This window comes from Endozoicomonas acroporae, assembly GCF_002864045.1.
Taxonomy (GTDB): Bacteria; Pseudomonadota; Gammaproteobacteria; order Pseudomonadales; family Endozoicomonadaceae; genus Endozoicomonas; species Endozoicomonas acroporae.
Genome location: NZ_PJPV01000008.1, coordinates 1 through 49,115 on the forward strand (window position 1 = coordinate 1; position 49,115 = coordinate 49,115).

Sequence of the window (49,115 nt, forward strand, 5' to 3'; positions counted from 1 at the left end):
TGAACTGGTTGACTGGTCTGGCCGAATTGTCCGAAAAGGAAAGCATGGTCGTATAACTGACGATGTACCACCTATCCTGGAGCGCTTGGGTATTGACCCAAAAGAATGGCTGGAGACTATGCGCTGGAATAATCGTTTTCACCGCGCAGTCGGCAAGCTGGCTTCACTGAAGGCTTATGCAGAAAGCACCGGAAAATGCTGGGTTCATGGGATGTCTGTGAGCGGTGCTCTCTACCCTGCCTGATCAACGTATTTTCATTTACTTTAATGTGGCCAGAATTTTCTGAATGATCTTGTCTTGATAATGTCTTCTATCTGGCTGTTGCTGAGTGCTTTTTATATGCTTCCTGTTTGGTATGAATGAGAAATTCCTACAATGATCAATACTATCATTTAAAAAATGAATAAATGATGTACTCTCCTCACTTTTTGAAAAGTGGGTGTCCTTTTTATTTTTTTTATTTTCTTCTTTTTGAAAAATGGGTGTCCTTTTTATTTTTTTCCGTACAGGGATTGTACGAAACCCACCTTGCAGTGAGAGCCATCTTGCCGGGCATTCACCTCCCTGTAGGATGGATCCTGTACAGTCCCTGTACAGGATTGCAGTGGAGCAAGCCGGGAGATTTTCGCTGCTAATGCTATCACCAGTCAAAGGGCATCCAACAGCCAGCCATAACCGATACGCTCCTGTTCCAGACGCAGGTTTTTCCCGAAGGTGTTATCTTTCAGAGCCACAAACATTGGCGATTCATCCGGGGTCAGTCCCCTCAGTTCACCAGTAAAACGCTTACTGTCCATTTCCTCTGTACACATTGCCAAATGCGCTTGCAGGGTGGCCTCGTCCATCAAAAGGGATCGGACTTGCGGAAAATGCTGGCGCAGACGGGAGAGAATGGCAAACCCGTGGGTGTCAATATCCCCCCAGTAGATAATCTCTTTTTCCTTCAGCCAGCTAATGGAGGACAATGACTGAATACCATAGCCCAGCCCAAAAATGACAATGGCATCCGGTACCGGTGGAAAGGCAAGGCCATTGACCTTGTTTTCCGTGATAAACACCTTGCTGGTTCCCGGATCTATAAATTGCGACACCGGAACCGTGATATCCGTCACCGGGCCGGGATGATCCAATAACCGGTAGCGCACCAGTGGCTCATCAAACCGTAAACCAAAGCGGCGTTCAAAACCGTTTTCTGCCAGCCCGGCGATGGTCCCATCAAAATCCTCCGGTTCAAGGGCCAGGCTCAGCAACTCCGAGAGAATGCCCTTGTTATTTTCAATAAATTTGCTGTCAACACTCTGAATATCCAACTGGCGGATGTAACGCCCCGGTTTTGGGTTCAGCTGAAAATATCGGCAGACCTTCAGCAACCGTGGCCAGCTGTCCACCAACTCCAGGGCTTTTAACGGCTTTTCCTGCAGCCAGGGCATTAATTCTGGCAACTGTCGTCTGGTTGTGCCCGCCAGTTCATCAAACTGGCGAAAGGCTTTGATCTTGCCGATAAAACCCAGCCAGTCTTCACGGTGTTCAAACACAATGCGCTGGGGGATGCGCTGGGTACCGAGCTGCTGATGGTTGATGCTGCGATAATCCAGCCTATAACCACTGCCTTTTACCGCCTGACTGTTGCTGTGTAACAGAGCGATCCAGTCCCGAACCCTGGCAAACTCCTGGCTGAGTACTTTGCCGGAAGGCTTGCGAAACGTGATTTCCATCGGGAACAGGGATTCCCCCTGCAACACACTTCTCAAAAACGCCCCGGAACTCCAGGGGCGCAGGGATTTTTTCTGCAGTTCGGTGAGAGTAATCATTTAGCTGATGGCTTCTGCCCGGTTTTGGCTTATGGTTTCCTTAAGCAGGCGCTCCTGCTCCTGCTGTTTCTCCTGTCGGTATTGTTCAATGGTCAGATTCCGGAGCATCGAGTGGTTCCCGCCCTGGTTATGAACAAAGTGGACAGAGTTCACATAATCCTCAATCACATGAATCTTCTGCAGGGGGGTGACAATCAATAGTTGCAGATTCAACCGGCGAAACAGCTCCAGCCCGTAGCGGGCGGACTCGTCAGAACCCCGGCCAAAGGCTTCATCGATCATAACAAAGCGGAAGGAACGGGAGTGGTTTTCTCCCCACTCCAGACCCAGCTGGTAGGCCAGTGCTGCCGCCAGGATGGTGTAAGCCAGTTTCTCCTTTTGCCCACCGGATTTGCCACCGGCATCGGAATAGAACTCTTTTTCCGAGTCATCTTCCCGGTAGCGTTCCGAAGCATTGAACAGGAACCAGTTGCGCACATCGGTGACTTTCCGGGTCCAGCGTTTGTCCAGCTCGCTCTGGCCCTCCCGGCCATTAAATCGTTCGACAATGGTTTTCACCTGCAGGAACTTGTTTTCCGCATAGGCATCATCGCTGTTATCGGCGGTCAGTGTATCGCCGAGGCAGTTTCTCAGGTCGATTTTGAACTGGTTGATCTCCGGGTCCCGGTGATTGTCCGCCACAAGTCGTATATAGGTGCCTTCGCTGTAGTCAATGGCGGCCAGGGAGCGGTTAATGGTGGCGATTTTATCCCGAATGGTTTGTTGCTGATGATCCAGCCAGTTCTGGAACATGGCCATGTTGTGGATGGTGCCTTCATTGAGCATCTGTTTAAAACGTTGCTCATGGCGGGGCAGGTCTTCCCCTTGCAGGGTTTCCAGCATGGCGGTGAATTCCGCAACGGAGCCCATGGAGGCGTCCACTTCGCGGGTTTCCTGGGGGTAGGCGTTTTTATAGTCCGCCATCTGCCCGGTAATCCGGGCCGCCAGTTCCCGGGACTTTTTCTCCCGGCTATCCAGGCGATGCTGCAGCCAGCTGCGCATGGTGGATTGGGAGCTGTCGCAGTTTTCAATGGTGATTTTTTTGTCCCCCAGGGCTTCCTGTTCCATTTCGGCAAGCGTGGGAAAGCATGACTCCCGGGCGGTTTCCGGAAGCTCTGATAGCTGTTGTTCAGATAACTTCAGCAGTTTGTGATCCTGTTTCAGTTTCTCTGCAGCGGTACCAGACTCCCTGGTCAGTTTACGCTCCTGTTCCTCTTTTTCACGAGTAGCTGCTTCACAACGTTCCAGGCGTTCGCGCAGGGTGCGAAGGATGTCCGAGCCGGTTTCAAGCTGCTGCTTTTCCTGTTCCAGGCTGTTGATCTGGATGGCCAGGGGCTGCCAGTTGATTTCGGCAAAGTCAGCATATTTCAGCAGCAGCTTCAGATCCAACTGCCGTTGGTTCAGCTGGTTGATCTGCTGGTTGAGCTGGATCTCAGCGCTGGCGGATTTCTGAATGTCGGCTTCCAACTGTTTACGGGTGGCTTCCAGGGTGAAGATTTTTTCCCGGTTACTCCAGCCCAGGACAAAACGGGAACGGTCATCAATACGGTAACGGTCGTCTTTTTCATGGCGGCTGCCGCCACTTTTGATCTGTCCGGCGGTGGTGATGGCCCGTACCTCCCGGCGGAAGTCGGCCATCTGGTCGCAACAGATATAGTCAAAGCGCTGGGACAGTTCATGCTCAAGCCAGCTGTAAAACTGGCTGTCGGTTTTGATCGAGACCTTGCGGCACAGGGAACGCGGGTCAAGGGTATCGGTCGTGGCGCGGGCGGGCTGGCGAACCCGGTAATAGACCAGGCGTCCCTTGAGGTGAGTGCGATCTACATAGTCGGCAACGGACTGGTAGTGCTCATCGGGCACCAGCAGGCTCAGGGCAAAATTATGGAGTACTCGTTCAACCGCCCCTTCCCAGTGTTTGTCTTCTTCACGAACCTGGAGGAGTTCACCGGCAAAGGGCAGGGTGGATTCCGGCAGGTTGAGGGATTCACTCAGGGCCTGACGAATGGCCAGGTTGCGGCTGGGGATATTGGACTGACGACTTTTCAGCGAGGCAATCTCTGCTTCCAGTTCATCGTGCTGACTGCGCAGTTTCTGGAACTCAACGCGGTGTTCCACTTGCTGGTTTTGCAGATCGGCCTGCTGTTTGTCCAGGGATTCCAGCCCGGTTTCAGCCTGCTGCCGGTTATGAAAAAAGCCATCGTCGTCTGCAGGTTGGGAGAATTCCAGGATGTTGCACAGTGTCTGGTAATCATCACAGGCTTTGGCGATGCGGTTCCGTTCCCGCCCCAGTCGTTCCAGTTCCGTTTTCAGTTCACTGAGGCGCTGGCCGCCATTCTGGTCAATGGCCCGTTCCAGTTCACGGCTGGTAGTGCGCAGGTCATCAATGGACAGACGCAGCTCCTGCAGGCGGGATTCGAGTTTTTGCTGTTCCTGTTCCCGGCGTTGGATGCGCTCCGTCAGCAGTGTGATTTTTTTATCGGCAAAAAATCCGTACAGCGCTTCCCTGGACTGGCGCAGGGCCGCAATGCTTGTCTCAATGCTTTCATACTGGTTGCAGTTGTCAATCATGGGGGCGAGGCGGTCAATTTGCTGGCGAGCTTTCAGTACCGCCTCGTGCGCCCGGTTAAGGTTGTCAAACTGACGACTGAGTTCGTTGACTTTCTCTTCGGCATCGGTGCTTTCCAGCATGTGGCTGCGGACAAACTCGGTCAGGTTGCCCACGGATTTCATGGAGACGGTTTGATAAAGAAGCTCTAAAGCCTGGTCGTTGTCAATGCCCATCTGGCGGCGGAACTCGGCCTGGTACTGACTGAAACTGTCAAACAGCTTGATGTGCTCCTTTCGTTTCAACTTTTTTTTCAGGTCACCAATATCACTGCCAAAGCCGCTGAAGTGTTTGGCAATGGATAACGGTTTGCGTGCCACCAGATAGAAGCGCTCCGGCGTATTGCTGTTATCCCGGCTCCAGAATACCTGGGCCAGGGTGATGGTCTGGTCAAACCCTTCGTTGACAAAACGGGCCAGCAAGACGCTGTAGCTGTTATGGTCGCGCAGGGCCACTGCCTTGGCGCTGAGGGTGTCGTCATCTTTGGCGCTTTTGTAGTACCCGCGCACATAGGAGGTGAGGTTGCGCTCTTTGGTTTCCGCACCCGCCGCCTTGTTATAGGTGATTTTCTGGCTGGGGACCAACAGGGTGGTGAGACCGTCCACCAGGGTGGATTTACCGGAACCGATATCCCCGGTCAGCAGGCTGTTATCACCACCGGGGGTGGCGACCCAGATTTTTTTGTGAAAGGTTCCCCAGTTCAGCACTTCCAGGGCTGCCAGGCGAAAGCCTGCCCGTTTTGTGCTGTCGGAAAAATCAAACGAGTGTGTCTGCATGGTCCCGGTATACCTTGAGTTTGTCGTTAAAATCGGCCAGCCAGTCGGCATCCACCAGTGCCTTGATGATGCGTCGTACTTCCCAGGCGGGGGGATTGCCGGACAGTTTTTTCAGGAAGCCAAATTCGGCCACTTTATTGATGTGGGTATCGATCTGGTCAAACAGTCGGGCTTCATTGGCCCGGTCCGGCAGGAACACCCGCATCATCTCAACGATCTGTTCACGGTTCAGGATCAGCCGGGCATCACCACCGCTGGCGTCCTGTTCCACCATTTTTTTGCGCAGCAGTACGCAGAGCAGGCTGACCGGAAAACTAAGGGGGCGACGGGCCACCAGTCGCGGCAGCTTGGTCTTGTCGTCGTCTGCTTCGGTGGTCTCTTCATCCAGTTGCCGGAGAAAAGCGTAGCCTTCGGCCTCGTCCAGGATCAGGTCCAGACCCATGACCCGGACATAGTCCAATACCGGCCCATGAAGTTCTTCAAGTTGTTGCCATACCGCCGGATTCTGGTCCCGATAGACAACACCTTTCATCAGGTTGACCACAACGACACCCAGATTGGCGTTCCCCTGTGATGGGGCTGATTCATTCTTGCTCATTTTGTTATGACGAAGTTATTAATAGGTAAAAAACCATTAACGGGTAAAAATCACCGAAGGCATCCACGCCGCTTTGGTGTTCCCGGTATTGTCCAGCCACTGAACCGCTTGATTATGTTCAGCGTTGATTACCGCCCGATCCGATTCAGCCGCGATATGTAAGTAGGCGACCACTTCACTTAACCCTTTTTTCACCGGGTAGAGTTCCAGCAGTTCTGCCAGGGTGATTTGTGACCGGGTCTGCAGGGCGAAGCGAATCTGGCTTTTCAGAGCCTGCTCATCCACATAGTGCTGATTATAGAGTGCGCTGGTGTCCACATCGCCCTGACCCTCTTCCGGCACTTCATCAATCACCGGACGCAGGGCGGGGCGGAACAGTCCCCGGCCCATGGGCAGCTCCACTTCCGGTTTTAATGGCGACAGTGTGGTGAACAGTTTATCCGGTGGCGGGTGCTGGCGAATGGTGATGGCGTTCTGCTCAATATCCCGGACAATCTCCATAATCCGGCGGTTTTCCAGCCAGGCCTGGTCATCCAGATAGCGGCGTAACTGTTCCACTAACAGGGCGCAGGTGCTGTTCACTTTCTCCCCGGCTTCCAGCAGACGAAAACGGATGCCGTCCAGCAAAGGGTCTTTATCACTGTTGAGGCTATTGATTTCCGGCAGCCGGAGGACTTTTTGCAATGTCTCCTGCAATTCATCCTGGCTGACCGGGGACATCAGCCAGCTCCAGAATGCCTTGAAGCTGCGCCCCTGGTCTGATTCGGTAATGGCATCCTGCTCGGAGAAAATGGTGTCCAGCATCTGGCCCTTACCGCTGCTGCTGGTGGTGATCCGTTCCCTGACGCCCCGGTCCAGTGCCCGGAAGTTCTCTTCCACCTGACGGAAGTCAGACAACAGTTGCCGTGCGGTATCCTCTGCCTGCAGGAATTTTTCCTTGATCCGGGTGCCGTCGTGAGGGGTGACATGACCTTCACGCAGCTGGGCAATCTGTCGTTCAATGGCGGCCTTTTCCTGCTCTAATTGTTGAATGCGCAGGGTGGGGTCGGTTTCGGTCTCATCGGCAATTTCCCGCAGTAGCCGGAAAATGGTCAGCAGTCTGGACTCGGTGCCGACAAATTGTTTCTGCTCAAAACTGGCAATCCACTCAATTACTTTTTCGGTGGCGGGGGTCAGGTCAAACAGCGGTTCATCGCCCATGCTGGCGGGTGGGTAGTACTTTCTTAAATACCCTTGTTCACCGGCAGACCAGTTGTTGAGATAATCCCGCCCTTTTTTGGGGTACCGGTTCTCCCCGGTGGTTTCCCGTAAATGGTGCAGGTAGTCGTCCAGTTTCGTGGCCAGCTCTTCTGCCGCCACCGAACGTTGGTTGGTGGCAATAAAGGCACGGTGGAGGAAGCTGATAATCAGCGGTGCGCTGTCTGCCTGCAACAGTCGCCAGGCGGGGTGGCTGCGCAGGCCGGAGATACGGTTGAAGTCCATGGGGCAGAATGAGTAATGACAGAACCAATATAAATAATGGCTGTGATGGTAGTTGATTACGGAAGCTTATTCCATGACTTCGCTCTTATTCTCTCCCAGTTAGAAATTCTACCTGAATAACTACCTCTGTTTGCCACAGAGACACGGAGGCACAGAGGAAAAGATTTTTCTTTTCTCCGTGCCTCCGTGTCTCCGTGGCAAGGCTTTTCTTTGCTGGATAACATCGAAAATGTGGCAGTTATTTCAGGGCAGTTCCATAGAGAGCATTCGCCGTTTTTTCCGGTAATGACGACGATACCTGTTCTCATGCTTACGCCATAAGTCATTTGCCTTTACAATAGCCAGCCATAAGATTGATCGAATGAATGCCGGGAAGGATCATGACTGACAGTGGCAAGCAAAAGCATGATGGCACGACGCACTTTGGTTATCGTGATGTGCCAGAGAGTGATAAAGAAGGGCTGGTAGCGGGTGTCTTTCACTCGGTAGCCAGTAGCTATGATGTGATGAATGACCTGATGTCCATGGGCATTCACCGGCTCTGGAAGCGTTTTACCATTGAGCTTTCCGCCGCCAGGCCCGGTCATGTGGTGCTGGATATCGCCGGGGGGACTGGCGATCTGGCCAGGCAGTTTTCCCGTATCGTTGGCGAAACCGGGCGGGTTGTGCTGGCGGATATCAATGAGTCCATGTTGCGCGTCGGTCGGGATCGACTGACTGATCAGGGCATTGTTGGCAATATGGAGTTTGTCCAGGCCAATGCGGAATGCCTGCCTTTCCCGGATAACACCTTTGACTGCATTACCATCTCTTTTGGTCTGCGTAATGTGACGGATAAGGATGCGGCACTTCGCTCTATGTGCCGGGTGTTAAAGCCGGGTGGGCGATTGCTGGTTCTAGAGTTTTCCAAAACCAACCATCCATTGCTGACCAGGGCTTACGATGCTTATTCGTTCAGTTTGCTGCCGATGATGGGCAAGCTGGTGGCCGGGGACTCCGAAAGTTATCAGTATCTGGCTGAAAGTATTCGCATGCATCCGGATCAGGAGACGCTGGAAGGCATGATGAAAGAGGCCGGGTTTGTCAATACGGCCTACCACAATATGACCGGCGGCATTGTGGCGCTGCATAAGGGAGTTAAGCCCTGATGGCCGACTCTGATAACAGCTCTTCTGACAGCTCTTTTGATAATATCGTCGTCAAGATGGGTTTGCTGGCAGCCCTCGAGCGTCAGGTCAATTCGCTGCTGGCTCTGGATCCGGTCACCATAAAAAAACTGTCGCACTGGTTTGGTAAGGTGGTGGCTTTTCAGTGCACTTCGCCGCAGTGGTTGTGTTATGTCCACTTTGAGCATGACCGTATTCGCCTTGCCAGTAGTCTTGGTGCCGAGAGTGAATGTGTGGTGGATGCCACCTTTACAGGTTCCAGCGTTGCATTTGTCACACTGGCGACGCGCAGGAATCTGCCGTTTGCTGATGTTCCCGGGTTGAGTGTTTCTGGTGATAAGACGCTGATTGCTGATTTGCAGCAGATTCACCAGCAGATGGAGCTGGACTGGGAAAGACCGCTTTGCCAGACCTTTGGCGATATCACCGGGCATATGATGGCCCGGGGGCTCCGCTTCGTCGGTGACCATGTTCACCGGGGGCAGCAGCTGGTTATGGACAACCTCGGGGAATACCTTCAGGAAGAACTTCGCCTGATTCCGTCAAGGATTGAAGTGGAAAGCTTTGCGGAGGAAGTGGGGTGTGTGGCTGAGTCGATGGAGCGGCTGGAGGAGCAATGGCAAACCATGCAACCTGCAAAAAATACATCTGATGCCAAATCATAAGTCGGGGGCCTGACGTTGATCCGTTTGTTGAAAATTGTGGCCGCTGTCGCCCGTAACCGGCTGGATAATCTGATTGATTCGGAGCGCTCACCGTTCTGGCTGCGCTGCCTGCTGATTCTGCTGCCCTGGCGCTATGTTATCCGCAATAATGCTCCCCGGGGGGAGCGTGTCCGCCTCTCTTTGGAGGCGCTTGGGCCTATCTTTATCAAGTTCGGGCAAATCCTCTCAATCCGGCGGGACCTGTTGCCGGATGATATCAGTGATGAGTTGTCCCGGCTTCAGGATGATGTGCCGCCGTTTCCCGCCGGTGAGGCGATTGGCATTATTGAGTCCAGCCTGGGCAGTGATGTCGATACCCTGTTTGCCCGTTTTGATCGTGAACCATTAGCTTCTGCCTCGGTTGCCCAGGTTCATACCGCTCAGCTGCATACCGGTGAAGAGGTGGTGGTCAAAGTGATTCGTCCGGGCATTGAGCAGGTGATTCGCAAAGACATTGGCTTAATGTATCTGTTTGCCCGCGTGCTGATTGCTTTATCAAAAGACGCTCGTCGTTTGAGGCCGGTGGAAGTGGTGGCCGACTATGAACGTACCATTCTGGATGAGCTTGATCTGTTGCGGGAAGCGGCTAACTGTTCGCAGCTGCGACGTAACTTCCTGACCTCTCCCCTGTTGTTTGTGCCCCAGGTGTACTGGGATTACTGCCGCACAAAAGTGATGGTCGTCGAGCGGATTTACGGGGTGCCTGTTTCCGATATTGCCACGATGAAAGCACAGCACGTGGATATGAAAAAGCTGGCAGAGCGGGGCGTTGAAATATTCTTCACCCAGGTGTTTCGGGATCGCTTTTTCCATGCGGATATGCATCCGGGCAATATTTTTATTGATACCACCAATCCTGCCGAGCCGCGCTATATCGGGATCGACTGTGGCATTATCGGTACGCTTGAGCCGGAAGATCAGCACTATCTGGCCAGTAACCTGCTGGCTTTCTTTCGGCGCGACTACCGCAAGGTTGCCCAGTTGCATGTGGATTCCGGCTGGGTGCCCAGGGATACGCCGGTAGGAGAGCTTGAAGCGGCGATTCGTACCGTCTGTGAACCGATCTTTGAAAAGCCCCTTAAGGATATCTCCTTCGGCCAGCTGCTGGTCAGGCTCTTTCAGGTGGCCCGCCGCTTTAATATGCAGGTTCAACCGCAGCTGGTGCTGCTGGAGAAGACATTATTAAATGTCGAGGGACTGGGGCGTCAGTTATACCCGGATCTGGATCTCTGGGCCACGGCTCAGCCCTATCTGGAAAAGTGGATGAAAGACCAGGTCAGCCCAACAGGCATTCTCTGCGATATTAAGGAGCAAAGTGCAGACTGGCTGCTAAGTGCTCCCGTGATGGCCCAGAGAGTGATGTCAACGGTGCGAACCCTGGTTGATCAGCAACAGGCGTTGCATCATCAGCAGGTGAGGACGGAAAAACGCCAGCAAAAGCAGAGGCGTTTTGGTGTTCTGCTACTTCTGGCAGGCGGGGCGTTGATGGTGACTTCAGGTGCCTTTTTTGTGGAAAAAGAGCTGCTGGATCAGACAATGGTTGGATTACTGGCTGTGGCAATGGGTGGTTGGCTGGTTGTTCGCTAAGAAGGTTGCCAGCTTGCACCGTTTTTATGAAAACCCCCGGGTCAGCCACAAATCGGCCCATGAACTTTTTCTCATACCGGGGGTCAACATATTGGTATCCATCAGCTATCAGGAGTTGCCCCATGAATTCGGTTCCGGGTGGTTTTGTAAGCGGCACCCAACCACCAGGCTACGGCGCTACTGAAGCGTCAGGTTCAGATGTGCCTGGACGTTTCTTGGGGCATGACGTCGTTGCTTCCCAGCCTTGTCACCTGTGTGCTACGCCCCCGCCGTCCTACTCGGAAGCTATGAGGCAGACTCCACAAGCTATGAGGAAGGCTACACAAGCTTTTCCTGACCGTAATAATGTGCTTTTTCTCAATAACGTCATGAGACAGATGAGAGAAGATGCTCTCCAGGTAGAGCGGCGTGCTAACGATAAAGGGTGTTGTGAACAGCTATTTGGCAATGGTTGTTTAGGTGATCTTCTCCAAATCTGTTGTGTTAATGCCTGCATGCTAACGTTGTCGTGTCTCTGCGGGAAATAGGGATATGATATCTGATCAGCCGCGTCAGTATGTGAACAAATAAAATGATTGGATAGTGTTATGAAAACAACTCACTGGTTGGATGAGGTTCAATGGAACGATGATGGCCTGGTGACAGCCATTGCCCAGGATCATAAGACCGCAGAGGTTTTGATGTTGGCCTGGATGAATCGGGAATCGCTGGAACTGACCCTGAAAGAACAGGTTGCCATTTACTGGTCCCGTTCACGGGGCAGGCTATGGCGCAAAGGCGAAAGCTCTGGCCATACGCAACGGCTGGTAGAGTGCCGCCTTGACTGTGATGGCGATGCGATCCTGCTGAAAGTGGAACAAACAGGTGGTATTGCCTGTCACACAGGACGTAAGTCTTGCTTTTATCGTCGCCTCAGTGATAACCATGGAGACGCATCGTGGGATACCGAAGAGCCGGTGTTGCAGGATCCGGCAACGATTTATGGACATCAGTAAAGGCTGTTTTCTTTGCTGTAAATCATCCCACAGGTTAAAACATGAACGATATAATCAGAAAATTGACTGAAGTATTAAGCAACCGCAGGCAAGCTGATCCGGATTCCTCTTATGTTGCACAGCTTCATAGCAAGGGGCTGGACCATATTCTGAAAAAAGTGGGGGAAGAGTCAGCAGAAGTGCTGATTGCCGCCAAGGCATCAGAATATGACCATAATCGGGAGGGGGTTATTTATGAAACGGCTGATCTCTGGTTCCATACCATGGTCATGCTGTCCCATCTTGGGCTTGAGCCTGCTGATGTGTTGAATGAGCTGGATCGTCGTTTCGGGCTTTCCGGTATAGAAGAGAAAGCATCCCGCGGGTAACTGTATTTCCCGACTTTTCCTGAACGTTTGTTGCAAAATAGCCACGCCTAGTGATGGAATGGGGTAATGCGTCCTCTCTTTGTGTATTATTTGATCAGCTTTTATGGAGAGCTGAAGGAGTAGAAAATGGGTTTTGGTGGCATCAGTATCTGGCAGTTGCTGATCATTCTGTTGATCGTAGTGATGCTTTTTGGTACGAAAAAGCTTCGCGGAATAGGCAGTGATCTGGGCAGTGCAGTAAAAGGTTTTAAAAAAGCACTGAGCTCTGATGAAGAGTCGGAAGGTGAGAAAAATAATGAAAAAAACTCAGGGAAGGCTGAGCTGAAGGCTGACTCTGTTGAGCAGCGTAATCTTGAGTCTGACCTGGAAAAGTCCAGGCATAAGCAGTCTTGACTGTATAAAAGGGCTTTCAGGCCGGTTTTCTGGCGGAAGCTGTTCTTTTGAGCCAGGTGTGATCCCCTCTTGCAGGGGAGCTACAGCTACCCTTTGGCAATTGAGTGGCGATCGAGAGGTGTGATAGTTCGCTGTGCTTGATATAGGTTTTACAGAGTTGTTATTGGTTGCCGTAATTGCCCTGGTGGTGCTGGGTCCGGAGCGCCTGCCTCAGGCCATCCGGACAACCGCTTACTGGGTGGGCAAAATTCGTCGCAGTTTTCAGTCCGTCAAAGAGGAGCTTGAGCGGGAGATTGATGCCGACGGAATCAAACAGCAATTGCACAATGAAGCTGTCATGAAAGAGTTGCATAAAACTCGCGAACAGTTTCAAAGTCAGATCAATGATCTGAAAAAGTCTGTGAGCATTGATCCTGCCGAAGACCAGACGTCTTCCGGTGTAAATACTTCGCCCGGGGGTGAAAGTGGCTCAGTGAGTGGAGATGGCAGTGTTAACAAACAGGCAGTGAATGACACCTCTGCTCGCCTGTCTCAGGAAAAGGGCAGTAACTGACACTCCCCGCCCTGGCGGGCGAGGGTTCTTGATCGCTCAAGAACGTTTCTGTTTCACGGTCCGTAGCTCAGGGAACAGGCTTGGTTATCGCATAAAAGTTCCACAGTGGGAGCTTTTACGATGGCGAATCAACCCGTGCTCCCCAAGTCTCACACGAACTCCGCAGACTTTACATCCCGTCTGCCCGACGGTAGGTCTACAAAAGACCGAATAAAGTTAGCAAGGAATGAACAAACACTCAAGCGGAGCGCTCTGCGCGCTCCTGTCTTATATCACCGCCCGATTGGGCGATGCTTTACGACGGGTTTGGTAAACTATGTCACAACAAACGTCGGATGATTCTCAACAGACATCAAAAGGTCAGGATAAAGAGCAGCCTCTCGTTCAGCACCTCCTTGAGTTGCGCGGGCGTATCCTGAAAAGCCTGGTTGCCGTGCTGGTGGTTTTTGCCGGGCTGTTTTACTTTGCCAACGATATTTACGTTTATATCTCGGAACCGCTCCGCGCCAGCCTGCCGGAAGGCAGTACCATGATTGCCACCGAGGTGGCCTCACCCTTTCTGGCACCCTTTAAGCTGACCATTGTGCTGTCGCTGTTTATTGCGATTCCATTTATTCTTCATCAGGCATGGGGCTTTATTGCGCCTGGCCTGTATCGGCATGAAAAAATCATCGCAATTCCTCTGCTGGTTGCCAGTATTGTGTTGTTTTACCTGGGCATTGCCTTTGCCTATTATGTGGTCTTCCCTTTGATTTTCTCGTTTTTCACCACGGTTGGCCCTGAGTCAGTCACCGTGATGACGGATATCAACAGTTATCTGGATTTTATCCTGAAGTTGTTCTTTGCCTTTGGTATCGCGTTTGAAATCCCTGTGGCGACGGTTCTGCTGGTGTGGTCGGGGGTGACTACGGTCGAAAGCCTCAAGGAAAAGCGCCCATACGTGGTGGTTGGCTGCTTTGTGATCGGTATGATCATGACGCCGCCTGATGTTATTTCACAGTCTCTGCTGGCCATTCCGATGTGGCTGTTGTTTGAGTGCGGAATTCTCTTTGCCCGGTTTGTGAAAAGCCGGAAACCGGATGAGGCAGAAACTTAGCGCTTTTTCGCAATGCTCATTATCGTTGTAAGCATTGGTGTCAATGCAGGTATAGAAGTACTGAACCTTTTCTTGTTTTGTTGGTCAAATTCATCTTTAAGCAAAAACTGAAAGATGATAGGTATAGATACCTGGGGTGACAAATGAATCCTTATAGTGATGTTTGCAGAGCTATTGCTCCCATTTTGCAATCCATGACTCCCGAGTCAGAGAAAAAACCGGGTCCGACAGATGATAATGCAGGCAGTGTCAAGGCGTTACCTGATGTTATGCCAGAGATTAAACCTGGTACCATTGATCTAACCAGGAGTTTATGTGCCGGCCTGGAATGCCAACAGGTGGTTAATCTGGAGCAGATTCAGACCTACCTTTCCAGAGGGGCTGATCTGAATACACAGATTACCCTCGGCGACTTGAGAGATTGTAACCCATTGCACTCTGCGGCCATATCAGGCAATGGCAAGGCGGTGGCATCCATCATTGCCACGGGGCAGCTTGCAGATATCAATAGTGTCGATGGGAACGGTTTTACGCCACTGGCATTGCTTTGTGGAGCCCGGGTTGAGAAAGCCAACTTCGTTTGTCGTTTTGCCAGTGTGTCTGAAGAGCGCGATGCCAGGCGTATGGGTCTTGAGGCCTTGCTTGGGGCAGGTGCCAATCAGCACATGATGGATCGCAACGGCTTCAAGCCTATTCACCATGCCGCCAGGCATAACTTCCCGGGATTGATCAAACTTCTGGTGGAACAGGACCAGTCCGCTGGCATTGCTGGCATTGCTGGCATTGCTGGCATTGCTGGCATTGAGAGTGCCGCACTTTCCACCGATATCATCAATTGCCAGGATCGACTGGGCAATACGCCATTGCACATCGCTGCCAGTAATAACCAGCTGAGTGCGGTAGAGGCATTAATAAAGCTGGGAGCGAATGTCAACGCGCTTAACAAGGCTGACCAGACACCATTGCATCAGCTATGTATGTTTCAAAATAACAATAATGCCTGCGGCGGCAAGATAGCCTGTTTGTTGCTGGAGCAAGACACAAATCATAACTGTAGAGACAAAAAAGGATTTAACTGGCTTGAGTACGCGTGCAGAAACGGCATGGTTAATCTTCTGGTGTATGTTGCAAGCGTGGACAATTCGGTATTGCACAACCAAGAGAGTAAAATCACCGTGAACTTAAATGGCAAATGCAATGTGAATACTGGCAAGAAATCAAGCATAACCCCGAGTCAGTTCGAGCGAGTTATCACGTTGCTCAAGCCACTGTCAGGTGTCGAGGTCTCTACACCGGAACAATCCTGCGAAGAAGGTGTTCGAGATCCCCTGATGCAGAGTCAGGAAGATACTGATGACGGTCGCATGGATGTCAGTGTGGATCAATCGCCATTTCTGTCCCCCTCAATGAAATCAGATTTGAAGGATGACAATAGTTCTTTTGAGTGAACGAAGTTGACCGTGAATGGTATGCCTTGTGTGGCAACTGCTCCTGCAGTTGCCTTTATCCATGTGCAGTCGCGCGTTGGTAGCAAATTGGTCTGAAAGTCCGATTTTGTTCGACAAATAGAATTACTTCCCCCCCAATCTAACAAAACCGTATTTTCCACCAATTTTCTATCATCCTCGCTATGCTCTCTGCTCGCCTGGACGGGGTCGCCCAGAAGGTTCGGGTGCTATGCTATCCTATGATACGGTTGTTTCAGGGAGGAAGTATGCCATATCCCCACTTCTCAGATGGCCGGGAAGAGTTTAATTCTGACCACATTTACCATCATTCACCATTTGACGTTCCCATTGAGGTGGTCCAGAACGGCCTGCTCTGGCTACTCTCTGATCCGGTTTTTCACCCACTTAAAGCATCGCTTTCGAGTAATTATTTGTCTGTGGATGAGTTAAGGGATGAGCTGGTATCTGGTAAGATCAGGCTATCGTCGGCGGCCATTGATCGGGTACTTGATGAGATTGACCTGCTTGTGGATGATTATCGGAAAGGCGTCGCTTTTTAAGCACTCTGATTTTCCTTTTATATGAATGTGTCAGTTTCAGTTCCCTGCTGATTAACTGGCTTATCAGCGTATGGCTGTTTAGATGAATCTTCTCCTCCTTGAGCAACAACACTTTATTGATGAATGGCATGCAGAGCTGGGCCAGCGGCAGTTAATGCATGTGCTGGACGTTCATCAGGCCAGTGAAGGCGATGTGCTGCGTGTTGGCCTGGTGAATGGCAACATGGGCAAGGGGAAAATTACTCATCTGTCTTCAGAAATAATGCGTCTTGAAGTGGAGCTGAATACGCCTCCCCCTCCGGCCCTGCCTTTGACGGTTCTGCTGGCTTTACCCCGGCCAAAAATGCTCAAACGTTCACTCCAGCATCTGACGGCGCTGGGTGTTAAAAAGATTATCCTGATGAACAGTTATCGGGTTGAAAAAAGTTTCTGGCAGTCCCCCTGGTTAAGCCCCGGGAAAGTGCGTGAGCAGCTGATACTGGGGCTTGAACAGGCCCGGGATACGATCATGCCAGAAGTCATTCTTGAAAAGCGTTTTAAACCTTTTGTGGAAGATCGTTTGCCGGCCCTGGTGGCAGGAACGCTGGGACTGGTGGCTCATCCGCTAGGGGGTGAGAGCTGCCCGCATCAGATTTCCGGGCCTGCTGTGCTGGCTATTGGTCCGGAAGGGGGCTTTATTGACTATGAAGTGGATAAACTGGAACAGACCGGGTTTCAAAGGATCCACCTTGGACCACGTATTTTACGGGTCGAGACGGCGGTAACGGCCATCGTCAGTAAACTTTACGACTGATACTCAACAGAGTATGGTAAAGGTGAGTAGTGACAATACAGTCACTGTCGCTCACCCTCTACAGTGAGTTGGTGCATATTAACTGACTGTTTCACAATAAACGGTATCAACACGGCTCTGACTATGGACGGAAAGAGATTAGTAGTTGTAGGTTTGTTCGCCCCCCTGCTTTTTACTGCCAATGCATTGGCATCACCTGCAAAGCATCAGTTGTTGGATAAACTTTATGACCAGACAGGACTGGAGCGTCAGCTTGACTGGATACACGACAGTATGACTCTTCAGCAGCAGAAATATCCGATTCCTGAGCCAGTTGTGGATACGGTCAATCAGGTGGTCAAAATTCGTTACAGTCCCGACTTTTTTCGGGCTTCCATGAAAGTAACCCTGGATGAAGCGTTGTCGGTGGGTGAATTGGACCGGTTGATTGACTGGTTCGGATCGCCCTTGGGGAAGAAAATTCTCCGCCTTGAGGCTGAAGCCAGTGATCCTGCCAATCAGGCAAAAATGGAGATGTATATCCGGGAAAAGCTGTCGGCGGAGCTGCCCAGAAATAATCGGATAATTTTAATAGAAGAGTTGATGGAGGCACTTGATGCTGTTGAGCTGAGTACCGAGCTGGCTGCCAGTGCTTCAGTGGGAGCCCAGAGAATGCTTCGGGAGGTCATGCCCGCAGGTGCCGAGCAGCCAATGAGACCTGCCCAGGTGTTGAAAGCTCAGGAGAAGCCCTATATCCGGAAAGATATGCCGGAAAGAATGCGGGATATCTTTCTCTACACCTATAAATCCCTGCCGGACAGTGATATCCGGAGATATCTCGACTTTGCCCGGAAAAGTGCCATGCAGAACTTCCAGAGGGGGCAAATTCAGGCTATATCGCGGATGCTATAGGAGGCTGACCGAGGATAGACTGCCCTCCTTGCTACGTGCGCTATTCTCGGTCAGCCTCCTGGTAAATGGTTTCAATGAGTTTGACGTTTACAATCTCCGTTCACCCTGAGCGGAGTCGAAGGGTGCTTGGCACGATCTATCAGAGTCCGGAGTTTCCGCCCTTCGACAAGCTCAGGACGAACGGAGTGCGGAGGCACGACAACCCGTCAAACTCATTGAAGCCATGTACTAGCTCATCTCCTGAGGGTCAATATCTACCGTCCACCTCAGTTGCCTGGGAAGCCGGTGGCTTTCCAGGTAGCTGACAACGCTACTCACCACCGCGTGTAAGTGATTTCTGCTTTTTCCCTGGATAAGAAGGTGCCAGCGGTAGCGTCCCTGACGCTTTTCCATGGGGGCTGGAATCGGACCCAGTAACCGAACATTGCGGCCTTCGGCTGCCCGCCCAGCATAGTGTCTCAACGCTGAGAGCAGGGTTTCACTTTCCCCCTGGTTAACCGACTCTGATCGAACCAGGGTTAAATATCCCTCCGGGGGAAGATTCAGGCTTTTTCTTTCCATAAACAGGCTGCTGGCAAAACGGCTGTAGTCGTTCATGGACAGAAGCTGGAGCGCAGGGTGTTCCGGATTATAGGTCTGAATAATAACCTGTCCGGGCTTATTCCCCCGTCCTGCTCGCCCCGCCACCTGCATAATCAATTGGCCGGTTCTTTCCGGTCCTCTGAAGTCAGAGCTGAACAGCCCTGCATCGGCATTGACGATGGCAACCAGGGTCACATTCGGGAAGTGGTGACCTTTCGCCAGCATCTGTGTGCCCAGAAGTATGCAGGGTCTGCCGGACTGCACTTCCTCCAGCATATCGCTCAACGCCTGTTTTCTGCGAGTGGTGTCCCGGTCGATTCTCAGCACGGGATAACCGGAGAAGTGTTGGCTGAGGGTCTGCTCTGTCCGCTCCGTACCCTGGCCAACAGGTTGAAGCTTTCGGCTCCGGCACGATGGGCACTGCCATGGGATGGCCTGTTGCAGATCGCAATGATGGCAGTGCATATGGGGAGGGTAACGGTGAATGGTCATGTGCGCATCGCAGTGCGGGCAGTCGATAATGGTGCCGCAGTCCTGACAGATCATGGATGGCGCATAGCCACGACGGTTCAGGAAAACCATCACCTGATTGCCTCGTCCAAGATGAGCAGCGATTCTTTGCAGCAGTTCTGTGGATAAGCCGTCTTTCAGAACCTGGTGGCGCATATCCAGCAGCTCCATGGCGGGTGGACGCGCATTCCCTGCTCTCTGCTTCAGGTGAAGCTGGGTGTATTTTCCCTGATGCGCATTGTGTAGCGTTTCCAGAGAAGGGGTTGCCGATCCAAGGACGACCGGGCAGTGGCACTGGCTGCCGCGGAATATGGCAAGATCCCTGGCGTTATATCGCAGGCTTTCCTGCTGCTTATAAGAGCCGTCATGCTCCTCATCAACAATAATAAGCCCAAGGTGTGGCATTGGAGTGAAAATGCCTGAACGGGTGGCAATCAATATGCCAGCCGTGCCCCTGGCCGCTTCGAGCCAGCCTTGTAATCGTTCACCATCGCTGAGCCCCGAATGGAGGCAGGCAACCGGTACATTGAAACGATCACGAAAGCGCCTGACCGTCTGAGGCGTGAGACCGATTTCCGGAATCAGCACTAATGTCTGCTTGCCGTTGGCCAATGCTGCTGAAATAGCCTGCAGATACACTTCGGTTTTGCCGCTGCCGGTGATGCCTTCCAGAAGATAAGTGCGATAGGATTCCAGACCATCGGTGATGGCTTCACAGGCAAAGGCCTGCTCTTCGTTCAGCTGAAGGTGAGCAGACTTCAGTGGGTTGGTGGTTTCGGTAAACAGGCGTGGGGAAGGCTCAACATCCCGGGAATGGATCAATCCTTTTTTGACCAGCTCTTTTAGAATGCTCTTGCTGAAACCGTATTCATGGAGCTCCGTGGCGCTGATGCCGTCAGGATTTTCACCAATCAGCGTCAGGGCGGCCAGCTGTTTTTTTGAGCGCTTCAGCTGGTTTCGTAACTCACTGTCCGGTTCCACCAGGGGGTGCCAGAAAGGAATGCTGCCGGTGGATGCCGGTTTTCCCAGGCGCAGGTTTTTCGGCAGAGCCTGGTGCAGGGTTTCTCCGATGCTGTGATGGTAATAACGGGCTGCCCACTGGCATAGCTGGATAATATCCTCTGGTACAAGAGCCCCTTCATCCAGGACAGAGATGACTTGTTTCAGCTTATTGGCAGGAATGTCCGTGTCGGATTCGATGGAGAGCACAATCCCCACCATTTGCCGTGGGCCAAAAGGCACGATAACTCGGCTGCCAGGGCGAAGGGCCGTGGCAGAATGCGTGTCTGGTGGTAAGTAGTCGAACAATTGCCTTAGAGGCGAAGGGATGGCGACTCTGATAAAATTTTCTGCGGTAAGCCTGGCGGAGACGGACTGTTCGGTGGTTGCTTGATCATTTGCTGCGTCAGAAGTGTCCGCCGGTTTGCTGCTCATTCAGGTTCCATCGTGGTATTTCTATGGGGGAGATGATACAGGAACTGAAAGCTGGCATGAACAGAAACCGGGTCGGGTGGTTTGCGGTTATCCACCTTCATCTCTTCTGCCTCAGTGTTTCAGGAAGGTGTTGGAAGCAGTGGGTTATAGATAAACTTCTTCAATTGATCGGGCAGTGGCAGTGCTTCAATTGCTGGCCGCACCGGTTGCCCGCTGATGTTCAGATTTTTGATCAATCGGTTACGGATGCACGTTCGTGCGCACAGTTGCAGAAGCGTTGGTTGTTGGCATTGTAATTTGGGTATGTGGTTTTTCAGAAGGTAAGTGATTTCGGTTTGTCCTTTCCTGAATGCCCAGGACAGGGCTGCTGGTGACTGGTGGAGGTTGGCTCCATGTGTCAGTAAAGTTTTAACGATACTGACATGGCCATTCGAGGAGGCTTGCACCAGGGCTTCAGGAGACTGATGGGGAGTCGCACCGTTGGCCAACAGCATGCTGACAACCTGAATGTGACCCTCACGGGCGGCAATCACGAGGGCATCTGGAGAGTGGTGTGGGATGGCACCATAGGCCAGCAAAGTGTGGACGACCCCTGCATGTCCTCTTGTAGCGGCACAGACCAGGGCCTTGGATAACTGTTGAGGTGTGGCTCCTGTGGTCAGCAATGCGCTGGTGATCTCGACATACCCATTAGTGACGGCATAATCCAGGGCCGCTGGCGATCGATGGAGATTGGCACCTTTGGCTAACAGAGCGTTAACGATCTCAAGCTGTCCCTTGCTTGAGGCATGCACCAGTGTTTCTTGACAATACTCCGGGGGAACTCCTTTGTTCAGCAATGTCTTGACCGTCTCAACGTGACCATTCTCAGCGGCCCACACTAAGGCCTTCGGGCACTGGTTAAGGTCGGCTCCATGGCTCAGCAGGGTGTTGACAATCGTGCTGTGACCCTTTTGGATAGCCCACATCAGTGCTTCTGGTGATTGTTGGGGGGCGGCTCCGTGGACCAGCAGAGTTTCGACGATCCCGGCATGCCCATTCCGGGCCGCCAGCGACAGGGCAAATGGAGCGTGGCTGGGTGCGGCTCCGTGGGCCAGCAGGATGTCAACGATGTCGGTGTGCCCGTTTTTGGCGGCCTTTACCAGGGCGTCTGGCGACTGGTGCACAGTGGCCCCGTGGGTCAGCAGGGTGTTGAAAATCACAAAATGACCATTCTGGGCGGCCCACACCAATGCATCCGGTGACTGATATGGAGTGGCACCGTGGGCCAGCAGAATATCGACGATGTCGGCATACCCCTGGCCGGCTGCCAACGATAAGGCATAGGTAGACAGACTGGGAACAGCGCCATTGGCCAGTAGTTCGTTGACGGTCTCTGTTTGCCCATTCACGGCCGCCCAGGCCAGATCATATGGAGGAGGTGAATCGGTTTCGTTGGCTTGCAGCACATTGTGTATTCCGATATAGCCCTGCCTGCTGGCGGCCCACACCAGGTCAATATCATAAAAATACAAGCATTCTATGTTCATGGTATTCACCGGACACAGTAGGGCACTGTTTAAGGCCTTTGTGGTTTCATTAATATTGACGATGGATGTTCAGTCTACTGCCTCAAGGGCTCTGTCGCCGGTTTTCGTCAGACTTTTTCTGGATGTCCGTTTTTATCCAATAGTTTTTCCATATCATGGGAGGTTTAATCTGATGGTTTCTTTTCTGAAACAGAGTGGAAGCTAAAAGAATTGAAACGGTAATTTGTTAATTTTTGTGTATTGTTTTTTGGTCATTGCAGGTTGTGCTGATGATCGGATAATGGCTTGAAAACTACGTATATGGGACGAACATAAGACTGTTTCCCTCCGTCATAATCTCTGGTAGTATCCACCGCTCTTTACCCTCTCAGCTCATTATGCTGAGGTGGGTTCCGTTTGCGGTGCCTGTCTCCCGAGCCTGATAACACCAGGGCTCTATTGAGAGTCAGGTGGCGGCATACACCAGTTCGAGGAAGCTCAAATGAAGCAGGATATCCATCCTAACTACGAAGAAATCGAAGTTACCTGCAGCTGCGGTAACAAAATCAAAACTCGCTCTACGCTGTGCAAGCCTCTGAGCATCGAAGTCTGCTCCAAGTGCCACCCATTCTACACCGGCACTCAGAAGGTGATGGATACCGGCGGCCGTATCGAGCGCTTCAACAAGCGTTTTGGCAAGCTGGGCGCTCGCAAGTAATCGAGCTGACAGCTTACCGACCGAAAGGTTTAAAAAGGCGACTGTTTTGCAGTCGCCTTTTTTGTATGGCCTGATATTTTACCAATTGACCTTGTTCCCCCCATTTCCATCATATATTCTGGGCCTTCATATAACCTCCCCCCCCATATCAGTAAAAAACTCATGGAAAAGAAGCAAGCTGCACTTGATTATCACGCTCTTCCAAAACCTGGAAAAATTTCGATTGAAATTACCAAGCCGGCAGAGACCGCGCTGGATCTTTCACTGGCCTATAGCCCGGGTGTCGCGGAGCCGGTGCGGGCGATTGCCGAAAATCCAGAGGATGTCTACCGTTATACCGGCAAAGGTAATCTGGTTGCGGTAATCAGTAATGGTTCAGCGATTCTTGGTCTGGGTAATCTGGGCGCACTGGCCAGTAAGCCGGTTATGGAAGGCAAGGCTCTGCTGTTTAAACGTTTTGCCGGGGTTGATTCGATCGATATTGAAGTGGAGTCTGAGAGTCCGCAGGCGTTTATTGATACGGTGAAGCGAATTGCCTGTACCTTTGGCGGTATTAATCTGGAAGATATCAAAGCACCTGAGTGCTTTGAAATTGAACGTCGTCTGATTGAAGATTGTGATATTCCGGTTTTCCATGATGATCAGCACGGTACCGCGATTGTAACGGCAGCGGCCATGCTTAATGCCCTTGAGATTGCCGGAAAGGATATTGAAGAGGCAAAGCTGGTCTGCCTGGGGGCCGGTTCGGCGGCCATTGCCTGCGTGAAACTGCTGATCAGCTGCGGCTTCAAGCCAGAAAATATTCTCATGCTGGACAGCAAGGGCGTCATTCATTCAGAACGGAATGATCTGAACCAGTACAAGGCGATGTTTGCTGTAGAAACACCCTGCCGCACACTGGATGACGCCATTGACGGGGCGGATGCATTCCTTGGCGTTTCCGGTGCTAACCTGTTGTCTCCGGAACAGCTGGCGAAAATGGCTGAAAACCCGATTGTTTTTGCCTGTGCCAACCCTGACCCGGAGATTCGTCCTGAGCTGGCTAAGGAGGTTCGTCCTGATGTCATTATGGCTACCGGGCGCTCAGATTATCCGAATCAGGTAAATAATGTCCTTGGTTTTCCGTTTATCTTCCGTGGTGCATTGGATGTTCGTGCTTCACGCATTAACGAAGCGATGAAAATTGCGGCCGTTAATGCCATCCGGGAGCTGGCAAAAGAGCCTGTCCCGGAAGTGGTAATGAAGGCGTACGATGGCGTCAAGCTGAGTTTTGGTCCGGACTATATCATTCCCAAGCCTATGGATTCCCGACTGCTTGGCAGTGTTTCTGCCGCTGTGGCTCAGGCAGCAGTTGACTCTGGCGTTGCCAGGGCGGAATACCCTGGCCATTACCCTCTGAACTCTGTTGCGGATATTTGATCAATATCAAAAAAGATCTTCCGGTGAAAACTCATGGTCCATCTCGCCAAGAGATGGCAGCCCTTCATCACTGTATTGTTGCGGGGCGTTTTCCTGGAGGAAAATTTCAAAAATAGCGTTGGGATCTCCGGGCAGGGCAAGCTGTCCGGTTTCTGGTGAAATTTTCAGGGTGATCATGCCCTCCGGTTGTGCCGGTTTATGTTCCGGTTTGCCCTCCAGGGCGGTGTGCATATAGTCAATCCAGATTGGCAGAGCTGCATTGGCTCCGTATTCCCAGCGCCCGAGGGTTGAAAAGTCGTCCATACCCACCCACACGGCAGTCAGGACATCCGGGTTAAAGCCAACAAACCAGGCATCTTTACTGTCATTGGTGGTTCCGGTCTTACCGGCGATATCCTGCCGTTTTAATTCCCGGGCGCGTCTGCCGGTGCCTTTCCAGATGACATCATTCAGGATGTCGTTCATGATGTAGTTCACTCGGGGTGACATAACGGATTGGGCGATTACCGGCTGATCGTCGGGTTCAGTGAGCAAAGTGTCTTCCTGAATCAGCATTTCCTCAAGCTCTGGATCGCTGAAAAGGGGGTTCTCTTCTTCACCCTCCATGGTGTCTTGATTCAGGCTGGCGATACAGCTTTCATTGCAGGCTATTGCTGCGTTGGCGGCAAAAATAAGTTCGTCATTGGTCTCAATTCGCTGGATAAACCAGGGCTCAATGCGGAAACCGCCATTGGCCAGAACTGCATAGCCAGAAGCCAGTTCCAGCGGTGTCATGGAAACATTGCCCAGGGAAAGTGACAGATCACGGCTTAAAGACTCTTCCTTGAAACCCAGCTGCTTAAGATAGTTCACGGTTTTGCTGATACCCATCTGACGCAGAACACGGATAGAGACCAGGTTTCTGGAGCGATAGAGACCTTCTCGCAGACGCATGGGGCCATTGAACTTCATATTGTCATTATTGGGCCGCCAGCTATCTTCAAGGTTGGCATCATCAAAGACAATCGGAGCATCATTGACGATGGTTGCCGCAGTCATGCCGTTAGCAATGGCCGCTGCATAAACAAAGGGTTTGAATGATGAGCCTGCCTGACGAATGGCCTGCGTGGCGCGGTTATACATGCTGTCATAGAAGTTGTACCCTCCCACCAAAGCCAGAATTGCACCATTTTCCGGGTGCATGGAAATCAGGGCTGCCTGTGCCTGTGGTTCCTGGGCCAGACGGTAACTGCCATCTTCTGTAAGCCGGACCCAGATCTGGTCTCCGATTCTCACAACATCCGCAGGTGTTTCAGGTGTACGACCCACGCTGTTTACGGTCAGAAAAGGCTTTGCCCAGCTCAGATTTTCCCAGCTGATTTTACCGCTGTTGCCGTCTTTCAGACCAATTTCAACGTCTTCCTCGCCAACCCGGGTGACCATGGCGGGTAACAGAATACCGGGCGATGGAGTTTTATTGATGCGCTGCTGCCAGCCCTCTTCCGGAATATTATCAAACAGGTTGGTGACCGGGCCCTGATAACCATGGCGTTCGTTGTAGGCCATTAACCCCTGGGCTACCGAAAGGTTGGCCGCATTCTGCAGCTCGCTGCTGGTGGTGGTGTAGACTTTAAAACCTTCGGTGTAGGCATCCAGACCGTATTGCTCAACCATTTGCTGTCGAACCATCTCGGCGATATAAGGCGCTTCAAGTTCGATTTTTGCGCCATGATAGCGGGCAGTAACCGGCTGGCTGACGGCGTCGTTGTATTCTTCATGGGTGACGTAGCCAAGATCTTTCATTCTTCCAAGGATCCAGTCTCGTCGGATCAGGGCCCGTTTGGGGTCATTGATCGGGTTATAGCGGGAAGGTGCTTTTGGCAGACCGGCAATCATGGCAATCTGGGCCAGATTCAACTCATCGATGGCTTTGCCATAGTAAACCTGTGCTGCGGCCTCGACACCATAAGAGCGGTTTCCCAGGTAAATTTTATTGAGGTAGAGTTCAAAGATTTCATCCTTGGACAGTTGCTGTTCTATTTGTAAAGCGAGTAGGATTTCATTGAATTTTCGCGAGAATACCCGCTCGTGGCTCAGGAAGAAGTTCTTGGCCACCTGCATTGTTATGGTGCTGCCACCGGACTGAATGCTGCCGGTGCTGACCAGTTGCACAGCGGCCCTCATCAGGCCCATGATGTCAACGCCGGGATGGTAATAAAAACGGTCGTCTTCGGCAGCCATAAAGGCTTTGATCAGGTGTATGGGGGCGTCTTCAAACTGAATGGGGGACCGGCGTTTTTCGCCGAACTCGGCAATGAGCAGATTATCTTGAGAGTAAACTCGCAGAGGTGTCTGTAATTTGGCGTCCCGCAATGACTCCACAGAAGGTAGCGAAGGACTGAGGTATAAATAGGCACTGGCACTGACAAGCAGAATTCCACTGGCTACTGTTACTAGTGACCAGAGCAGGAATGTAAGAAGTTTAACCGACCGTTTCATGCTGTTAGGGCATCCTGATTAAGCGAAGGCCACCGGCTGAAGTTGTGACATCTTTGAACTGTCTTGTCATAACAAGAGTCGTCCTGACAGCCGTTCGTGACTGAGTATTATATGGTGAAATGGCCATCAGCTGAAAATGTGGTTTTCCTGTACGCGACACCGTCTTGGGTTGCCGAAGGATCTTCCTTAAAAATCCAGTGTTTAGAGTTGGCTGAATGGCGACTGTAATTGCGAAAGTATACAGACTGTTATTAAATTAAGGCCGTTGATCTTATAACTAATAATCAAGGATTGCACCAGTGTTAGGGCTGCTGAAGAAAAAATCAAATGCCGTGTTAGGGGTGGATATAAGCTCGACATCTGTCAAAGTCATTGAGTTAGGGCTAAAAGGCAGTGTTTACCGAGTCGAAGCTTTCTGTGTTGAGCCCCTTCCGCCAGGAGCCGTGGTTGAAAATAATATTCATGAAGTTGATGTCATTGGTGAAGCCGTTGCAAGAGCTCTCTCCCAATCCAGAACTGGCCTGAAAAACGCCGCCGTTGCGGTGTCAGGCGCTGCCGTTATCACCAAAACCATCGATATGGATGCTTCCCTCAGTGAAGATGAGATGGAAACTCAGATTTCTGTTGAGGCAGACCAGTATATTCCCTACGCCATGGATGAAGTGGCCATCGACTTTGAAGTTCAGGGTCTGAACGAAAAAAATCCCGAGCGTGTTGAAGTTTTGCTGGCAGCCTGCCGTCGTGACAATGTTGAAATGCGCGAAGAGGCACTTCGACTTGGTGGGTTAACGGCCAGGGTTGTTGATGTCGAAGCTTTTGCCATGGAGCGGGCGTGCGAATTGATTGATGGCCAGCTTGACCTGCCAGATCAGGATCCGGTGCTGGCTATCGTCGATATTGGTGCCACGAAAACCACACTGAATGTGATCAGCCGGGGTAAAACCGTATACACCCGTGAGCAGTTATTCGGTGGACGGCAGTTGACTGATGAGATTCAGCGCCGTTATGGGCTCACCCCTGAAGAAGCCGAGAAAGCCAAGTGCAAAGGGGGGCTGCCTGACGATTATGAGCCTGAAGTTCTGGAGCCCTTCCGGGAAACGGTGGTTCAGCAGGTATCACGTTCATTGCAATTCTTTTATTCATCCAGCCAGTTTAATGATGTGGATGCCATTGCCCTGGTAGGAGGATCCGCATCAATCCCGGGTATGGCGGAAATGATTCAGGACAAACTGGGGGTCCCGACCAGGCTGGCAAATCCTTTTGCCGGAATGTCCATGGCAGGGAAAGTGGATAAGGACCAACTGGCCACTGAGGCCCCGGCGCTGATGATCGCCTGTGGCCTTGCCATGAGGAGTTTCGACTGATGGCAAGAATTAACCTTTTACCCTGGCGTGAAGAACTCAGGAAAGAGCGCAAACAGCATTTCATTGCCCTCTGGGCGATAACTGTGCTGGTTGGTATTGGCCTGGTCTTTATCGGTGATCTTTATATCAGCAATAACATCAGTCAGCAGCAGAGCCGTAACCAATATCTGCAAAATGAAATTACGCAGCTTAATCAGCGGATCAGTGAAATCAAGGACCTGAGAACCAAGAAAGAACAACTGCTGGAGAGGATGCAGGTCATTCAAAACCTGCAAGGCAACCGCCCTGTGATTGTTCGCATATTTGACCAGGTCGCACATGTGGTTCCTGAGGGGGTTTATTTCAAGCAGATAACCCTGGAGGGAGATCGTCTGTCGCTGGTCGGGGTTGCCGAGTCCAATAATCGTATCTCTGCCTTGATGAGAAACTTCGATAACTCTGAATGGTTTGCTGAGCCAAATCTGACAGCGGTCAGGAAAGTAGCGGCTAACAGCCAGCGCTGGAATGAGTTTGATCTAACGGTTAAGCAGATCAACCCCACTCAGGCCAAGGGGGGACTATGAACCTTGCAGATTCAATACAAAAGCTGAATGAGCTTGACCTGAATGACATTGATTTCGATAACATCGGTTCATGGCCCCTGGGAGCCAGGGTCTTTGTCTGTATTCTGACTCTGGCGTTAGTGCTGGGGCTTGGTTATCAGTTTCACCTGACCAGTTTGCAGAAGCGGTATGATGCTGCTGCCAGTAAAGAGCAGGATTTACGGGAGCAGTATCGAATCAGGGCGTTCCAGTCGGCAAACCTGCAGGCCTACCGCGAACAGATGGCGGAAATGGAAAACTCATTTGGTGCACTGGTGAAACAGCTACCCAGTGATACAGAGGTGCCCGGGCTGCTTGAAGACATTACCTTTACCGGGCGTGGAGCAGGTCTTCAGATCGAAGAAATAAAACTTCAGGATGAAAATGTCAGCCACTTTTATATAGAGCTGCCAATCAGCATTGGCGTGACCGGCACATACCATGATCTGGGTAACTTCGTCAGTGGTGTCGCCAGTCTTTCGCGAATAGTTACCCTGCATGATTTTGAGATTCGCCCGGGCAAGAATGGTCAGTTAACCATGAACATCCTTGCAAAAACTTACCGCTACAATGATCAGGGGGGGCTATGATGAAGCTGCTTCAACTTGTCTTTGTTGCCGGTGCTGCGCTGATTCTTTCCGGATGTCTGGATGGTGGCCGTCAGGGGTACCAGGATATTGATGACTATATGGCTGAGATGAGGGCCCGTCCTACGGGTAATATTGAGCCATTGCCCAAGTTCAGGCCTTATGAGGCGTTTACTTATCAGGCATCTGCCTTGCGCAGTCCTTTTAAGCAACCGGTGAAAATTGAACTGACTACGGAACAGCTCAATAGCAACATCAAGCCAGACCCACACCGTGTTAAGCAGTACCTGGAACAGTTTGAACTGGACTCGTTTCGTTTGGTAGGCTCTATCAGTAACGACGAAGGATTCTGGGGGCTGGTACGTGGCTCTGACGGTGTTCACCGGGTTCGTGTGGGTGATTACATGGGGCGTAACCATGGTCGTATTACTTACCTCGATGACCAGGAGTTGCGTGTGACCGAGATTGTTCCTGCTGGTCCAAGTTACTGGATTGAGCGACCAAGAGTTCTCCGCGTTAATTTTAATAATCAGTGATTTTATTTCCTTTATTGTGAATTAATCATCATATTTCCAGCAAGGATGCTGCTGTTACACCCTGAGCGGTTGACAGTGCGCGGCTGGCTGTGTTGAGTTAGTCGACTGTATTCAGGGATAGACGGCTTTTTTTATCTGGGGGATGCTTCAGCATGAGCGGGTTTGGTTTTGAGCCATCGTGGCGGAATGGGCTGGATTATTTAACAGTGATGCCGATGAAAAAAACAATTCTAATTCTGAAATAGGTAAGTTAGATGAATATTAGTCCCCTGTTGCAGGCCAGGGCTGTCCGAGGGCTTCTGTATACGTTGCTGGCCATGTTGCCTATTTCCGCGTGGGGTGTCACCCTGAAAAATATCGATACAGCGGCATTGCCGGGTGAGATGGTTGAGATACGTTTGAGCTTTGATGGCGCGGCACCGGTTGCTCATGGCTACAGCATTGAGAAGCCTCCCCGGATTTCCATAGACCTGCCTTTTACCCGCAGCGAACTCCCCAAGTACAATGAGATTGGTTTTAATAATGCCAAGAGTGTGACTGTGCTGGAAGCCGGAGACAGAACCCGCCTGGTTATTAATCTTCAGCAGCCTACCCGCTTCAGCACCCAGGCTGATGGCAGGACGCTGAGCATTTACCTTGGCGAGAATAACGGCACCACTGAGGTGCAAAGGGAGTTACCTCAGCGGAGTCAGTCATCCTATCAAGTCGCGGAAATGCGAAGAGGTATTACCGATATTGGTTTTCAGCGAGGTGATGATGGTGAGGGCGAGGTAATCATTGCCCTGTCCGATGCCAGGATTCCGATGGATATGAATGAGCAAGGGGGGCGTATCCGTCTGGAGTTTCAGGGCAATGTATTGCCACAGAACCTGAGAAATCGCCTGGATGTTATCGACTTTGCTACACCGATCAAGTTTATTGATGCCGCTGTTGAGGATGGTAACAGCATTATTACCATAGAGCCCAAGGGAGAGTTTGAGTATCTGGCCTATCAGACAGACAATCTGCTGACTGTCAGTGTCAAGGCTCCAGACCCTAAAGATCGCAGTAGACGAAAAGCAGGGCTCTCCTATAAAGGTGATAAGCTGTCGTTAAACTTTCAGGATATTGAAGTCCGGGCGGTGCTACAGTTGATCGCTGATTTTACCGATCTGAACCTGGTGGCATCGGATACGGTTGGAGGTAATGTAACCCTGCGACTGCAAAATGTCCCCTGGGATCAGGCGCTTGATATTGTGCTTAAGGCTAAAGGGCTCGATAAGCGTTTGGAAGGCAATGTTCTTACTGTGGCTCCGGCAGCGGAAATTGCTGCACGTGAACGTGAGCAGCTGGAGAACGAAAAACAGATTCGTGAGTTAGCCCCGGTATATACTGATCTGGTTCAGATTAATTACGCCGACGCTGAAGAAATTGCCACGGTACTGAAAGGCGCAGAAGGTGCCAGCCTGCTGACAGAGAGGGGCTCGGTTCAGGTGGTGGCAAGAACCAATAGTCTGTTGATCAAGGATACGCAGGCCAAGCTGGATGAATTAAGAGCTTTGATTGATCAGCTGGATATTCCGATTCGGCAGGTGATGATTGAGGCTCGTATCGTGACACTCAGCTCCAACTTCCAGGAAGAACTGGGTGTTAAGTGGAGTGGGTCAAAAAATGATGTGCTCAAGGGCGATAACAGGGATCTCTCGATTGGTGGTGGACAGGATGATGATGTATTTACTGACCTGAGTGTAACCGGAGGGGCTTCAAGTGCTATTGCTATCGGCTTCTCCACCAATGGTGGCACGATTTTGAACCTTGAGCTGTCTGCGCTGTTGAGTGATGGCGGCGGTGAAGTCATTTCACAGCCAAAAGTCATTACCGCCGATAAGAAAACGGCGATAATCAAATCAGGTAAAGAAATTCCGTACGAAGAGAAAACCTCCAGTGGGGCCACTTCCGTTGCGTTCAAGGATGCGGTGCTGGGGTTGGAAGTGACACCTCAGATTACCCCGGATGGTCGAGTCATTATGGATATCAAGATCAATAATGACGATACCACTGATCAGGCATCCAATAACGTTCCAATTATTTCCACCAATGAGATTACTACCCAGGTTCTGGTTGAAGATGGTGAAACAGTCGTTCTTGGTGGTGTCTTTAAGCAGAGTAAAAAACAAGGTGTTATCAAAGTACCAGTCCTGGGCGATATTCCCCTGGTTGGTGGTTTGTTCCGCAATAAAACAGAGAGTGATGATAAAGAAGAACTTCTGGTCTTTATAACGCCCAGAATTATTACTGAAGGTGTTTCATTGCGTTAAACAGTTGGCGCATAGCAGGTTTTAAAATCTCTGACGGGAGCCCTGGCTCCCGTTTTTTGTTGTCATCACTGCTTACGATGCGCTACGCTCGCTGCACACAGGCAGGAAGTCAGGCTGGCAAAGAGCATGCCATTAACAAATATCTATCTTATTGGTCCCATGGGGGCAGGCAAAAGTACCATTGGCAGGATGCTGGCAAAAGAGCTGGCTCGACCCTTTCTTGACTCGGATCATGTGATTGAAGAACGCAGTGGCGCAGATATTCCCTGGATTTTCGATGTTGAAGGCGAGCTGGGGTTTCGGGACAGGGAAACCCAGGTCATCGAAGATATTTGCACTCAGAAAGGCGTCGTCATGGCAACCGGTGGGGGAGCTGTTGGCCGATTGGAAAACAGACGACAGTTGAGCACCAATGGGTTTGTGGTTTATTTGAGTACCCCGGTAGCAATTCAATTGCAGAGAACGGAAAAAGACAAGCGACGACCATTGTTGCAACGGGCAGACCGTGCAGAGGTTCTGACCCGGTTGCTGGAAGAGCGTGACCCACTGTATCGGTCGATCGCAGACCTTGTTCTGGATACTGCCACCATGTCACCCCGGCAAGTTATAAAAAAAATCATTCAAACGGTTGGTTTGGGAAAACAGTGAGGGAGTCATCTACCATGCTGGAACTTAAAGTCGATCTGGGAGATAGAAGCTATCCCATTTTTATCGGCTCCGATCTTTTGTCAAACGCTGACTATTTCCAGTCTTACATTAAAGGTCGGCGTGTTGCCATTGTCACCAACGAGACGATCGCCCCTTTCTACCTGGATCTCATTAAGCGCACCCTGGCAAATTATGATTTGACGGTCATCACTTTGCCGGATGGTGAGCAGTATAAAAACCTCGAAACACTCAATCTTATTTTCGATCAGCTGTTGCAGGAACGGCATACCCGCAAAACAACATTACTGGCGTTGGGTGGCGGTGTTATTGGAGATATGACCGGTTTTGCTGCGGCATGCTATCAGCGTGGTGTGGATTTTATTCAGGTACCAACGACACTGCTCTCCCAGGTTGACTCTTCAGTGGGGGGGAAGACCGGGGTCAACCATGCCCTGGGTAAAAACATGATCGGTGCATTCTATCAGCCCAATGCCGTCATTATCGATACGCTGACACTGAACACATTACCTGACCGGGAGCTATCAGCAGGACTGGCAGAAGTGATTAAATATGGTTTGATTTGCGATAAACCGTTTTATCAGTGGTTGCAGGAAAACATTGGGCGTTTGCTGGATCGTGATCCGGAGGCGCTTTCCTACGCAATCCATCAATCCTGTCAGGACAAAGCCAGAGTGGTCGAGACGGATGAGACTGAGTCCAGTATTCGCGCCATTCTCAATCTTGGGCACACCTTTGGTCACGCAATAGAAACGCATACCGGTTATGGCTCCTGGCTACACGGTGAAGCGGTGGCTGCAGGTATGGTGATGGCGGCTGATCTTTCCTGCCGGGAAGGCCATATATCCAGAGAAGACGTCGATGGGCTTATCTATTTGCTTGAACGTGCCAGCCTGCCGGTAATGCCTCCTTCTGGTATCAACCCGGATCGCTTTCTTGAGCTAATGGCAGTGGATAAAAAAGCGCTGGATGGCCAATTGCGGCTGGTGCTTCTGGACTCTGTTGGTCATGCTGTGGTGACGGATGGTTTTAGCCATCAACATTTAATAGACTGCCTTGAGCAGTTCTGTTCCTGAATACTTTCTCACTGGCTGGAGCGTGCTCTCCAGCTCTCACTATATTAGTCATCACTATTCCTGGTTGTGTGAATTTGCTGTAAAAAGTTTCGACATATCAATCTATTATTACGGTTTTTACTTGCATTGATGCGGGTCATTTGTGATTGCAGTGACAGCCGTGTAAAATGGCGAGCCGTTTTGCCTGCCAAGTGGCCATAAGCCAGATTTGGTTTTATGCGCTTAAGCTGCATAATTATGGCGGGAAGTCCTGTTACCAGAGGCAGAAAGCACACGGGTTACAAAACCGGTTACAAAATAGTTATGGCTCTACAGGGTAGTGTGCCGGTGGTACGCCAAATATGTTTAAACGATGTGTATTCACCTGATTCAGAAAGTGGAACATGAAGCCTTCCGGATAGGAGTCAACTTCAAGGTGGAAGCGGGCTCCGGGAAAGTCGGGATGACTTTTGGTTAAGGCGAGGCGAGCCAGAAAAATAATGGGTTGATGAGATTGGTAGAGAAAGTGCCTATGAAAGCAGGTCTGTATAATCCCGGGGAGTTCCGGGATAACTGTGGTTTCGGGCTCATTGCCCAGATGGAAGGTAAGAAAAGTCACCACCTTCTGAAAACGGCGATTGAAGCACTGACCTGTATGACTCACCGTGGCGGTATTGCTGCCGACGGTAAAACAGGCGACGGTTGTGGTCTGTTGATTCAAACACCGGATACTTTTTTCCGAACGGTTGCGAAAGAAAAGTTTGGCTGCGAGCTGCCCGGCCAATATGCCGTGGGGATGGTCTTTCTCAACACGGACAGGGCCCGGGCGAAAAAAGGCAAAAAAACGCTTGAAAAAGAGTTGCAGAAGCAACGGCTCAACGTGGTAGGCTGGCGCCAGGTTCCTGTTAATGTTGACTGCCTTGGCCCCATCGCCAAAGACCTGTTACCAGGCATTGAACAGATTTTTGTTACCCCCGAAGGTGAGCTGGACGAGAAAGAGTTTAATGCCAGACTCTACATGGCCCGCCGTTACACCAATATGGCGATGGCGGAAGACCAGGATTACTATATCTGCTCACTGTCGCCCAGGGTCATCACCTATAAAGGTTTGATGATGCCGGTGGACCTGCCGACATTTTATCCGGACCTTGGCGATACCCGCTTTGAAACCGCCATCTGTGTATTCCATCAGCGGTTTTCTACCAATACCATGCCGCGCTGGCAGCTGGCTCAGCCATTCCGCATGCTGGCTCACAACGGTGAAATCAATACCATCACCGGTAACCGCAACTGGGCAGAGGCTCGTCGTCAGAAGTTCCAGTCACCGTTGCTGCCAACGCTTGATGATATTTCTCCCCTGGTGAATCGCACCGGCTCTGACTCATCCAGCCTGGATAATATGATGGAGGTGCTGGTCGCGGGTGGTGTGGATCTTTACCGTGCCATTCGCATGCTGGTTCCGCCCGCATGGCAAAATGTCGACACCATGGATCCGGACCTCAGGGCATTCTATGAATACAGTTCCATGCATATGGAGCCCTGGGACGGCCCTGCCGGCCTGGTTATTACCGATGGCCGCAACGCCGTCTGTGCCCTGGACCGTAATGGCCTGCGCCCGTCACGCTGGGTTATTACCAGAAACGGTTATTTGACCGTGGCTTCAGAAGTTGGCGTCCATGGCTATAAGCCTGAAGATGTGGTTGCCAAAGGCCGGGTTGGGCCGGGAGAAGTTCTGGCGATTGATACCGAAACAGGTGAACTGCACCAGGCCCATGATATTGATGACAAACTGAAAGTCCGTCAGCCCTATAAAAAGTGGCTGAAGCAGAACGCCTATCGTATCCGTTCCCACTTCAGCGAAGATGATTACAAGGTTGACCACCTGTCTCCTGAGCAGCTAAACGTCTATCAGAAGATGTTTATGGTCACCTTTGAGGAACGTGATCAGGTGATCCGTCCACTGGTCGAGTCTGGCCAGGAAGCGGTGGGTTCTATGGGCGACGATACACCAATGGCCGTGCTGTCTGGCAGAACCCGAACGGTTTATGACTACTTCCGCCAGCAGTTTGCCCAGGTAACCAACCCACCCATTGATCCACTGCGTGAAGCGATTGTCATGTCGCTGGAAACCTGTCTGGGTCGTGAGCTGAACCTGTTTGAAGAAACACCGGAGCACGCTGCCCGGGTCATTCTCAAGTCACCCGTACTGTCCACTGCGAAATTCCTGGACCTGATGAGTGTTCGTCATCAGCATAAGTCCTTTGAGACGGCCACCATCAACCTGACTTACGACCCGTCTATTGGTCTTGAGCAGGCGGTGTTGAATATCTGTGATCAGGCGGAACAAGCGGTGCAATCCGGCAAGGTGTTAATCTGCCTTTCTGACCGCCATATCGATCAGGGACTGCTGCCAGTGCCAGCGGCCATGGCGACGGGTGCCGTGCATCACCGGTTGATTGGCAAAGGCCTGCGTTCTGAGTCGAATATTATTGTTGAAACCGCGTCTGCCCGTGACTCCCACCAGTTTGCAGTACTGATCGGGTTTGGTGCCACCGCCGTTTACCCTTATCTGGCCTATGAAATCATCAATGACCAGATTCGCTCCGGTGAGGTAATGACCGATCCCCGGGAAGCGTACAAGGCTTACCGTAAAGGCATTGGCAAAGGGCTGATGAAGATCCTTTCCAAAATGGGAATCTCGACCATAGCCTCCTATCGGGGAGCGCAGCTGTTTGAAGCCGTGGGTCTTGCCAGAGAGATTGTCGATCTGTGCTTCTGCGGTGTTCAAAGCCGTATTCAGGGTGCCCGCTTCGAAGACTTCCATTATGAACTGGGTCTGCTGGCCGAAACGGCCTGGAAAGCCCGTAAGCCGATTCAGCAGGGCGGCCTGTTGAAGTATGTACACGACAGTGAGTACCACGCTTTCAACCCGGATGTGGTGCAACAGTTACAGGTTGCCGTTAAAACCGGCGACTATCAGGAGTACCGGAAATACGCCGAACTGGTCAACCAGCGTCCAGTAGCTACTTTGCGTGACCTGCTGGGTCTCAAGCGCAATGATAAGGCACTGGCGGTGGATGAGGTTGAATCTGTTGGCGATATCGTGCGCCGGTTTGATTCTGCGGCCATGAGTCTTGGTGCTTTGTCCCCGGAAGCTCATGAAGCTCTGGCGGAAGCGATGAACCGTCTTGGTGGTCGTTCCAACTCCGGTGAAGGTGGTGAAGATGAAGCCCGCTTCGGCACCAATCGTATGTCCAAAATCAAACAGATTGCCTCGGGTCGTTTTGGCGTAACCCCTCACTACCTGGTGAATGCCGAAGTCCTGCAGATCAAGGTTGCCCAGGGGGCCAAGCCCGGCGAAGGTGGTCAGTTGCCCGGTGGCAAGGTAAATGAGCTGATTGCCCGTCTGCGCTACTCTGTGCCGGGTGTTACCCTGATTTCACCGCCACCGCACCATGATATCTATTCCATCGAGGATCTGGCTCAGCTGATTTATGACCTTAAACAGGTGAATCCCGAGGCGCTGGTTTCCGTCAAGCTGGTATCTGAACCCGGCGTCGGTACTATTGCCGCAGGCGTTGCCAAGGCCTATGCGGATCTGATCACCATCTCCGGCTATGACGGCGGTACTGCGGCAAGTCCTCTGACGTCTATCCGTTATGCCGGTTCACCGTGGGAGCTGGGCCTGAGTGAAGCCCATCAAACGCTGCGTGGTAATGATCTGCGTGGTAAGGTTCGCCTGCAGACGGATGGTGGTCTCAAGACCGGTCTGGATGTGGTCAAGGCAGCCATTCTCGGTGCGGAAAGTTTTGGTTTTGGTACTACACCGATGATTGCCATGGGTTGTAAATACCTGCGTATCTGTCATCTGAATAACTGCGCTACCGGTGTGGCGACTCAGGATAAGTCTCTCCGGGAAGAGCACTTCAAGGGTGATGTTGAAATGGTTATGAACTTCTTCACCTTTGTTGCTGAAGAAGTGCGTGAGTGGTTGGCCTTGCTGGGTGCCAGAACCCTTGAAGAGGTGGTCGGCCGCACTGAGTTGCTGGAGATTTTGCCGGGCCTGACGGAAAAGCAGCAGAACCTGGACCTGTCCCCGATTCTTGGCAGTGTCGATGTGCCTGCGGACAAGCCCATGACCTGTCAGGTAGATCGTAACCCACCCTACGACCAAGGTGAGTTGGCGGAAGAGATGGTCCGCCAGACGATGGATGTCATCGAAAACGGAGAAGGTGGTGAGTTCAGTTTTACGGTGGGCAACTGTGATCGCTCCATCGGTGCCCGTCTATCCGGTGAGATTGCCAAACGTTACGGTAACCAGGGCATGGCGGATAACCCCCTGAAGCTGAACCTGACCGGTTCCGCAGGTCAGAGCTTTGGTGTCTGGAACGCCGGTGGTCTGGAGATGCGCCTGGAAGGGGATGCCAACGACTATGTGGGTAAGGGCATGACCGGCGGTAAGCTGGTGATCTACCCGCCGGTTGGCAGCAGTTTCGTCACCCATGAAACCTCTATCATTGGTAACACCTGTCTCTATGGTGCCACCGGTGGAACATTATACGCAGCGGGTCGTGCCGGTGAACGCCTTGGTGTTCGTAACTCTGGTGCCAATGTTGTGGTGGAAGGCGCAGGCGACCACTGTTGTGAATACATGACCGGTGGTCTGGTGACTGTACTGGGCCGGGCGGGTCATAACTTCGGTGCGGGCATGACCGGTGGTTTTGCCTACGTGCTGGATCTGGAAAGAAGTTTTGTTGATCGTTATAACCATGAATTAGTGGATATACATCGCATTGATAATGAAGCCATGGAGCCTTATCAATCACACCTGCTGAGTGTCCTGGAAGACTACGTTGCCGAGACCGGCAGTACCTGGGGGCAGGAGCTGATTGATGACTTTTATGACTACAGTGGTCGTTTCTGGCTGGTTAAGCCAAAAGCTGCCAGTCTCGATACCTTGCTGGCCAGCACCCATGGTAGCCCTGAGTAATCAGGGTGTCCGCAGGGATGGCAAACGATCAGGTATTGAACCTACGAACAGCTTTGTGAGGTCAGCGAAATGTCACAGATACCATTAAAAAATGGCAGCAGCCTGAGCCAGAAAGAAAGAAGGCTGAATAACAACTTTCAGTTTGTTGATGTCGGTCGTCATGACCCGGATAAGAAAAGCCTGCGTCAGCGCAAAACAGAATTTGTGGAAATCTACCAACCGTTTGATGAGCGGCAGGTAAAAAATCAGGCGCATCGTTGCCTGTCTTGTGGTAACCCATACTGTGAATGGAAGTGTCCGGTACACAACTACATTCCGGATTGGTTGAAACTGGTCTCTGAAGGTCGTCTTTTTGAAGCGGCAGACCTGTCACACCAGACCAATACGCTGCCAGAAGTGTGCGGTCGGGTTTGTCCACAGGATCGCCTCTGTGAAGGTGCCTGTACACTGAATGACGGCTTTGGTGCGGTAACCATCGGGTCTACCGAGAAATACATTACTGATACGGCGCTGGCGCTGGGCTGGCGTCCGGATATGTCCAGGGTGTCCTGGACCGATAAAAAAGTGGCCATCATCGGTGCCGGACCGGCAGGTCTGGGCTGTGCCGATGTGCTGGTACGCAATGGTGTGACGCCAGTGGTGTTTGATAAAAACCCGGAAATCGGTGGCTTGCTAACCTTCGGTATTCCAGAGTTCAAGCTGGAAAAACACGTTATGAGCCGTCGTCGTGAAGTGTTTACTGAAATGGGGATTGAGTTTCAGCTGAACACGGAAATCGGTAAAGACATCACCATGGAGAAGCTGCTTAAGGAGTATGATGCGGTATTCATGGGTATGGGAACCTACACCTATATGAAAGGCGGCTTCCCGGGTGAAGATCTTGAGGGTGTCCATGATGCGCTGCCTTACCTGATCTCCAATGTGAACCGTAACCTCGGCTTTGAACAGGATCCGGCAGACTTTATTGATATGAAGGGCAAGCGGGTGGTGGTTCTTGGTGGTGGTGATACCGCCATGGACTGTAACCGCACGGCGATTCGTCAGGGAGCCAGGTCGGTTACCTGTGCCTATCGTCGTGATGAAGAGAATATGCCGGGCTCCCGCCGGGAAGTGGCCAATGCCAGACAGGAAGGTGTGAACTTCCTGTTTAACCGCCAGCCGGTAGAAATTGTTGGTGATGGCAAGGTAGATGGCATCCGTCTGGTAACCACTGAGCTGGGCGAACCGGATGACAACGGTCGTCGCCGTCCACAGGTGATAGAAGGCAGTGACCAGATACTGGAAGCGGATGTGGTTCTAGTGGCCTTCGGTTTTCGCCCAAGCCCGGCTGACTGGTTTGAACAGCACGATATTCAGATTGATGAAGGTGGCCGGGTGGTGGCCCCGGAAAAAGCCAGATACAAGTTCCAGACCAGTAACCCCCAGGTGTTTGCCGGTGGTGATATGGTTCGTGGGTCAGATCTGGTGGTCACCGCCATCTGGGAAGGTCGTCAGGCAGCAGATGGTATTCTTGATTATCTGGATGTCTGATTAATCACTCTTTTTTTACGATAATGTAGGGGCGTTTTTCCAATCCGGAAGCGCCCCTGTTTTTTCTACAGCCTGGAATACTGATGGTTCAGGCAACGCTGGTATCGGGACTTTTATGACTCCATTGAAAAATGACCGCTTTCTTCGAGCTTTGCTCAGGGAGCCAGTTGATGTAACTCCCGTCTGGATGATGCGCCAGGCCGGTCGTTATTTACCGGAATACCGGGAAACCAGGGCCCGTGCCGGTGATTTTATGGCCCTGTGCCAGAACGTAGAGCTGGCCTGTGAAGTAACTTTGCAACCATTGGAGCGATTCCCGCTGGATGCGGCGATTCTCTTTTCCGATATTCTCACGATTCCTGATGCCATGGGCCTTGGGCTTTATTTTGCAGCCGGTGAAGGGCCGAAGTTCAAAAAGCCGGTTCGTACTGCCGCTGATGTTGCAGCGCTGACCGTGCCAGATCCGGAAAAAGACCTGGGTTATGTGATGGATGCGGTGAGAACCATTCGGCGTGAACTCAATGGCCGGGTGCCGCTGATTGGTTTTTCCGGCAGCCCCTGGACACTGGCAACCTATATGATTGAAGGTGGCAGTAGCAAAGACTTTCGTCGTATAAAAGCGATGATGTTTGATCAGCCAGAACTGCTGAAGCAAGTGTTGAGCGTGCTTGCCGAGTCAGTGACCAGCTATCTGAATGCCCAGATAGAAGCGGGTGCCCAGGCGGTGCAGATTTTTGATACCTGGGGTGGGGTGCTCAGTCCAGAGAACTATCGTGACTTCTCACTGCACTATATGGACAGGATTGTGAAAGGCCTGAAGCGGGAAAATGAAGGCAGAAAAGTGCCGGTTATTCTCTTTACCAAAAATGGTGGACAGTGGCTTGAAGCAATGGCCGATACCGGTGCTGATGCCCTGGGTCTGGACTGGACAACCGATATGGGTGAAGCGCGACAGAGGGTAGGTAACCGGGTGGCATTACAGGGCAATATGGATCCATCAACGCTTTATGCATCACCTGGGCGTATTCGTCGGGAAGTGGCAACCATTCTGGAAAAATTTGGCACAGGCAATGGCCATGTGTTCAATCTGGGGCATGGCATTCACCAATATGTTGAACCGAAAAAGGCGGGTGCTTTTGTGAATGCCGTACATGAACTGTCTGCCCAATATCATGCTTCCGCATAACGCTGTTGCCTGCTGTTAAGGGCCTTTATCAAGGCTCTTTGTACGGTAAACCGGGTCACCGGCTTGGTGAGAATTGAGCTGATACCCAGTTTGCTGGACTGGTACTTACTGGGAGGGTTACTGACCCCGGTCAGCATAATAATGGCTGGCAAGGGGGCAATACCCGGGTCGTCATTGATTCGTTCTGCGACCTGTAGACCTTTCAGACCAGGCATCTGGTGGTCAAGAATAATGATATCAAATGCCCGGTTCAGGTAAGCTTCGTTACGAATCATGGCAAGGGCTTCCGGGCCATCTTCTGCTTCAATCACCGAAATACCCAATAGATGACATTGCTGGCGGAGCACTTTACGACAGGTTGCATTGTCATCAGCAATCAGTACCCGCATATTTTCATACTGGTTTTGCTGAGGTATTTCATCTTGGCTGGGTTGCCTATTCTCTTCTCCACAGGAGCAGGGCAAAGTAAATGAGAGGATATTGGCCCGTTTACTGACCTTTCCTCCAAGCTGTCGTATAAGGTGAGTCGCAAGGTATAGATTCAGCCCCATGGCTGTCTCTGTTTTTATCTCGGATAAAGAGTGCTCACCGGATAAATGTTTTTCTGCAAGGCTGCTACCGGCAGGGTTTTTGAAACTGAACTCAAACAGCAGCTTACCGGCAGCATCTCTCTGAATAGAAAGGGCAACCTCTCCCGTTTCAGCCTGACTCAGCCCATAGAACAGAAATGCTTCCAGAATCAATGACACCCGATAGCCATCGATATGACATTCGGCGGGCATGCTTTCATCAACGAAGCAGATGATTTCAATATTCTGCTGTTCCGCACGATACTGGAAATGATGAATCAGCTCATCCACTGTGTTGTGTATATCAACCAGTCGTGTGTCCGACGTTATTTCCTGGTTTTGAGCCTTAATGCTGGAGGCCAGTAGATTGACCAGGTTGCCCAGTTCATAACCCGCGTAGCGAAGTGTTTGCACGTAGTCTTCCTGCTTCGGGGTCAATGGTGTACTCAGTAACAGCTCTGACATGCCCATCACACCATTCAGTGGCGTGCGCATTTCATGGCCCAGCGACTTCATGGTCTCTTCGTTCAGCTTATCCTGGTGCTGGTTGCTATCCGCAAATTTTTTCCTGCTGAGCACTTTTCTGTCGACTCTCCCGGACAGTGACAGGAAGCCGAGTGTCAAAGCTAATGTTTGAATCAGTAGCCAGGTCGTGTTTCTGGAAGATATCCCCAATGCACCGGTTTGGTTCAGTACGAAAATAAATTGACTGATGACCAGGGGGACCAGCAACCAGGGTGAGATATAGAGGCGATAGGGTTTTACCAGCCAAAAAGACAGGCAGAAGCAGGCATTACCGATCAGCGTCAGTACCAGCAGATGAGTGTTTAACATACTACTGTCGCTTAATGGCAACCAGAGGGCTGATACCAGGTAAATAAACGAGAAAATATTAAAGAAACGGATCAGTCGAGGCCTTTGATAGCCAAAGAGGTTTATGGCCAGCTGACAGAAAGTCAGGCTGATTAACAGCAGTGATAATTTGTAGAGCCAGGCTTCTGCTGTGATGGGTATGTAAAACCAAGTACTGAGATAGCCCTGCCAGGAAGCCATAAAAATGAGTGAAAAGATAGCACCTGAAGCCAGCAGTAGATGAAAAATACGACGGTGATTAGAAGGTGAGAGGCCGTTTGAAGTTTTTGATGGCTGTTTTATCGACAGGAAAAGCCAGGCATTGGCAAGAATCATTGATATCAACAGACCGCTGATTAATCCGGTTTGCCAGAGTTTATACCGCTGCTGTTTGATCAACTGATCAAAGCTACCCAGTTTCAGACTATTGCTCAGTTCAGGATGAAACGGTGCTTTAAGGTATATCATTGCGGACTGAGCTGGCAGCAGCGTAAAGCTCGTGGTGTTGACCTGATCCAGTGGCAGTGGTTTAACGACAGTCTTGCCAGTGGCAGCGCGGATGTATGTGAGATAAAGGGTCGGCAGTTCCTGCTGCTGATAATCCACAGACAGGATGGGATGCACTACTTCTGACGTATGGTTGGTGACAGGAAAGCGTAACCAGAGGTTTTGTTGCTGTTCTTCAGCGCTGAGTAAGTTGGGCTGCCATGGGGCAAAGCGGTATTTGAACGCTCCCTCAACAAGCGCATTGATGGATAGTTGGCTAGTGTCGTCAATATAGAACTCTGCACTCACTCCGGGCTGGAGTAAGTAGGATGATTGATTAATGTCGACATTCGCAGATGCATTCAGGGCGGAGAAAGTAAACGATAAAATAAATAACAGTGCGAATGTCCATTTTTGCCGTGTAAAGGCTTGATAAAACACTGTTGAAAATTCCGTTTTTCGTATTTATTGCAGAATTATACTGAAAACTGACTGATTGGACAGTGGATCAGTCGACGGTTTACGCAAGAACAGGAAATGAAGGGGATTTTCCAGAAGTATGACAAAGTGACAGTTTTTTTTAAACTGCAGAGGGAACAAAGCTCACGAAGAGAAAAGATAAGAAGTTTTATCTTTCTTTGTGGACTTTGTGTTCTCTGTGGTTAAAAGTCTTTTGCCTGATCTTTGTAACTATGCCTCTTCCCGGGCGATGGCTCTATGGCCGATGTCTGTACGATAGTAGACGTCTTTCCAGCCAATGGTTGTGACCGCGTTATAGGCCTGCTGTTGAGCATCCTTCACGGTCTTGCCCAAGGCGGTCACACAGAGTACCCGGCCGCCATTGGTCAGGGTTTTGCTCCCTTCAACACGGGTTCCGGCCTGGAAGACTTTGGCATTGCTGACGTTGTCGATGCCCGTGATTTCATCACCCTTGCGATAGGCTTCCGGGTAGCCACCGGCTGCCATGACCACGCCAAGGGCAGTGCGGCTGTCCCACTCAATCTCAACCTGATCCAGCTCACCACGGGTACCGGCCAGGCACAGTTCTACCAGGCTGGACTTCAGGCGCATCAGGATGGGTTGGGTTTCCGGGTCACCAAAACGACAGTTGTATTCCAGTACCTTGGGGGTGCCATCAGCATCAATCATTAATCCGGCGTAGAGGAAGCCCCGGTATGGCATGCCTTCGCTGGCCATGCCCTGTACCGTTGGGATGATGACTTCTTTCATGGCCCGGTCATGAATTGTCGGCGTCACCACAGGCGCAGGAGAATAGGCACCCATACCGCCGGTATTCGGGCCTTTATCGCCATTGTCACGGGCCTTGTGATCCTGGCTGGTGGCCAGGGGCAGAATGTTTTTGCCATCCACCATGACGATAAAGCTGGCTTCTTCACCGGTCAGAAACTCTTCAATCACCACACGGTGGCCGGCTTCACCAAAAGCATTGCCAGCCAGCATGTCGTCAATAGCAGCAAAAGCTTCCTGCTCCGTCTGGGAGAGGATCACGCCTTTACCGGCAGCAAGTCCATCAGCTTTCACCACAATAGGTGTACCCTGTTGTTTGACGTAGGCTTTAGCGGGTTCAATCTCTGTGAAGTTCTGGTAGGCGGCGGTGGGGATATTATGGCGGGCAAGAAAATCTTTAGTGAATGCCTTGGAGCCTTCCAGCTGGGCCGCTGCCTGTAACGGGCCAAATATCGGCAGACCTGCTTGTTCAAACTGGTCAACAACGCCAGCTACCAGTGGTGCTTCCGGCCCGACAATGGTCAGGTCAATGTTTTCTGACTGGGCAAATTCAACCAGTCTGGTGATATCCAGAACATCGATAGCAACGTTGGATACTTTGTTTTCAGAAGCAGTGCCAGCATTACCGGGAGCGACAAACACCTGTGTAACATTGTCGTCTTGAGCCGCTTTCCATGCCAGGGCATGCTCCCGTCCGCCATTTCCGATGATCAGTACTTTCATAAAGGATGTCCTTCTTTTGAACCACAGAGACCACGGAGTGCACAAAGGTTTTCTTTTTGTGATTTCTGCTTGGGAAAATTTTTTCGTGTAGGCTGAACCTGTTCTTCAGCCTTTTTGTTTTGAACCATCAATGGCGGAAATGCCGAACGCCGGTAAACACCATGGCTATGCCTGCCTGGTTGGCGGCGTCAATCACTTCCTGGTCTCGCATGGAGCCGCCGGGCTGGATGACCGCAGTAATACCTGCGCTGGCAGCGGCGTCAATACCGTCCCGGAATGGGAAGAAGGCATCGGATGCCATCACGGAACCACGAACTTCCAGCCCTTCATCCGCTGCCTTGATGCCGGCAATACGGGCACTGTAGACACGGCTCATCTGACCTGCGCCGATACCGATGGTCTGTGAGTGTCTGGCATAGACAATGGCATTGGACTTCACAAATTTCGCCACCTTCCAGGCGAACTGAAGGTCGGCCATTTCCTGCTCGGTCGGGGCGCGATCCGTCACCACTTTCAGCTCAGAAGGATCAACAATACGGATATCGGAATCCTGAACCAGCAGGCCGCCATTGACACGCTTGAAATCCGGGAACGGAGTTGGCTCAGCTGCCAGTTGGCCAGCGTTTAATACCCGAATGTTCTGCTTATTCTGAAGAATGGCGGCCGCTTCAACGTCCACTTCGGGAGCGATAATGACTTCCACAAACTGGCGCTCAATGATGGTACGGGCTGTGGCCATATCCAGCTTGCGGTTAACGGCGATAATGCCGCCGAAGGCAGAGGTTGGGTCGGTTTCGTAAGCGCGGTTGTAGGCTTCAAGAATATCTGTGCCGGTTGCCACACCGCAGGGGTTGGCGTGTTTGACGATAACACAGGCTGGCAGATCAAACGCTTTAACGCATTCCAGGGCCGCATCGGTATCGGCAATATTGTTGTAGGAAAGCGCTTTGCCTTGCAGTTGTCTGGCGCTGGAAACCGTGCCTTCAGGTGGGTTCTTTTCTGTGTAGAAGGCGGCTTTCTGGTGCGGGTTTTCACCGTAGCGCAGATCTTCCACTTTAATAAACTGGCTGTTGAAGGTGCGGGGGAAAGCTTCCGGCTCATCGTCATCGCTGTTAATGGCGGTGCCCAGGTAGTTGGCAATGGCACCATCGTAGCGGGCTGTATGCTCAAATGCCTTCACGGCCAGATCAAAGCGGGTGGCCAGGTCAATCAGGCCATTATTGTCAGCCAGGCTGTCCAGTACGCACTGGTAATCACTGGCGTTCACCACAATGGTGGTATCGCGGTAGTTTTTGGCAGCGGCCCGAACCATGGTCGGGCCGCCAATATCGATGTTCTCAATGGCGGTGGCCAGATCGCAGTCAGGGCGGGCAATGGTTTGCTCGAAGGGGTAGAGGTTGACCACAACCAGGTCGATAGGCTCGATGCCATGCTGGTCCATGACGGATTCGTCCTGGCCACTGCGGCCCAGAATACCACCATGAACCCTGGGGTGGAGCGTTTTTACCCGGCCGTCCATCATTTCCGGGAAGCCGGTATAGTCAGAAATCTCAATGGCAGGAATATCGTTCTCAACCAGCAGTGCATAAGTTCCGCCTGTGGACAGAATTTCAACCGAATGCTGTTGCAGTGTCCGGGCGAACTCAACAATTCCTGTTTTGTCGGAAACGCTAATCAGAGCCCGGCGAATCGGGCGTGTCGTGACTGCCATCGTTTCTCACTCACCGTTTGTTGGAATAAAAATTCTGGCAGATTTTAGCTGGAAATGGTGGCTATTGGCAGGGGGAGAGGGAATAAAGGGGAAATCAGTAGTGTCCGTTGTTCAGAAACTACTGATTACATTGAAAAGAGTAATGAACCAATTAAAGCAGGCCGTACTGCTTCAGCTTCTTGCGCAGGGTTCCCCGGTTCAGGCCGAGTAATGTGGCCGCGCGGGTCTGGTTGCCCTTGACGTAAGCCATGACCGTTTCCAGCAGAGGCGCTTCTACTTCAGACAGCACCATCTGATAGACATCGGTGACGTCCTGCCCGTCCAGGTGGGCAAAGTAGTTATTCATGGATTTTTCCACACTGTCGCGCAGAGTCTGGGACTCTGGTATTCTCGACGCTGTGGCAAGGCTTCCCCCATGGCCATTTACTGGACGACCTTCTTCTACGATTACTTGTGTTGCCGTCATGCCGCTATGTCCTCTCCGTTACCTTCTGACTTCTTCGCAAAAGTCGACTCTGAAAAACGCTGAAAATACTCCCGTATGCAGGTGTGCTGTTCTTCCGAAGATTCCAGCTTATTAAAATGCCGACGAAACTCCAGGCCGGATGGCTGGTCCTGCATGTACCAGCCCACATGTTTTCTGGCAATCCGCACAGTCTGGAGCTCCTGGTAAAAAGCGCCGTAAAACTGATGGAGGGCTTCCAGATGCCCCAAAAGGATTGCCTGAACCTCATTCTGATCCGGGGCTGCCAACCGTTCCCCGTGTTGCAGGTAGTGGTTGATCTCCCGGAATATCCAGGGACGGCCCTGGGCGGCACGGCCAATCATTAATGCACTGGCACCGGTAACGTCCAGCACGTGCCGTGCTTTCTCCGGTGAAATGATGTCGCCATTGGCAATCACCGGGATAGTCACCGCCTCAACAATGCGGGCGATGGTTTCGTATTCCGCCTCACCGTTATACATGCAGGCCCGGGTGCGGCCATGAACCGCCAGGGCGGCAATGCCACACTGTTCGGCCAGTTTGGCAACCGCAACACCGTTGCGGTTGTCCGGGTCCCAGCCGGTACGAATCTTCAGGGTCACCGGAATATCCACCGCCGCCGTTACCGCTTTCAGGATGGACTCCACCAGATCAATGTCTTGCAGCAGGGCAGAACCGGCCGCCTTGTTGCACACCTTCTTGGCAGGGCAGCCCATGTTGATGTCTATGATCTGGGCACCAAACTCCTGGTTCAGCCTGGCCGCCTCGGCCATCTGCTCCGGATCGCCTCCGGCAATCTGCACGGAGCGCGGTTCGGACTCACAGCTGTGATCCATGCGTAGCCTGGACTTACGGGTATTCCAGAGCTTTGGGTTGCTGGTCACCATCTCCGACACCGCCATGCCTGCACCCATTTTCAGGCAGAGTTTACGAAACGGACTGTCGGTAACACCCGCCATGGGTGCCAGTACCACCGGGTTAACGATGGAGTAAGGACCAATCTTCAACGGTGCTGGTGCTGTGTGTTCTGACAAGAGTTGACCTGACAAAAAAGAAAGCCTCAATCTGATGGATGATGATGAAACCAACAGGTCATCATACTCTCTACATATTTCACGATAAAGTGAAATTGATCAATATTTGTTCAGCTAAAAGTGGTGGATTTGCCAATGCAAAAACCATTATTCACTTCACCTCAGACCTTCTGGCGCAGATCAATAATAGAGCCAATGGGTTGTGCATTTTTTGATATAGGTCAGCAAGAAACCGGTTCAATGCAGGCATAAGCACTGATTTTGTACAAAATGAGGGTGGGTTGCATGAAAAGTGGTCGTTTTTGAGTCGTGGGAGGGATGTTTTGAACAACAAAAATATTTGTGCTTTTTGTTGTTCTAAAGGTAAAAAAACACCCGATTAAGATCGAGTGTTTCCGGGTCAGTTCGTGCTGATCGCTGGAGGTCTATCGTTTGGCGTGTTGTTAAGCGGTGGTGGAGGCGGTGGAGGTGTTGGAGCAGGTGACTCATTTGCTGGTAAGTTACCTTGAGATTCACTGGCTCTTCGCCGTTTCATATGGATTTCAGGATGTCTGCCACAGGGCTGGCGATCAGGTAAATCATCGTTATGAACGTGCCTGTGTTCCGGTAACCTTTAGCCCTTGCTCTGGCCGCTTGGAACAAGCTGTTCAACCCTTCCATACGGGCATTGGTATAGGTTGAATACCAGCGCTGCAGAATCT

Annotated in this window: 37 protein-coding genes and 1 pseudogene; 25 read left to right on the forward strand and 13 right to left on the reverse strand. The window is 51.5% G+C overall.

What is annotated here, in order from left to right; genetic code table 11:
• Window positions 1-244 (forward strand): annotated as a pseudogene (locus CX664_RS26110) (hypothetical protein); the annotation flags it as partial.
• A 404-nt stretch (window positions 245-648) separates the two neighbouring features.
• On the opposite strand, the gene CX664_RS01425 reads toward CX664_RS26110, so the two are convergent.
• Genes CX664_RS01425 through CX664_RS01440 form a run of 4 tightly spaced genes read right to left on the reverse strand, consistent with a single transcriptional unit; the run spans window position 649 to window position 7,312 of the window.
• The gene (locus CX664_RS01425; protein WP_101744994.1) at window positions 649-1,812 is read right to left on the reverse strand and encodes a DUF3322 domain-containing protein; all 1,164 of its coding nucleotides are present in this window, start codon (window positions 1,810-1,812) and stop codon (window positions 649-651) included.
• On the reverse strand, window positions 1,813-5,232 hold the full coding sequence (locus tag CX664_RS01430; RefSeq protein ID WP_101744995.1) for an ATP-binding protein: 3,420 nt from the start codon (window positions 5,230-5,232) through the stop codon (window positions 1,813-1,815). It lies immediately after the preceding gene.
• Entirely contained in the window at window positions 5,213-5,830 is a 618-nt protein-coding gene (locus CX664_RS01435) for a DUF4194 domain-containing protein (RefSeq protein WP_101744996.1), read from the reverse strand. Before CX664_RS01435 ends, CX664_RS01430 begins: the two co-directional genes overlap by 20 nt.
• 36 nt (window positions 5,831-5,866) lie before the next feature.
• Window positions 5,867-7,312: a DUF3375 domain-containing protein gene (locus CX664_RS01440; protein ID WP_101744997.1), complete on the reverse strand. Its 1,446-nt coding sequence runs from the start codon at window positions 7,310-7,312 to the stop codon at window positions 5,867-5,869.
• 380 nt (window positions 7,313-7,692) lie between these two features.
• On the opposite strand from CX664_RS01440, the gene ubiE reads away from it, so the two are divergent.
• The 12 genes from ubiE (at window position 7,693) to CX664_RS01505 (ending at window position 17,866) form a co-directional block, all read left to right on the forward strand.
• Window positions 7,693-8,460, forward strand: coding sequence for a bifunctional demethylmenaquinone methyltransferase/2-methoxy-6-polyprenyl-1,4-benzoquinol methylase UbiE (gene ubiE / locus CX664_RS01445; RefSeq protein ID WP_101744998.1), 768 nt, complete (start codon window positions 7,693-7,695; stop codon window positions 8,458-8,460).
• Window positions 8,460-9,143: a ubiquinone biosynthesis accessory factor UbiJ gene (locus CX664_RS01450; protein WP_101744999.1), complete on the forward strand. Its 684-nt coding sequence runs from the start codon at window positions 8,460-8,462 to the stop codon at window positions 9,141-9,143. The genes ubiE and CX664_RS01450 overlap by 1 nt, the downstream gene beginning before the upstream one ends.
• Before the next feature lie 9 nt (window positions 9,144-9,152).
• The gene (gene ubiB / locus CX664_RS01455; protein ID WP_101745000.1) at window positions 9,153-10,769 is read left to right on the forward strand and encodes a ubiquinone biosynthesis regulatory protein kinase UbiB; all 1,617 of its coding nucleotides are present in this window, start codon (window positions 9,153-9,155) and stop codon (window positions 10,767-10,769) included.
• Between the two features lie 587 nt (window positions 10,770-11,356).
• Window positions 11,357-11,764, forward strand: a complete 408-nt coding sequence (gene hisI, locus CX664_RS01465; protein ID WP_101745002.1) for a phosphoribosyl-AMP cyclohydrolase — start codon at window positions 11,357-11,359, stop codon at window positions 11,762-11,764.
• A 41-nt stretch (window positions 11,765-11,805) separates the two neighbouring features.
• Complete coding sequence (locus CX664_RS01470) at window positions 11,806-12,132, forward strand: phosphoribosyl-ATP diphosphatase (RefSeq protein WP_101745003.1); 327 nt, start codon at window positions 11,806-11,808, stop codon at window positions 12,130-12,132.
• A 126-nt stretch (window positions 12,133-12,258) separates the two neighbouring features.
• On the forward strand, window positions 12,259-12,525 hold the full coding sequence (gene tatA / locus CX664_RS01475) for a Sec-independent protein translocase subunit TatA (protein WP_101745004.1): 267 nt from the start codon (window positions 12,259-12,261) through the stop codon (window positions 12,523-12,525).
• Between the two features lie 133 nt (window positions 12,526-12,658).
• Window positions 12,659-13,078: a Sec-independent protein translocase protein TatB gene (gene tatB / locus CX664_RS01480; RefSeq protein WP_101745005.1), complete on the forward strand. Its 420-nt coding sequence runs from the start codon at window positions 12,659-12,661 to the stop codon at window positions 13,076-13,078.
• A 316-nt stretch (window positions 13,079-13,394) separates the two neighbouring features.
• Window positions 13,395-14,174, forward strand: coding sequence for a twin-arginine translocase subunit TatC (gene tatC / locus CX664_RS01485; protein WP_101745006.1), 780 nt, complete (start codon window positions 13,395-13,397; stop codon window positions 14,172-14,174).
• A 143-nt stretch (window positions 14,175-14,317) separates the two neighbouring features.
• Window positions 14,318-15,622 (forward strand): ankyrin repeat domain-containing protein, encoded by a 1,305-nt coding sequence (locus tag CX664_RS01490; protein WP_101745007.1) that lies wholly within the window; start codon window positions 14,318-14,320, stop codon window positions 15,620-15,622.
• Between the two features lie 266 nt (window positions 15,623-15,888).
• Complete coding sequence (locus CX664_RS01495; protein WP_101745008.1) at window positions 15,889-16,182, forward strand: hypothetical protein; 294 nt, start codon at window positions 15,889-15,891, stop codon at window positions 16,180-16,182.
• Window positions 16,183-16,264: 82 nt separating this feature from the next.
• Window positions 16,265-16,975, forward strand: a complete 711-nt coding sequence (locus CX664_RS01500) for a 16S rRNA (uracil(1498)-N(3))-methyltransferase (RefSeq protein ID WP_101745009.1) — start codon at window positions 16,265-16,267, stop codon at window positions 16,973-16,975.
• 213 nt (window positions 16,976-17,188) lie between these two features.
• Window positions 17,189-17,866, forward strand: coding sequence for a DUF2059 domain-containing protein (locus CX664_RS01505; RefSeq protein WP_163369377.1), 678 nt, complete (start codon window positions 17,189-17,191; stop codon window positions 17,864-17,866).
• 228 nt (window positions 17,867-18,094) lie between these two features.
• On the opposite strand, the gene CX664_RS01510 is transcribed toward CX664_RS01505, so the two are convergent.
• Window positions 18,095-20,392: a primosomal protein N' gene (locus CX664_RS01510; RefSeq protein ID WP_101745011.1), complete on the reverse strand. Its 2,298-nt coding sequence runs from the start codon at window positions 20,390-20,392 to the stop codon at window positions 18,095-18,097.
• Window positions 20,393-20,511: 119 nt separating this feature from the next.
• Window positions 20,512-21,921 (reverse strand): ankyrin repeat domain-containing protein, encoded by a 1,410-nt coding sequence (locus tag CX664_RS01515; protein WP_101745012.1) that lies wholly within the window; start codon window positions 21,919-21,921, stop codon window positions 20,512-20,514.
• A gap of 481 nt (window positions 21,922-22,402) precedes the next feature.
• Between CX664_RS01515 and rpmE the strand changes: the two genes are divergently transcribed.
• A complete protein-coding gene (gene rpmE / locus CX664_RS01520) occupies window positions 22,403-22,618 on the forward strand; it encodes a 50S ribosomal protein L31 (RefSeq protein WP_101745013.1) in 216 nt (71 codons plus the stop codon).
• Window positions 22,619-22,780: 162 nt separating this feature from the next.
• Complete coding sequence (locus CX664_RS01525) at window positions 22,781-24,037, forward strand: malic enzyme-like NAD(P)-binding protein (protein ID WP_101745014.1); 1,257 nt, start codon at window positions 22,781-22,783, stop codon at window positions 24,035-24,037.
• A gap of 6 nt (window positions 24,038-24,043) precedes the next feature.
• Here the strand turns inward: CX664_RS01525 and CX664_RS01530 are convergent, their stop codons facing one another.
• Complete coding sequence (locus tag CX664_RS01530; protein WP_101745015.1) at window positions 24,044-26,515, reverse strand: penicillin-binding protein 1A; 2,472 nt, start codon at window positions 26,513-26,515, stop codon at window positions 24,044-24,046.
• Window positions 26,516-26,814: 299 nt separating this feature from the next.
• Between CX664_RS01530 and CX664_RS01535 the strand changes: the two genes are divergently transcribed.
• From CX664_RS01535 to hemE, 10 genes are all read left to right on the forward strand, one after another.
• Entirely contained in the window at window positions 26,815-27,879 is a 1,065-nt protein-coding gene (locus tag CX664_RS01535; RefSeq protein ID WP_101745016.1) for a pilus assembly protein PilM, read from the forward strand.
• Window positions 27,879-28,442, forward strand: coding sequence for a PilN domain-containing protein (locus CX664_RS01540; RefSeq protein ID WP_101745017.1), 564 nt, complete (start codon window positions 27,879-27,881; stop codon window positions 28,440-28,442). Before CX664_RS01535 ends, CX664_RS01540 begins: the two co-directional genes overlap by 1 nt.
• On the forward strand, window positions 28,439-29,050 hold the full coding sequence (locus tag CX664_RS01545; protein WP_101745018.1) for a type IV pilus inner membrane component PilO: 612 nt from the start codon (window positions 28,439-28,441) through the stop codon (window positions 29,048-29,050). Before CX664_RS01540 ends, CX664_RS01545 begins: the two co-directional genes overlap by 4 nt.
• Window positions 29,047-29,583 carry a pilus assembly protein PilP gene (locus tag CX664_RS01550; protein ID WP_241693381.1) on the forward strand — a complete coding sequence of 179 codons (537 nt, stop codon included), beginning with the start codon at window positions 29,047-29,049 and terminating at the stop codon, window positions 29,581-29,583. Before CX664_RS01545 ends, CX664_RS01550 begins: the two co-directional genes overlap by 4 nt.
• 254 nt (window positions 29,584-29,837) lie before the next feature.
• Window positions 29,838-31,880: a type IV pilus secretin PilQ gene (locus CX664_RS01555; protein ID WP_101745019.1), complete on the forward strand. Its 2,043-nt coding sequence runs from the start codon at window positions 29,838-29,840 to the stop codon at window positions 31,878-31,880.
• A 126-nt stretch (window positions 31,881-32,006) separates the two neighbouring features.
• A complete protein-coding gene (gene aroK / locus CX664_RS01560) occupies window positions 32,007-32,528 on the forward strand; it encodes a shikimate kinase AroK (protein WP_101745020.1) in 522 nt (173 codons plus the stop codon).
• A 14-nt stretch (window positions 32,529-32,542) separates the two neighbouring features.
• Window positions 32,543-33,622: a 3-dehydroquinate synthase gene (aroB, locus tag CX664_RS01565; protein ID WP_101745021.1), complete on the forward strand. Its 1,080-nt coding sequence runs from the start codon at window positions 32,543-32,545 to the stop codon at window positions 33,620-33,622.
• Between the two features lie 511 nt (window positions 33,623-34,133).
• Window positions 34,134-38,591 carry a glutamate synthase large subunit gene (gltB, locus tag CX664_RS01575; protein WP_101745029.1) on the forward strand — a complete coding sequence of 1,486 codons (4,458 nt, stop codon included), beginning with the start codon at window positions 34,134-34,136 and terminating at the stop codon, window positions 38,589-38,591.
• A 69-nt stretch (window positions 38,592-38,660) separates the two neighbouring features.
• Window positions 38,661-40,121, forward strand: a complete 1,461-nt coding sequence (locus tag CX664_RS01580) for an FAD-dependent oxidoreductase (protein WP_101745023.1) — start codon at window positions 38,661-38,663, stop codon at window positions 40,119-40,121.
• Between the two features lie 115 nt (window positions 40,122-40,236).
• Entirely contained in the window at window positions 40,237-41,307 is a 1,071-nt protein-coding gene (hemE, locus tag CX664_RS01585) for a uroporphyrinogen decarboxylase (RefSeq protein ID WP_101745024.1), read from the forward strand.
• On the opposite strand, the gene CX664_RS01590 is transcribed toward hemE, so the two are convergent.
• The 6 genes from CX664_RS01590 to CX664_RS01615 all read right to left on the reverse strand — a co-directional run.
• Entirely contained in the window at window positions 41,292-43,655 is a 2,364-nt protein-coding gene (locus tag CX664_RS01590) for a response regulator (RefSeq protein ID WP_101745025.1), read from the reverse strand. The two genes, hemE and CX664_RS01590, sit on opposite strands and share 16 nt — an antisense overlap.
• A gap of 249 nt (window positions 43,656-43,904) precedes the next feature.
• Window positions 43,905-45,185, reverse strand: a complete 1,281-nt coding sequence (gene purD, locus CX664_RS01595; protein WP_101745026.1) for a phosphoribosylamine--glycine ligase — start codon at window positions 45,183-45,185, stop codon at window positions 43,905-43,907.
• A gap of 127 nt (window positions 45,186-45,312) precedes the next feature.
• Window positions 45,313-46,896: a bifunctional phosphoribosylaminoimidazolecarboxamide formyltransferase/IMP cyclohydrolase gene (purH, locus tag CX664_RS01600; RefSeq protein WP_101745027.1), complete on the reverse strand. Its 1,584-nt coding sequence runs from the start codon at window positions 46,894-46,896 to the stop codon at window positions 45,313-45,315.
• 151 nt (window positions 46,897-47,047) lie between these two features.
• Window positions 47,048-47,362 (reverse strand): DNA-binding transcriptional regulator Fis, encoded by a 315-nt coding sequence (gene fis, locus CX664_RS01605; RefSeq protein WP_209199972.1) that lies wholly within the window; start codon window positions 47,360-47,362, stop codon window positions 47,048-47,050.
• A complete protein-coding gene (dusB, locus tag CX664_RS01610; RefSeq protein WP_338063433.1) occupies window positions 47,359-48,414 on the reverse strand; it encodes a tRNA dihydrouridine synthase DusB in 1,056 nt (351 codons plus the stop codon). The genes fis and dusB overlap by 4 nt, the downstream gene beginning before the upstream one ends.
• Before the next feature lie 531 nt (window positions 48,415-48,945).
• Window positions 48,946-49,115 (reverse strand): transposase (locus CX664_RS01615; protein ID WP_145999753.1); only part of this gene is annotated, 170 nt, incomplete at its 5' end.

Bases quoted from the DNA above. Each gene is read 5' to 3' on its own strand.
- CX664_RS01440 (WP_101744997.1), bottom strand. From the start codon at position 7,312: ATGGACTTCAACCGTATCTCCGGCCTGCGCAGCCACCCCGCCTGGCGA.
- CX664_RS01580 (WP_101745023.1), top strand. From the start codon at position 38,661: ATGTCACAGATACCATTAAAAAATGGCAGCAGCCTGAGCCAGAAAGAA.
- CX664_RS01430 (WP_101744995.1), bottom strand. From the start codon at position 5,232: ATGCAGACACACTCGTTTGATTTTTCCGACAGCACAAAACGGGCAGGC.
- CX664_RS01530 (WP_101745015.1), bottom strand. From the start codon at position 26,515: ATGAAACGGTCGGTTAAACTTCTTACATTCCTGCTCTGGTCACTAGTA.
- purH (WP_101745027.1), bottom strand. From the start codon at position 46,896: ATGGCAGTCACGACACGCCCGATTCGCCGGGCTCTGATTAGCGTTTCC.
- purD (WP_101745026.1), bottom strand. From the start codon at position 45,185: ATGAAAGTACTGATCATCGGAAATGGCGGACGGGAGCATGCCCTGGCA.
- CX664_RS01435 (WP_101744996.1), bottom strand. From the start codon at position 5,830: ATGAGCAAGAATGAATCAGCCCCATCACAGGGGAACGCCAATCTGGGT.
- CX664_RS01425 (WP_101744994.1), bottom strand. From the start codon at position 1,812: ATGATTACTCTCACCGAACTGCAGAAAAAATCCCTGCGCCCCTGGAGT.
- tatC (WP_101745006.1), top strand. From the start codon at position 13,395: ATGTCACAACAAACGTCGGATGATTCTCAACAGACATCAAAAGGTCAG.
- aroB (WP_101745021.1), top strand. From the start codon at position 32,543: ATGCTGGAACTTAAAGTCGATCTGGGAGATAGAAGCTATCCCATTTTT.
- rpmE (WP_101745013.1), top strand. From the start codon at position 22,403: ATGAAGCAGGATATCCATCCTAACTACGAAGAAATCGAAGTTACCTGC.
- CX664_RS01490 (WP_101745007.1), top strand. From the start codon at position 14,318: ATGAATCCTTATAGTGATGTTTGCAGAGCTATTGCTCCCATTTTGCAA.
- CX664_RS01550 (WP_241693381.1), top strand. From the start codon at position 29,047: ATGATGAAGCTGCTTCAACTTGTCTTTGTTGCCGGTGCTGCGCTGATT.
- hisI (WP_101745002.1), top strand. From the start codon at position 11,357: ATGAAAACAACTCACTGGTTGGATGAGGTTCAATGGAACGATGATGGC.
- aroK (WP_101745020.1), top strand. From the start codon at position 32,007: ATGCCATTAACAAATATCTATCTTATTGGTCCCATGGGGGCAGGCAAA.
- CX664_RS01525 (WP_101745014.1), top strand. From the start codon at position 22,781: ATGGAAAAGAAGCAAGCTGCACTTGATTATCACGCTCTTCCAAAACCT.
- CX664_RS01545 (WP_101745018.1), top strand. From the start codon at position 28,439: ATGAACCTTGCAGATTCAATACAAAAGCTGAATGAGCTTGACCTGAAT.
- CX664_RS01555 (WP_101745019.1), top strand. From the start codon at position 29,838: ATGAATATTAGTCCCCTGTTGCAGGCCAGGGCTGTCCGAGGGCTTCTG.
- tatA (WP_101745004.1), top strand. From the start codon at position 12,259: ATGGGTTTTGGTGGCATCAGTATCTGGCAGTTGCTGATCATTCTGTTG.
- hemE (WP_101745024.1), top strand. From the start codon at position 40,237: ATGACTCCATTGAAAAATGACCGCTTTCTTCGAGCTTTGCTCAGGGAG.
- CX664_RS01450 (WP_101744999.1), top strand. From the start codon at position 8,460: ATGGCCGACTCTGATAACAGCTCTTCTGACAGCTCTTTTGATAATATC.
- fis (WP_209199972.1), bottom strand. From the start codon at position 47,362: ATGACGGCAACACAAGTAATCGTAGAAGAAGGTCGTCCAGTAAATGGC.
- ubiE (WP_101744998.1), top strand. From the start codon at position 7,693: ATGACTGACAGTGGCAAGCAAAAGCATGATGGCACGACGCACTTTGGT.
- CX664_RS01500 (WP_101745009.1), top strand. From the start codon at position 16,265: ATGAATCTTCTCCTCCTTGAGCAACAACACTTTATTGATGAATGGCAT.
- gltB (WP_101745029.1), top strand. From the start codon at position 34,134: ATGAAAGCAGGTCTGTATAATCCCGGGGAGTTCCGGGATAACTGTGGT.
- CX664_RS01540 (WP_101745017.1), top strand. From the start codon at position 27,879: ATGGCAAGAATTAACCTTTTACCCTGGCGTGAAGAACTCAGGAAAGAG.
- CX664_RS01515 (WP_101745012.1), bottom strand. From the start codon at position 21,921: ATGAACATAGAATGCTTGTATTTTTATGATATTGACCTGGTGTGGGCC.
- CX664_RS01510 (WP_101745011.1), bottom strand. From the start codon at position 20,392: ATGAGCAGCAAACCGGCGGACACTTCTGACGCAGCAAATGATCAAGCA.
- CX664_RS01470 (WP_101745003.1), top strand. From the start codon at position 11,806: ATGAACGATATAATCAGAAAATTGACTGAAGTATTAAGCAACCGCAGG.
- CX664_RS01495 (WP_101745008.1), top strand. From the start codon at position 15,889: ATGCCATATCCCCACTTCTCAGATGGCCGGGAAGAGTTTAATTCTGAC.